A 57,022-nucleotide genomic window follows, 5' to 3' on the forward strand; every position below is an offset into this window, starting at 1 on the left:
TCCAGATCCAGCACATGCCAGTCACCCGGCCGATTCCCCGCCATGCCGCAACCCCCGTCACGCCCGCCTCAACAACACCCGTACACACAAGCGAAGTTACTGGAGACGCCGCGGGGTGAGAAAGGGAAGCGGTCGCGGGAAGGCGCCTCGGACGGCTCTCCGCCCCCTGGGATACCACCCCGGGACGCCGTCGCGAGAAGTCGCCGTGGGAGGTCGCCCGGGGCGTCGCCGTCCGAGGTCGCCGGGGCGTCGCCGTGGGAGGTCCCGGCGCCAAGCCGCCGTCCGTTCAGTGCTCCGCGAATTACTGCTCCGCGAAGCGGAACGTGGAGGTGACGGCGTCGAAGACGTCGAAGAAGGAATCGGCCAGATCGAGGACCTGGCTGCTGCCGGCCACCAGGGCGACCTTGCCCTCCTGGCCGGGCACCGGGATGAACGTCTGCATGAGCACGGCCCGGATCGTGCGCTGGAGGCTGTCGTCCGGGACGACGATGTCCTCGATGCCGTACGTCCTCGCGGCAGGGCCGACGCCGGGTATCTCGACGGTGGTCACCTTGCGCCAGGCGTCGCCCTCCTTCTTCGCCTCCCGCACGGCGAGTTGTCCCGCGATGGCCTGCGGGTCCGTGGGAAGGGGCTCGCCGGTCCGCGTACGGCCGCCGACGATCGAGACGGTGACCGATCCGGTGATCGGGGTGTCCCCGCCGAACGACTCCGCCATGCAGCCGCAGTACAGGGCACCGGACTTCCAGGCGTCGGCGGCGGCCTTCCGGAGGAAGCCGATGTAGGTGTCGCGATGCCGCGCCAACTCCGGGTGACTCTCGATCCGTTCACTCACCATCCGCCGGATCGAGTCGTCCCGCGACTCCGGCCGCACGTCGAACTCCCACCACGATTCCGGCACCTTGATCCGGAACCCGCCGCGCTCGACGGTGAGGGTTTCGATGTAGCGGTCCATGGCGCCCCCGGGTGCGTCGTTCATCCTCTGCCTGGTGTGCGAACCGGACGTGTGTGTTCGACCTGTTCGGCTCGGATCAGCGTACGAGGTGCGGCGGACGCGGGGACAACACCCCGGAGACGAAGGGCTCCGCCCACGCGACGCACCTCCTGTGAAGGTGTCGAACGCAAACCCTGGGCGAGATGTGGAAGCGGCCCCGTCTCAGCACGGGCCGATGTGTCCCGGAACACCATCCGGCCACCGTAGGAAGCCAATTCACCCCGGAACACCCCGTATGCCCACGCCCACCGTGGGGTTTCCGCCTGGCGAAACCAACAGCCCCATGGATACCGTCATTGCCCTCGACCGACCTCACTCAACCGATGTCCCACGGGGAGTCCCTTGTGAAGCGCCGCTCTTTGCCCGTTGCTACCGCGTTCGCCGTGACAACAGCCTTGCTGTTGACGGCTTGTGGGGGCGGAGACGAGAGCCCGAAGGCGAACGACAAGATCGCCGGAGCGGACCAGGGAAGCACGGGTCCGGCTTCCCCGAGCGCGAGCCCTTCGGACAACGCCGACCGGCCGGACATCACTCTTCCGGGCGATGTGAAGGACGAGTTCGAGGGATGGAAGACAGGGGACGCGACAAAGGACGCTGTCCTGGCGGACGCGGGGCGGGCGCAGACGGCCACCAACTACGCCATCATCAAGGGAAATCCCGACGAACCGGCCCTCGCCTTCTACCGGCAGGGCGACGCCCTCGTCGGCGGCGCCCAATGGGTCAAGACCTTCGTGGACGCCGGAATCACGTACACCGGCACCGTCCGCTACTTCCGTCCCAGTGTGACGCTCTACGGAACGACATCCGCGGGAGTCACGTTCTGCACGGACGAAAGCAAGGCGTTCAACAAGAACGTGAAGACCAAGAAGGTCGACAAAACCCCGGTGACCAAGAACTCGTACGTCTACTACAACACTCACCTGAAGAAGGCCGGCAACGGCGTCTGGCAGACGACGCAGCTCGTCTCCGAGAGGGGCAGCGGCAAGTGCGCGCGCTAAGGTCCAAAGGCCGGGTACTCACCGTCGGCGCCCTTGCGACGACTTGTGTGCTGTTGCCCGGCCAGGCTTTCGCAGATCGCGGCACCGGCAGTTCCGACACCAGCGTCAACACATCCGCAAACCGCTCCGGCCACACGCTGGAGTCGCGGATCACGTACTCCGGCAGCGCCCGCGGAAAGGGTGGCAATTCCTCCGGCAACGTCACGCCCGTGGGGAACTGGACGCCGCCGGCCTGCTGGTACGAGCCCGTCTCGGCCGCCGAGTTCAAGAAGAAGGTCGAAGGCGAATACGACGAAGTCGTCAACGACCCCCAGCAGCCGAACTACGCCAAGTCGGCGACGGGCCAGTTCCGGGACATCTACAAAGACGGCAAGTACAAGGACTACAACCTCGACGAGGCCGGCGAGGGCAACTGGTGGGTATCCGTCCAAAACCCGAACCGTCTGGACGATCCCGCTGCCTTCACCTGCAGTGAGCTGCCGTTCTGGGTCCTGAACGGGGACGTTCCTCCGGTGAAGAACGCCGTGACTCCGGAGGTCCTGGCGGAACTCGCCTACAACAGAATCACGCTCCCCGAAACGAAAGTCACCCTCGCCCCCCGGGACATCACCAAGGTCAACCTGCCCACCTGGGCCTGGCTCGACAAAGCCACCTTCAAGGACGTGTCCGTCACCGCGTCCCTCAACGTCGCCGGCCTCAACATCTCCGCGATCACCACCGCGAAGCCGGTCTCCCTCACCCTGGAACCAGGCACCAGCGACGCCGAGACCTACCCGGCCTCCGGAGAGTGCCGCCTCAACGACGACGACTCGATCGGCGAGCCCTACGCCAAGGGGAAGGCCACCAAGACCCCACCCTGCGGCATCAAATACCTCCGCTCATCCGGCGACGGCACCTACAAACTCCGGTCCACCATCACCTGGGAAGTCAACTGGACCGGCACAGGAGGAGCAGGCGGCAACCTCCCCGACGGCACCTTCGGAACGACCCAGGACATCACGGTGCAGGAAATCCAGTCCGTCAACCATTGACAGCGCTGCCCGGCCTGAGGAACTCCGGCCAGCGACCACTCAGAAAGTCAGTGACCCACATGAGTGATCTCCGCCTCGAAGACACCATTTTCGAGGACCTGAAAAAGACTTTCGCCACGATCAGCGATCGCATGGAGACGACGCGCCGCACCCTCCAAGGGACGGACGCCTCGGCCGTAGGCGAAGGCAAGCTTGTCGAGGACGTACAGGACTTCGCCGACGACTGGGGCTACGGCATCAAGCAGCTCGGCAAGCACACCCACGACGCCGTCAAGATGATCAACAAGATCGGCGACTCCTTCGGCAAACTCGACCTGGATCTCGCCGAGTCGCTCAAGACCTCGAACAAGAAGGGCAAATGAGGTGGCAGGAAAGCGTCCGGCCTTTCCCCACATAGGCTGGGACCCCACGCCGGGAGACGTGGAGGACACCCGAGACCTGGCCAAGAAGCTCGGAGGCCTGGCGACCGAGCTGGGCACCGCGCTCCGTGAGCTGGAACGGATTGAATGCGGTGCGTGGAAGGGCAAGACGGCCCTGGCCTTCACCGAATACATCGGGAACGACGTCACTCCTCTCATCCGCAAGAGTCACGACTCCTTCGACAAGGCGTCGCACGCTCTCCACCGGTGGGCCGGAGAACTCAAGGAGTTCCAGGATGAGGCGGACCGGCTCGAGAAGTCCGCGGGCGAGGTCCTCGAAGCCAGGGAGAAGGCCGACCAGAAGGCCGACGGCAAGGGCAGTGAGGAATTCGGCAAAGCCTCCAGTGCGGTGAACGAGGTCACCAACAAGGTCCATGACCTCGAAGACCGTTACAGAAAGGCCGCCGGACTGATCGGGAAGGATCTCGACAAGGCAGCCGACATCGCGCCGGATGAGCCCGGCTTCTGGGACAAGCTGGGGCACGGCATCGCGGACACCTGGGATGCCACCGGTCAGTGGATCAAGGACCACGCCGATCTGATCGCCTTCATCGGCGACCTGCTGAGCGACCTCACCGCGATTCTGGGCCTGCTCGCGATCATCACCATCCCCTTCGAGCCTCTCGGTGCCATCTTCGGTGCCGCAGCCCTACTCACCAGCGGACTCGCTCTGCTGACGCACTCCATCGCCAAGGCGGCCGGGGCGGACGTCAGCTGGATGGAGCTGGGTACGGATGCGCTCGGTCTCCTTCCCGGCATCGGCCTTTTCAGCAAGGGCGTCAAGGTGGCCACAAAGGCCACAGCCATCGAGCGGGCGGCGATGTTCGGCAAGGGAATGCGAGGCGCCGACCTCGCGGCGGGAACGCGCAACATCCTCGCGACCGGAGATCTCGCGACGAAGGTGGATGGCGGGCTCAGCCTGCTGGGCAAGCGAGTGGTGCTGGGCGGATCGTTCGAGAAGATCGGTCTCATCAGCTCCGAATCCGGAACGATGAACCGTCTCGCGGGACTCGCCGAGGCGGGCTACCACCAGGGGCAGTGGGTCGGAACCAAAGGGCTGAAGCTCATCACTGGTGGCAAGCTCTCGTTGAACCCCGAGCAACCCCTGGGTATCGCCATCGACGCTGCCGGAAAGATCGGACCCAAGGTCACTACCATCACGCAGCACATCGGAGAAGCAATCAATCCCGGCGACCGCTTCCACCAAGCGGCCACCTCACACTGAAGGCGTCAATCGGATGGCTACTTGGCAACCGCTCCCCGGCGAGACCGTCCTGGCACGAAGTCCCGGAAGCTTCGCGACGGGTACTGCCGACGCGGTCGCTGGCATGCGCTGGTTCCGTGACACGGAACGCAGCGACATCCAGGACCAACTGACAGGATGGCCCGAAGGCCCGGTCTTCACCATCCGTTCGAAGTCGGAAAGACGAGTCCGGGCTGCCGGAGCGTTCGGCGTCCGTGCCGCTGCTCTCGCTGTCCTGGGGGCGGTGGAGACCCTGGCAGCCGCCGGGAGCATCGGCAGCAGCCCTCGGGGTACAGGCCGTTCACACGACCACGAGAACGAGGTCGATGACTTCCCCGTCATGTGGGCAGCGTCCGGCACCGTCGCGCGCACGCTCCCGTGGCAGCTCGATCCGGGCCGGTGCCCTGAGCGATACCGCACCCACATCGTCATCACGGACCGGCGGGTACTCGTGCTCGGCTTTCCCGACGACGACACCACCCGAGATGAAGTGCTCTGGCAGGCGGACCGGGCCGGTATCGCGAGTGTCGAACGTCGAACGTTCACCAAGGTGGGCCTGGAGGCAGTGATCACCTTCACGGACCGTTCGTGGTGCAGGCTAGCCCCGCCGAACGCCAGCGACCATTGGGAGGTCGTGCGCCATCTCGCCTACGCCTCGACGGTCGTCACGCCTGAGGAGCTGACTCCGGGCCAGAAGGAGACGGTGGCCGCTTTCACGGCCGAGCACCCGTCCTTCCGCACCGTGGTCACCCGAAGGCCCAGCGGTAACTTCACGATCGAAGTGACATCCGAACCGGATCCCGACCCGCGGGAGGGCAGCGACCCGCAGCTCAGACTCATGGGGCCGGACGGCGAGCACGTGAACTTCGAACCCGGCGATCTCTGAGCGGAACGGCCACATGACCACTCCCACGAACACCGTCCCACCGGCCTCCGCCGACCCGTCAGACATTCCGCCTATATGGTTCACCGTCCCTGACGGCTTCTTCGCTCTTCCGGTGGCCCTCACCCCGGAAGAGCGCGACACCCTCGCCCACTCGTTCGTCCGCGAGCTCTACTCACAGGGCGACGAGTCGTTGTGGACCCCGGCGGCTCCCTACTACGCCGCGATCGCCGAATACATGGCCGACGAAGGCGTTTCGTACGCCGCCACGGGACTCTTCTCCACCGAGGAAGGCGGCGTCGCCCAATGCGCCTTCACCGTGGCCGCCGTGGAGACCGACCAGACGGATCCGGACATCGCCGCTCACGGCACGCTCGCCATTCTCGCCGCGGATCCGCTGAACGACGCCCGCTGGCTGGACCTCCCCTGTGGCCCAGCGGTCTCCTGTGTGACGCTGCGCGAGTTCACACTGCAGCCGGAAGTCACAGCGACGGGAGAGGAGACCAAACTCCTCACCGGCCAAATCCAGGTCCATGTTCCTTTCACCACAGGTCCGTACACGGCGATCTTCACGCTTTACACCGCTTCAACCGAGTACTGGGCCGAGTTCTGTGACCTGCTGATAGCAGTTTTGCGCACGGTGTCCTTCATCGACCCCGCTGAAGACACCGGCGCCGCCGCCGACTCTCCCTGAGGGACGAAGTTCCGACAGCGCCGCGTCGCACGGACCCGGGGGTGACGGGGCGCCCTGCACCCCGTCACCCCCGGTGCGGTCCGCCAGGTCCGGCTGTCAGCCCTTGACACCCTTGGCCAGCTGATCATCCAGATCCTCATAGGCCTTCGCCGCGTCCTCAAGGAACTTGGCCATTCCCTTGAGGCCCTCAAGGGTTTCCTTCATGCCCTTGGTGAACTCCTTGAAGGAGTCGTCGAAGGCCTGGGAACCCTTGGACGTCGTGTAGCCGTCGGCCACGAGGCCGTCGATGTAGCTGTCGAGGCCGTGGAGCTTGTCCTCCATCTTCTCCTTCTCGTGGCCAAGTCGCTTGGCAGCGCCCCGCATCTTCTCGTAAGTGATGTCCGCGTCTTTGCCGCCGGCCATGTGGCGTCCTCCATGCTTCAACTCGCCGCAGGGCCAACCCCCGTGGCTCCTGATGCGGATGGTGCGATCGTCCGCGTCGAGCAAGCAGCTTACTTACGGCGCTTGCAGGCGCACACCCCGGTTGTGTCACGAGCGCGCACCAAGGGCCTTTCCCGGCCCGGGCCTTCGTTGTTCCCTCACACGGGCCGTTGCCTGCGGGAAGCGGTGAGCGGATAGGGTCGGAAGCACTGTGGCCCGCGTTCCGGAAGCGGCCCTCGGTGTCTGGGGGAGGACGAGCGTGCGGCTGACTCTGACCGTCGTCGACCCGCTCGGCGGCGCCACCGCCGATGTGGTTCTCGACGCGGATCCCGAGTCCTCGGTGGGGGACATCGCCAAAGAGCTCGCGGAGCACGTCGGTTACGGGGGCGGCGCGCAGATCATCCCCATCGGCCATCACCAGGGGGCCGCGGGCGGCGGTGCGCCGGTCGCGTACGTGGACGGCCATCCCGTCGACCCCACCGCGACCATCGCCACCTCGCCGCTGCGCGAGGGCGCCGTCGTGAGTCTGCACGACCCGGCCGGCTGCCTGCCCGGCGAGCCGGCCGGACTGGTCGAACTGCGGGTGGCGGGCGGCCCGTCGGCGGGTGCCGTGCACAGGCTCGGGATCGGCCGGTACGACATCGGCGCCGGACCGGCCTCGTACATCCGGATCGACGATCCCGAACTTCCGCAAAGAGCACTGACGTTGTCAGTCGCAACGGACGGAACGTGCGGCGTCACCGTGCACGGGGAGAAGAAGGGCGTCACCCTCGACGGCGAACCCGTCGAGGAACGCGAGGGCGACGGCTGGCCCCTCGGCGGCCAGGTAGCGATCGGCAACACCCTTCTCCAGCTCGACCGTTACACCCCGCCCGACGCCGCTCTGAAGTGGTCGGACGACGGCGCCGGCCTCGACTACAACCGGCCCCCTCGACTGCATCCGCCCGAGCGCGAGACGAAGTTCCGGCTGCCCAGCCCCGTACGGGACTACGAGGCCCGGCCGCTGCCCTGGCTGATGGCGCTGACGCCGCTGGTCAGCGCCATCGTCATGGTGCTGGTCTTCGGGCGCTGGTACTACATGATCATGGCTCTGCTGAGCCCGCTCATCATGCTCGGCAACTACTTCATGGACAAGAAGCAGGGCCGCAAGTCCCACGCCAAGCAGGTCAAGGAGTACAACGAGCACAAGGCGCGGATCGAGAAGGACGCCCAGGAGGCACTGCTCGCCGAACGCCTCGACCGGCGCCGGGCGATCCCCGATCCGGCGACCGTGCTGTCACTGGGCACCGGACCCCGCACCCGGCTGTGGGAGCGGCGCCGCACCGACGCCGACCATCTGCTGCTGCGCGTCGGCACCGGACAACTCCCGTCCGAGGTCGTGCTCGACGATCCCGAGCAGGACGACCACAAGCGCCAGGTCACCTGGACCATCGAGGACGCGCCGGTCTCCCTCCCGCTCGCCGAGCGCGGTGTCGTCGGCATCGCCGGGCCCGGCGACTCGGCGCAGGCACTGGGCCGTTGGGCCGTCGCGCAGACCGCGGTGCTGCACAGCCCGCTGGACGTCCAGTTCTACGTCCTGACGGAGAGCAGCGGCCAGGAGAGCTGGGACTGGGTGCGCTGGCTCCCGCACAGCCGGCCCGCCGGCGCCCAGGACGCCAACGTGCTCATCGGCACGGACGCCGAGACGGTCGGCGCCCGCATCGGCGAGCTGACCCAGCTCCTCGACGCCCGTCAGAAGGCCGCCAGGCAGAACGGCAACAAGGCCTCGTTCAGCGATCCCGACATCGTCGTCGTCTGGGACGGCTCCCGGCGGCTGCGGTCCATGCCGGGTGTGGTGCGGCTGTTGCGCGAGGGCCCCGCCATGTCCATGTACGCGATCTGTCTGGACGCCGAGGAGCGGTTCCTGCCCGGCGAGTGCCAGGCCATCGTCATCGCGGAGCCGAAGCCCGAGGAACACCCGGACGCGCAGACGCCCGCCAGGACCGCGCCGACCGCCCCCGGCGGCTTCCCCTCCTTCCACGCGTGGCACGCCACCGAGACCGACGACTCCGCCACCGGCACGTCCAAGGCGCTCGAACTGCGGCTGCGGGTGCAGCAGACGGGCGTCGCCCGCGTACGGGACGTACGGCCCGACTTCGTGTCGGCGGCCTGGAGTTCCCGGCTCGCGCGCGCCCTGTCCGCGCTGCGCGACATCAGCGGCGAGACCGAGGACTCCGCCCTGCCCGGCGCAAGCCGGCTGCTCGACGTACTGGGACTGGAACCACCGACCGGGGACGCGATCAGCGCGCGCTGGCGGATGGGCGGGCAGTCGACGACGGCGGTCATCGGTGAGTCGTACGACGGCCCGTTCGGCATCGACATGCGGCGCGACGGCCCGCACGGTCTGATCGCCGGTACGACGGGCTCCGGAAAGTCCGAGCTGCTCCAGACGATCGTGGCGTCGCTGGCCGTGGCCAACACCCCCGAGAACATGACCTTCGTCCTCGTCGACTACAAGGGCGGCTCGGCGTTCAAGGACTGCGTCCAACTCCCGCACACCGTCGGCATGGTGACCGACCTCGACGCCCATCTCGTCGAGCGTGCGCTGGAATCGCTCGGCGCCGAGCTCAAGCGGCGCGAGCACATCCTGGCCGACGCCGACGCCAAGGACATCGAGGACTACCAGGACCTCGTACGCCGTGATCCCTCGCACCCGTCCGTGCCCCGACTCCTCATCGTCATCGACGAGTTCGCCTCCATGGTGCGCGACCTGCCCGACTTCGTGACGGGTCTGGTCAACATCGCCCAGCGAGGCCGTTCGCTCGGCATCCATCTTCTGCTGGCCACCCAGCGGCCGAGCGGTGTCGTTTCGCCCGAGATCCGGGCCAACACCAACCTCCGCATAGCGCTGCGCGTCACCGACGGCGGCGAGTCGAGCGACGTCATCGACTCCCCCGAGGCCGGGCACATCTCCAAGAACACACCGGGCCGCGCGTACGTCCGTCTCGGGCACGCCTCGCTCGTACCGTTCCAGTCGGGACGCGTCGGTGGCCGCCGGCCCGGTGCCGCCGACCCGGCGGCGCTCGCACCCTGGGCGGGCCCCCTCGGCTGGTCGGACCTCGGGCGGGCCACGCTGGTCAAGCCGAAGGCCGAACAGCGCGAGGAGGAGGAGATCACCGACCTCAAGGTGCTGGTCGACGCCGTGCGCGAGGCCAACCGGGCCCTCGGTATCCCACCCCAGCACAGCCCCTGGCTGCCCGCCCTCGCCGAGACGCTGCTGCTCGACGAGATCACCGCGCCCGCGTTCCGGGGCGGTCCCGGCAAGCTGCCGCCCGCCCCGTACGGCGTCGAGGACCTGCCCGCCGACCAGGCCCGCCGGCCCGTCGTGGTGGACTTCGCCTCCTTCGGGCATCTGCTCATCGGCGGCGCCCCCCGCAGCGGACGATCGCAGATCCTGCGCACGATCGCGGGCTCGCTGGCCCGCACCCACTCGGCGGCCGACGTCCATCTGTACGGCATCGACTGCGGCAACGGCGCGCTCAACGCGCTGGCCCGGCTGCCGCACTGCGGCGCCGTCGTCGGCCGCAACCAGACCGAGCGCGTGGTCCGCCTCATCGCCCGCCTGAAGGGTGAACTGACCCGCAGACAGGACCTGTTGGCGGACAAGGGCTTCGCGGACATCGGCGAGCAGCGGGCCGCGTCGGGGGCGGAGGAACGGCTCCCGCACATCGTGGTGCTGCTCGACCGGTGGGAGGGCTGGCTGCCGACGCTCGGCGAGTACGACCACGGCGACCTGACCGACCAGCTCACCGCCATGATGCGGGAGGGCGCGAGCGTCGGACTGCACCTGGTGATGACGGGCGACCGCCAGATCCTCTCCACCCGGATCGGCTCGCTCACCGAGGACAAGTACGCCCTGCGGCTCGCCGACCGCTCCGACTTCTCACTGATCGGCGTCAACGCGCGCAAGATCCCCGAGGAGATCCCGCCCGGCCGCGGTTACCGCAACGAGCACGGCACCGAGACCCAGTTCGCCCTGCTCACGGAGGACTCCACCGGTCAGGGCCAGGCCGCGGCGCTGACCGCGATCGGCGAGGCCGCCGCGGTACGGGACGCCGAACTGCCGCGCGCCCGGCGCCCGTTCCGGGTCGACGTGCTGCCCACCCGGATCGGCTTCGCCGACGCCTGGGAGATGCGCGACCCGGAGGCCTCCCGCTCCCGGCTGTGGAGCCTGGTGGGCATCGGCGGCGACGACGTCAGGGGCTTCGGCCCGGACCTCTCCCGGGGCGTGCCGACGTTCGTCGTCGCGGGCCCCGCCAAGTCCGGCCGCAGTACGACGCTGATGAACATGGCCCGGTCGTATCTGGCCCAGGGCGTACGGCTGGTCGTCGCGGCGCCCCGCCCGTCACCGTTGCGCGAACTGGGCGGCCAGGAAGGCGTGTTGAAGGTCTTCGACGAGGACGACATCGAGGGCGACGACCTGCGCGAGGCCATCGACTCGGCGACACCCGAGGAGCCGATCGTGGTGCTGGTCGACGACGGCGAGGTCCTGGAGGACTGCGACGCCGAGACGGTCTTCAAGCGGATCGTGCAGCGCGGCGGCGAACGCGGCCTCGGCCTGGTCATCGCCGGCGACGAGGAGGACGTGTGCAGCGGGTTCTCCGGCTGGCAGGTCGAGATGAAGAAGGGCCGCCGCGGCATCCTGCTGTCTCCGCAGGACTCCTCCGCGGGTGAGCTGATCGGCATTCGCACGAACCGCAGCATGGTCGGCGGTCCCGTCGCCCCCGGCAAGGGCCTGCTGCACCTGGGCGACGGGGAGCCGCTGACGGTGACGACACCGATGTAGGCCGTCGGCCCGTGCGGGCAGGGCGGCGGGAGCCAGAGAGAGGGATCCGGTGGGCGGGTCGGCGAGACCGAAGCGGCGGAGGGCCACGAAGGGCGCGCTGGGCCATGAGCATGTACGGCGGCGGCCGTCCACGGGGCAGCAGGCACGCGAGAAGACGTCCTGGAAGAACGTGGGCGGGGGCTGTCTGATCCTGCTGGCGGCCCTGGCGGCGAGCGCCGCGTTCGGGATGACCGCGGAGGCCTGGGGGCAGGAGCTCTGGGGCCGTGCCGCTCCCGCCTCGCCCGGCGGCGGGTACGGCTTCGCGGCCGCGGTCGGAGCCGTGCTGCCGTTCGGGCTCGCCGCCCTGATCGCGCCGCTTTCACGGATGAAGTGGAAGGAGAGGCCGCTCCGTTCGCTCGGCTGGGCGGCCGCCTCCCTGCCCGGTCTCGCCGCCTGCTGCTTCTGCGCGCTGGTGGTGTTCACGACCTCGCGCCCGAAGTACCACCGCGACTGGAACCCCGGCTGCTACAGCCGGGGCAACCCCTGCTGGGTGCACGTCGAGTACCCCTGGGTCTGGGCTCTCGGCCTGCTCTCGACGGTGCTCGCCACCGCCGTGCTGTTCACCGTGCTCTTCAGGATCGACAAGGCCCGCCGGAGCGCGGCGGCCGCCTGAACCGGGAGGTCCGGCCGCCGTCCGGTCACCCCACCTTGGTCATCCTGGCCACCGGGTCCCCCGCCTCGGCGTTGTCCGTCTCGTACGTGAGGTCGCTGCCGACGGGCGTCAGCCGGACCTCGTGGCGGCCCGTCGTGCAGACGTCCCGGTTGGACTCCGAGGCCACGCTCGTGGCGACGAGCAGCTTCTTCGTGACCTTCTTGAGGACGAGGACGTCGTCGCAGATGCCGCCGATCTGGTCGGTCTGCCGGAACGTGCCCAACTCCTGTCCCACGGACGCCTGATGGACGGTGACACGGAAGGTCCCCATGGGGAGGGTGCCGCTGAGGCCGAGACCGGGGCCCTCCCAGGTGCCGAGGTAGGAAGCCGGGATCGCGGACAGCTCGCCGCCCTGATCGGACCCGCTCCTCGTCGGGGCCGGTTCCGGGGCGCTCGCCGTGGAACCCGGCCGCGTGGCGCTCACCGACGGATCGGAGCCGGTGGCGCTCCGGCTCGCCGACGGGCGCCCGCCCGCCACGTTCCCCCCGTCGTCGGCGCCGCCGCCCGGCAGCAGGTCGAAGAGGAACGCGGATCCCACGGTCACCGCCGCCAGCGCTCCCACGACGGCGAGTGCGACCGTGCAGCTCATCCTGCGGCCCTGTCCCCCGGCCCCCGGCGCGGAGGTGGCCGCCACACTGACCGAGAGCTTGCCGGGCCGGTCGGCCGGGCGCGGGTCCGCCGTCCCTTCACGGTGTACGGCGTCCTGGGGCCCGGCGGTCCTGGCGTCGCCCTGCCGCGGCACGTAGGGAGGCATCGCGGGCGGCGGCCCGAAGCCCGGCGGAGGGGGCCCGAAGCCCCCGCCACCGGACGGCGCGTCGCCGAGCCCGGCACCCGTCCCAGACCCCGCACCCGTCCCCGTCCCTGTCGCCCGGCCCGCCTCGACCGACGGACTGCTGAAGCCCAGGAGCCCGGAGGGCGTGGCCTGCGCGGCCCCCGTCGCCTCCAGGTTCAGCAGTTGTACGGCACTTCGGCTCACCCGCTCGACCAGGGCGCCCGGCAGCCAGCCCGCCGACACCAGCCGGGCGGCGCCCTGCGGTGCGAGCCGGACGGCGACCTCGCCCGGAGTGGGCCGCGCCGCGGGCTCCTTGGCCAGGCAGGCCGCCACCAGTTCGCGCAACTCGCCTTCGAGGGAGTCGAGTCGCGGCTCCTCGTGCACCACTTTGTAGAGGAGGGAGGCGGAGGAGTCGCCGGGGAAGGGAGGCTCGCCGGTGGCGGCGTACGCGAGGACCGCGCCGAGCGAGAAGACGTCCGCGGCTCCCGTGACGCCCTTGCCGAGGATCTGCTCGGGGGACATGTAGCCGGGTGAGCCGACCGAGACCCCCGTCGAGGTGAGGGAGGCGGTGCCGTCCGTGGCCCGGGCGATGCCGAAGTCGATGAGGAGCGGACCGTCGAGGGTGAGCAGCACGTTGGAGGGCTTGACGTCACGGTGGACGAGGCCCAGCGCGTGGACCGCGGTGAGCGCCTCGGCCAGACCGGCGCCGAGCACGCGCGCGGAGTGGACCGGGAGCGCCCCGCCGTCGGCGATCGCCTGCGTCAGGGAGGGGCCGGCCGCGTAGCCGGTGGCGACCCAGGGGACCGGGGCCTCCGGGTCCGCGTCCAGGACCGGCGCCGTCCACGCGCCGCCCACCCGCCGCGCCGCCTCGACCTCGCGGCGGAAGCGGGCGCGGAACTCCTCGTCGAGCGCGAAGTGCGGATGCACGATCTTGACCGCGACCGTACGTCCGCCCGCGCTGCGTCCCAGATACACGCGCCCCATGCCGCCGGACCCCAGCCGGCCGAGCAGCCGGTAGGGCCCCACGACCGTGGGTTCGTCGGCTCCGAGCGGCTGCATGGCACTCACGGTTCCCCCTCCCCCGTACACACTGCCCAGCAGCGTAGTGCCGTGCGCGCCCCCTGCCCCGAAACTACCGGGACCGGGGCCGGCGTCTCATGGCTGAAGGAGCCGTACGTTCACGTCCGCCGGGAACCCGGTGGTCGAGCCGACCCGGCGCGCGAACTCCCGTACGGCCTCGAGCTGCGGGCCGCCGAAGCGGAAGTCGAGCGTCGTGAAGTACTGCTCCAGGACGGACTCGTCGAACTCCTCCCACCGGGCCGCCTGCTCGGCGACCTTGGAGACCTCGTCGAGGGAGAGGTCCCGGGAGGAGAGGAAGGCCTGGTGCACCTTGCGGGTGACGAGCGGCTCGCGCTCCAGGTAGTCGCGCCGGGCCGCCCACACGGCGAAGACGAACGGCAGGCCCGTCCACTCCTTCCACAGCGCGCCGAGGTCGTGCACCTGGAGCCCGTACTTCGGTCCGTCCAGCAGGTTGGCGCGCAGCGCCGCGTCGCCGATGAGGACGGCGGCGTCGGCCTCCTGCATCATCAGGCTCAGATCGGGCGGGCACGTGTAGTACGAGGGCCGCACCCCGACCTTCTCGGCCAGCAGGAGCTGGGCGAGCCGCACGGAGGTGCGCGAGGTCGAGCCGAGGGCGACGCGGGCGCCGTCCAGTTGGTCGAGGGGGACCTGGGAGACGATCACGCAGGACATCACGGGTCCGTCGCAGCCGACGGCGATGTCCGGAAAGGCGACGAGGTCGTCGGCGTGCTTGAGGAACTCGACGAGCGTGATGGGCCCGATGTCGAGGTCCCCCCGCACGAGCTTCTCGCTGAGCTTCTCGGGGGTGTCCTTGGTGAGCTCGAAGTCGAGGAGCGTGCCCGTTCTCGCGAGCCCCCAGTACAGGGGCAGGCAGTTCAGGAACTGGATGTGGCCGACGCGCGGCCGGGTGCGAGAATTGTCCACATCGCGAGGCTAGACCCCATCCGCCGACGGGCGGGCTCCAGGGTCGGCGTGTGCGGGTGGAAACCCTCCCGACGCCCCATGTCAACCGTTGTGACACCCCGGAGTCAACGCACGTCAGACCCCTGACACCCGTGCGAAGCACCCGTCTGGATGACGTGATCTTCGCCTCTATTGCTTTCGGCTGCCTGCGTGCTAGGCTCGCCGCAAGTTGCAGTTTGGTTTCCCTTGCAGTACAGAGCCTGCGGAGCATGTGACCGCGGGCTCTCGTCGTTTTCAGACGTATGCAGTTGTTTACACAATCGCAGGTTCTGGAGCAGGGCAACCCTTTGGGCCCAAGGAGGGCTTATGGCTACCGGAACCGTGAAGTGGTTCAACGCCGAAAAGGGCTTTGGTTTCATTGCCCAGGAAGGCGGCGGCCCGGACGTCTTCGTCCACTACTCCGCGATCAACGCGAACGGTTTCCGTTCGCTCGAAGAGAACCAGTCGGTTTCCTTCGACGTCACGCAGGGTCCGAAGGGCCCGCAGGCGGAGAACGTCACTCCGCTCTAAGCCTGCGGCTCCATGAGCCCAAAGCTTTGATCCGGAACGGATAGCAGTACCCAAGGAGCCCTGCACCAGCCGGTAGCGGGGCTCCTGCCTTTTCGCCGTCACGCGGGGGCTACGTCGCGTACAGGGCCTCTATCTCCCTGCCGAAGTCCTTCTCGATCGCCGCGCGCCGCAGCTTCATGGACGGGGTGAGGTGGCCGGCCGCCTCGGTGAAGTCGACGGGCAGGACGCTGAAGCGGCGGATGGACTCGGGGCGCGAGACGTGCCGGTTGGCCTCGTTCACGGCACGCTGCAGGATGGCCAGCAACTCCGGATCGTCCATGACGAGTTCGGGCGGAACCGGGTGCTTGCCGTTCATCCGGCGCCAGTGGGCGACGCCCTCGGGGTCGAGGGTGATGAGGGCGGAGACGAAGGGGCGGCGGTCCCCGAGGACCATGCACTGGGCGATCAGCGGATGGGAGCGGAGAAAGTCCTGGAGGGGCGCCGGGGCGACGTTCTTGCCGCCCGCGGTGATCAGGATCTCCTTCTTGCGGCCGGTGATGGAGAGATAGCCGCCGTCGTCCAGTTCTCCGATGTCACCGGTGGCGAACCAGCCGTCCGGGGCGGCGTCGACGACACCGCCCGCGTGCGGGTCCCAGTAGCCGCGGAAGACCTGCGCGCCGCACAGCAGCACCTCCCCGTCGGCGGCGATCCGCACCCGGGTGCCCGGCAGGGGCCGGCCCACCGTGCCGAGGCGCGGTTTCTGCGGGGGCGTGACCGTCGCGGCGGCCGTGGTCTCCGTGAGTCCGTACCCCTCGAAGATCTCGATGCCGGCTCCCGCGTAGAAGGCGGCGAGCCGGCGGCCGAGCGGGGACCCGCCGCAGATGGCGTGCCGGACCCGGCCGCCGAGGGCGTTGCGGATACGGCGGTAGACCAGGGGGTCGTAGAGGGCGCGGGCGGCACGGAGGGACCGGCTCGGGCCGGGACCTGTGCCGTGCTGCCGGGCCTCGACGGCCTCGCCGTACTTCTGGGCGATCCGGGCCGCCCGGTCGAAGGACGAGCCGCGGCCCATCCGTTCGGCGGTGGCGCGGCCGGTGTTGAAGACCTTCTCCAGGACGTACGGGATGGCGAGCAGGAAGGTCGGCTTGAACGAGGCCAGGTCCGCGAGGAGTTCCTCGGTCTGGAGGCTGGGCGCGTGACCGAGTTTCACCCGCGCGCGCAGACAGGCCACGGCCACCATGCGGCCGAAGACGTGCGAGAGGGGAAGGAAGAGGAGGGTGGAGGCGGGGTCCTGGGAGCGGGCCTTGAAGATCGGGTAGAGCAGTTCGACGGCGTTGTCGACCTCGGCGAAGAAGTTGCCGTGGGTGAGGGCGCAGCCCTTGGGGCGGCCGGTGGTGCCCGAGGTGTAGATCAGGGTGGCGAGGGTGTCCGGGCCCAGCACCCCACGCCGTACGGTCACTTCCTGGTCCGGGACGTCGCGGCCGAGCTCCGCGAGACGCTCCACGTGGCCCTTCTCGAAGACCCACATGTGCCGCAGATCGGGGATGTGCGGGAGCTCGGGGCCGAGCGCGGCGGCCTGCGCCACGGACTCCACGGCGAGCGCGACGGCACCCGAGTCCTGGAGGATCCAGCGGGTCTGGAAGACCGAGGAGGTCGGGTAGACCGGCACGGTGACCAGGCCGGCGGCCCAGGCGGCGAAGTCGAGGAGGGTCCATTCGTACGTCGTCCGGGCCATGATCGCGATCCGGTCGCCCGGCACCAGCCCCTCCGCGATCAGCCCCTTGGCCACCGCGAGGACCTCGTCCGCGAACTCGGCGGCGCTCACGTCCCGCCAGCCCTCGCCGTCCGGGGTCTTCCGGCTGAGGACGGGGTCCAGCGGGGCGGCGGCCGCGTTGTCGAACGGGATGTCCGCGAGGGAGCCGTGCGTCACCTGGCCCACGATCGGCGGCATCGCGACCTCGCGCACGACACCGTCCAGCCGCTTGATCTCGGGCTCCGGCAGAGGAGGGGCGGAGTCGGACGAGTAGGGGCTGGACACGGGGCGGCTCCTTGTCGGCCGGGGGGCCGGGGCGGGTGCAAGGCGTGTTCGGGCTCGGCGGAGCGCGCGGCGGCGCGAAATCTCATACGGCCCTGGGGAGTGGGGGGTTCAGGGGTCGGGGCAACCCGGTGAGACGGGGATCCTACGGCGCCGAAGTGTGGGCTTTGTGACGCATTGCCACAGGTGGAGTGCGGGTTACCCGGGGTAGCTGTGCCCTTTGCCGAGCCATGACTCCCGGCGCCGACAGCCCTGGTGAACCCGGGGCCAGGACACCCCGCACCGGCACCCCGAAGGCCTCCAACCCCACCCCCGGACAGCCGACCCCCTGAGAGATCGCCGCATCCCATCTCGACCCCCGCCCTCCTTCTGACGTAGCCTTACCCCCGGTAACTTACTCCAGAGTCACCTCCTGCCCGCCCGGAAGCCGGACCATGCCGCCGCCGCGCGGAACCGCACCGCCCGCTCGCGGAACCCCGCAGCACCCCACCCGCTCGCCGAACCCCGCACCACCCCACCGTCACCGAACCCCGCGCCGCACCGCCCGCCGAGAGCCGCACCTTCCCCGTCCGCCTGGAGACTCCGATGCGCACTCAGCCGCCCGTCCGCCCCGAGCCGCGGACGCACAGCCTCGACGCCGCCCCCGCGCTCGTCCCGCTGCTGGCCCGCGGCGCCCTGCTCTCCCCCTTCAAGCGGCCCCGCCCGGACGCCCCCGTCCCCGCCACCCGGCTCGTCCTCTCCGGTGCGCGGATCGACCTCGCCCATCTCGCCGCGTACGAGCGGGTGTGCGGGTTCCCGACCGGCGCCGACGCCCTGCCGGTCACGTATCCGCACGTGCTCGCCTTCCCGCTGGCGATGCGGGTCATGGCGGGGCGCGCGTTCCCGCTTCCGCTGCTCGGGCTGGTGCACACCTCGATCGGGATCACCCGGCACCGGGAGTGCCCGGCGAACGCGGAGTACGAACTCGCGGTGCTGGTGGAGAAGCTGGCGCCGCACCGGCGGGGCACGGAGGCGACCGTGCTGACCGAGGCACGGGTCCACGGCACGCTCGTATGGGAGTCGCGGAGCACCTACCTGGCCCGGCACAGCCCACGGAACCCGCCCAAGGCTCCCGCCCGGTCCCACGACCAGCCCCTGAACCCGGACCTGGACCACGACCACGGCCGGAACCCGGACCCGGCGCACCGCCAGGCCTCCGACGCCCGGCGGGGCTCCGGGACGCTGCCCGCCCTCGCCGAGTGGCGGCTCGGTCCGGACGTCGGGCGTCGCTACGGTGCCGTCTCCGGGGACCGCAACCCCATCCATCTGCACCCCCTCACCGCCCGCCTCTTCGGCTTCCCGCGTGCCATCGCGCACGGCATGTGGACGGTCGCCCGCTGCCTCGCCGAGTACGGCCCGGGACAAGCGGTCGACGTGCGGGCCGAGTTCAGGGCGCCGGTACCGCTGCCCGGGGTGGTGACGTACGCCGCGCGGGGGCCGGAGTTCGAGCTCCGCTCGGGCGGACGGGTCCATCTGACCGGCGCCGTACGCCCGACGCGGCCGCGAGACGCGTGAACTTCGGGCGAACAGTGCGTGGCGAAAGCCCCCGTCGAACCTTCCCTCCTTCGTCAACTCGCAGGTGAGAACGTTGCGTTGAGGAAGCTCTCACAGTGCACACCCAGTGCGCCAAGGTGGCTTCAAGCAGCCCCTCATCCCACGCTCAGACACCGTTCCTAGCCTCGGTCCACCCCCGGCCGCCGCCAGGAAAGGCACCGAAGCATGCCCCCCAGACGAATCGCCGTCATCGCCGACTCCGACACCCGTTGGAAGTGGGGAGCGTCCGTCGCCCGGCAGATCGCTCCCGACCACGCACTCGACGCGCTCTTCCTGCGCACCCGGGCCACGCCGACGGAGCGCCAACTGGCGGAGATCGGCATCGTGCCGGACACCCGGCGCGACGTCACGGTGGCGGAGCTGGTCGACGACGGGGAACTCGCCGCCGCCGACGTGCTCGTCCTGGCCACCGCGGGAGGCACCACGCTCGCGCTCACCCACGGCCTGGGCATCGCGTGGGAGGGCAGGGAACGGCGGCCGGTCACCGTCACGGGATACGTCGGGGTCGTGTACGAGAAGATGGTCGACGGGCTGATGACCCGGGCCGGCACCGACCTCGTCCTCGCCAACAGCGCCTACGACGCGGACCGTTTCCGCGAAGCGTTCGCGAGCGTCGGCGTCGACCCCGGCTCGGTGGTGGAGTGCGCCCTGCCCTTCCTCGGCGGGGAGCCGTACGCGCCGTCCGCGGAGCGGCCCTTCACGCTCACCTTCGCCGTCCAGCCGTCGGTGCCCAAGGGCCGGGTGTCCCGGCTCGAACTGCTGGAGCGGGCGGCGGCCCACGCGCGACGGCACCCCGACCGGCTGGTGCTGATGAAACTGCGCAGCCTCCCCGGCGAGCACACCACACACGTCGAGGCCGACCCGTACCAGCTCCTCATCGAGAGGATGACCGAGCCGGCCCCGGACAACCTGCGTCTCGTCTACGGCAACATGGGCGAAGTCCTGGACCGCACCGACCTGTTGGTGACGGTCAGCTCGACGGCCGCCCTCGAGTCGATGCACCGCGGCATCCCGACCGCGATCCTCACCGACTTCGGGGTCCGCGAGGCGCACGGCAACCACTACTTCGTGCACTCGGGCTGCCTCGCCTCCTGGGACGACCTGGACGCCGGCGCGACACCGCGCGTCGACCCGGCCTGGGCGGCACGGCAGGGCGTCGGCAAGAGCGATCCGTACGCCGCCGCCCGCGCCCGGGTCGCCGCGCTCGGGGCGGCGGGCCGGCTGCCGGCACTGCGGCCGTACTACTCACCGCAGCGGGCGGGGGCGTATCTCGCCGGCATCCTGGAGCGCAACGGCCTCGACGAGAAGGGCCGGCCGCTGCCGCTCACGGCCGGCGCGAGCGGCGGAGGCCCGGTGCGCACGGTGATCCGCCGGGCCGCGCGCAGCGGCGCCAAGTCCCTCTACCGGGTGGGCCGTGAGCGGGTGGCCCCCGCGCTGCGCCGGTGGGGCCAGGCCTGACCCCGCCCGGAACGGCCCGCCCCCGCCCGGCACGTACGGGCCCCGCGGGCCGGAGGTGTCAGATCTCCGCGCCGGCCTGGGAGGGGATCGCCGGGGCCGGCGGGGACCAGGGGCGGCCCTGCATGAGCGTGCCGAGTCCCGTCCAGGCGAAGTTCATCAGGGTGGCGGCGGCCTGCCGGGCCGAGACGCCGGGGGTGGCGTTGGCCCACGCGGCCATCGACTCGGCGGCCCCGACCAGCGCCTCCGCGAGCCCGGCGACCTCCCGCGCGGGCAGCGACGGGTCGCGGTGCGCCTCGCGCGCGGCGACGACGATCAACTGCGTGACGAAGCGGACCAGTTCCTCGCGCATCGCGAAGACCTCGGCGGCGAAGGGCTCGCCGTGCGTGCGGGCCTGGAGGTGCAGGACCGCCCAGCCGTCCGGGTTCTCGGCGGTGTGCGTGAAGAACGCCCGCAGCCCTTCCCAGAGTTGACGGTCCGCGGGCAGTTCGGGGCGGACTCCGGCGCGGACCGCGTCGGTGAGCGCCTTGGCCTCACGCCGGATGCACGCGGTGAACAGGTCTTCCTTCGAGTTCAGGTACAGGTACACCAACGGCTTGGACACGCCGGCCAGTTCGGCGATCTCGTCCATCGACGCGGCCCGGTAACCGCGCTGCCCGAAGGTCCGTACGGCCGCGTCCAGCATCTGCTGTTCGCGTACCGCGCGGGGCATCCGCTTGTTCTTCACAGCACCCATGCGCCAAGCCTACGAGGGCGCGCGGCGCGACCGGGCGCGCGGCGGTGTCAGGAGGCCTGGTGCGGGGTGCCCTGGGCGCTCTCGTCCAGGAGGGCGTCCTCCTGGTTGCGGTTGCGCTCCAGGTTGGCCTTGGCGCGGTCGACACGGGCGACGACCTGGGCCGAGGCGCGGTCGCGCGCGCCGCGCAGGACGACGAAGCTGATCGGCGCGGAGATCACCAGGGCCAGCAGGACGACCCACATGTAGTTGGAGTCGCCGAGTCCGCGGGGGGCGACGCCCGAGTAGACGAGGCCCCAGACGACCACGAGGCAGCCCACGAAGATCCCAAGGCGCATCAGTGTGTAGCGGAGCATCTCAATCCACTCTTCCGTTCCGAACGGTCCCAAAGAACTCCGTCCAGTGAAGCACGCCCGGACAGCGATCTTGCAGCGGGTCCTCAGCCGCGGACGGCGAGGGGCAGCAGCATCGTGATGTCGTCCCGGTCGTCGCCGGGCGCGACCCGGATCGCGCCGGGCACCCGCCCGACCTCCTTGTAGCCGCAGGAGGTGTAGAAACGCTCCAGGCCCTCGCCGCCCCGGCAGGTCAGGCGTATCGCGTCGACGCCGTCGAGACGGCCCGCGGCCTCCTCGGCGGCGGCGAGCAGGTCCCGGCCGTACCCCTTGCCCTGGTGCCGCGGGTGCACCATCACGGTGTACAGCCAGACCCAGTGCCGCATCAGCCGGTGGGTGTTGTGCGTGAGGAAGGCGGTCGCGGCGACGCCGCCCTCCTCGTCCCGGCCGACCAGCAGCCGGGTGCGGCCCTCCGCCATGGCGACGAAGTGCTTCACGAGTTCGGGGCGCACGTCGCCGGCGGCGACCGGCGGCACGAAGCCGACGGAGCCGCCCGCGTTCGAGACGTCCACCCACAGGGCGACGACACCGTCCCTGAGCTCAGGGGTGACCGCCGGCTCCAGTTCGAAGACCAGCGCCACGTCAGACCCGCATGGCCTGCGGCGTCTCGCGGCGTGCCGCGTCCGGTCCGTCGTACTCGCGGATGATCTCGTAGCGCGTGTTGCGCTCCACCGGACGGAAGCCCGCGTCCCGGATGAGGTCCAGCAGGTCCTCGCGGGTCAGCTTGTTCGGCGTGCCGTAGTTGTCCGCGTCGTGCGTGATCTTGTACTCGACGACCGAGCCGTCCATGTCGTCGGCGCCGTGCTGGAGCGCGAGCTGGGCGGTCTGGACGCCGTGCATGACCCAGAAGACCTTGACGTGCGGGACGTTGTCGAAGAGCAGCCGGGAGACCGCGAAGGTCTTCAGCGCCTCGGCGCCGGTCGCCATCTGGGTGCGCGCCTGGAGCCGGTTGCGGACCTTGCCGTCCTTCATGTCCACGAAGTCGTGCTGGTAGCGCAGCGGGATGAAGACCTGGAAGCCGCCGGTCTCGTCCTGGAGCTCACGCAGCCGCAGCACGTGGTCGACCCGGTGCCGGGGCTCCTCGATGTGCCCGTACAGCATCGTGCACGGGGTCTTGAGACCCTTCTCGTGCGCGAGGCGGTGGATGCGCGACCAGTCCTCCCAGTGGGTGCGGTGGTCGACGATGTGCTGCCGGACCTCCCAGTCGAAGATCTCCGCGCCGCCGCCGGTCAGCGACTCCAGACCGGCCTCGATCAGCTCGTCGAGGATCTCCGAGGCGGACAGCCCCGAGATGGTCTCGAAGTGGTGGATCTCCGTCGCGGTGAACGCCTTCAGCGAGACGTTCGGCAGGGCCTTCTTCAGCTCGCTGAGGGAGCGCGGGTAGTAGCGCCAGGGCAGGCTGGGGTGCAGGCCGTTGACGATGTGCAGCTCGGTGAGGTTCTCGCCCTCCATCGCCGTGGCGAGGCGGACGGCCTCCTCGATGCGCATCGTGTACGCGTCCTTCTCGCCCGGCTTGCGCTGGAACGAGCAGTACGCGCAGGACGCGGTGCACACGTTCGTCATGTTGAGGTGACGGTTCACGTTGAAGTGGACGACGTCGCCGTTCTTCCGCGTGCGCACCTCGTGCGCGAGCCCGCCGAGCCAGGCGAGGTCGTCCGACTCGTACAGCGCGATGCCGTCCTCGCGGCTGAGCCGCTCACCGGCCCGGACCTTGTCCTCCAGCTCGCGCTTGAGCCCGACATCCATGCGATTACCTCTCCCTGTGACGAAACGCTGCCAACCGTACTCCCCCGGCTTTCCGGCAGAGGGCCCCCACCAGGGCCTTCCGCCGCGGGCGCCGCTACTCCTCCTCGGGCAGCTCGCCGACCCTGTTCTCCCACTTCGTGGAGAGCACGATCGTCGTACGGGTCCGGGAGACGCCCTTGGTCCCGGACAGCCGCCGGATGGTCTTCTCCAGTCCGTCGACGTCGCTGGAGCGCACCTTGAGCATGAACGAGTCGTCGCCCGCGATGAACCAGCAGTCCTCGATCTCGCTGAGGTCGCGCAGCCGCCGGGCCACGTCCTCGTGGTCGGCCGCGTCGGAAAGCGAGATGCCGATCAGGGCGGTGACGCCGAGACCGAGCGAGGCCGAGTCGACCGTCGCGCGGTACCCGGTGATGACGCCGGCCGCCTCCAGCCGGTTGATGCGGTCGGTGACACTGGGTCCCGACAGTCCGACGAGGCGCCCCAGCTCCGCGTAGGAGGCCCGGCCGTTCTCCCTCAGGGCCTGGATGAGCTGCCTGTCCACCGCGTCCATGCGATCGAGCCTTCCGCTGAAAAGGTCTGAGAAGTCGTGAGAGGTCGAGAGGTCGTGCGAGGTCAGGTGGTGGCGTCCCGGGAGCCGCTCCCGAGTTCGCCCTTCCACCGGCGGTACAGGCCGTGCTCGACGCCCGCCGCGTCGAGGGCCCGTCCGGCGACGAAGTCCACCAGGTCCTGGATGTGCGTGGCCCCCGCGTAGAACGCCGGCGAGGCGGGCAGCACGACGGCTCCCGCGTCGTCCAGGGAGACCAGGTGACGCAGCGTCTGCCCGTTCAGCGGGGTCTCCCGCACGGCGACGACCAGCTTGCGCCCCTCCTTGAGGGTGACGCTCGCGGCCCGCTGGAGCAGATCCTTGGAGAGGCCGAGGGCGACTCCGGCCACACAGGCGGTGGACGCGGGCACGATCAGCATGCCCTTGGCCGGATACGAGCCCGACGAGGGGCCCGCCGCCAGGTCGCCCGCGCTCCAGTGCCGTACGCCGTCGAGATGTTCCCCGGGGACGTCGAAGGTGCCGGGCTTGCCGTCGGCGCCCCGCTCCAGCCAGGCGCGCAGGTCGTCCCGCCAGTGGGCGTCGCGGAACGGGAGGCCGGTCTCGTCGAGCAGCGTGAGCCGTGAGGCCCTGCTGACGACCAGGTCGACGCTCTCCCCCGCATCCAGCAGCGAACGCAGCACCGCGGCCGCGTACGGCGTACCGGACGCGCCGGAGACCCCCACGATCCAAGGCCGGCGCTGCGTCTGTCCTGGCTTCATGATGTCGAGCCTATCCGGCCACCGGCCATGGTCAGACCGTCAGCCCGCGCACCAGCAGGTCGAGCAGGGCGCACACGAACAGGGCGATCCCGATGAAGCCGTTGACCTGGAAGAACGCCCGGTTCAGCCGGCTCAGGTCGTGCGGCTTCACGATGGAGTGCTCGTAGAGGAACGCGCCCGCGACGATCACGAGGCCCAGCCAGAAGAAGGCACCGGCGCCGGTGGTGACGCCGTACCAGACGAAGAGCGCCGTCGTCACGGCGTGACAGACCCGCGCGCCCCGGATCGCGGCCGGGATGCCGAACCGGGCCGGCACGGACATCACACCGATCTCGCGGTCGGTCTCGACGTCCTGGCAGGCGTAGATCAGGTCGAAGCCGCCGATCCAGACACCGACCGCGAGGCCGAGGACGACCGCGTCCCAGGACCAGGTGCCGGTGACGGCGATCCAGGCGCCGACCGGGCCCATCGCCTGGGCGAGACCGAGGATGGCCTGCGGGAAGTTCGTGAACCGCTTGCCGTACGGGTAGACGACCATCGGGATGACCGCGATGGGCGCCAGCGCCAGGCACAGCGGGTTGAGCAGGGCGGCGGCGCCGAGGAACACGACCAGGGCGACCAGCGCCCCCGTCCAGGCGTGCTTCACGGTCATCGCGCCGGTGACCAGTTCACGATGGGCCGTACGGGGATTACGGGCGTCGATCTCGCGGTCGATGATCCGGTTCGCTGCCATGGCGAAGGTGCGCAGGCCCACCATCGCGACGGTGACCAGGAGCAGTTTGGCCCAGTGGATGTTCTTGTCGACCTCGAACATCGCGGTGAGCGCCGCGATGTACGCGAACGGCAGCGCGAACACCGAGTGCTCGATCATGACGAGGCGCAGGAACGCCTTGGTGCGGCCCGGCTGCGGAAGCGCCGCGGAAGCTGAACTCACAGCCCGTACTCCTTCCAACGGCGGTCGACCTTCGCCGCCGTCTGCGGGTCGGACAGCACCATCTCGGGCCAGCCGCCGTCCCGGGTGTAGCCCTCCTCGGGCCACTTCTTCGTCGCGTCGATGCCCGCCTTGCCGCCCCAGAACTGCTGGTAGGAGGCGTGGTCGAGGTGATCGACCGGGCCTTCGACGACGGTGAGGTCACGTCCGTAGTCCGTGTTGCCGAGCGCGCGCCAGGCCACCTCGTGCAGATCGTGGACGTCGCAGTCCGCGTCGACGACCACGATGAGCTTCGTCAGGGACATCATGTGTGCCCCCCAGACCGCGTGCATCACCTTCTGGGCGTGCTTCGGGTACTTCTTGTCGATCGAGACGATCGCGCAGTTGTGGAAACCACCCGCCTCCGGCAGGTGGTAGTCCACGATGTCCGGGACGATGATCTTCAGCAGCGGGAGGAAGAACCGCTCCGTCGCCCGGCCGAGGGGACCGTCCTCCGTGGGGGGCCGGCCCACCACGATGGACTGGAGCAGCGGCCGCTTGCGCATCGTGACGCAGTCGATGGTCAGGGCCGGGAACGGCTCCTGCGGGGTGTAGAACCCGGTGTGGTCGCCGAACGGCCCCTCGGGCAGCATCTCGCCCGGCTCCAGCCAGCCCTCCAGGACGACCTCGGCGTTCGCGGGCACCTGGAGGGGAACGGTCTTGCAGTCCACCATCTCGATCCGCTTGCCCTGGAGGAACCCGGCGAAGAGGTACTCGTCGATGTCACCCGGCAGCGGGGCGGTGGAGGCGTACGTGACGGCGGGCGGGCAGCCGAAGGCGATCGCCACGGGCAGCCGCTCGCCCCTGCGGGCCGCGACCTGGTAGTGGTTCCGGCTGTCCTTGTGGATCTGCCAGTGCATGCCGATGGTGCGCTTGTCGTGCCGCTGGAGCCGGTAGAGACCGAGGTTGCGGATGCCGGACTCGGGGTCCTTGGTGTGGGTGAGCCCGAGGTTGAAGAAGGAGCCGCCGTCGTCGGGCCAGGTGAACAGCGCGGGCAGCGCGTCGAGATCGACGTCCTCGCCCCGCAGCACCACTTCCTGCACCGGCGCGTCCTTGACCTTCTTCGGCGGTACGTGCGCCATCGCGCCGAGCTTCCCGAAGGCCTCCCGCACGCCCATGAAGCCCTGCGGCAGCTCAGGCTTGAGCAGTCCGCCGATCTTCTCGGAGATCTCGCCGTACGACTTCAGCCCGAGGGCCTTCAGCAGGCGGCGGTCGGTGCCGAACACGTTCATCGCGAGCGGCATCGCCGACCCGCGCACGTTCTCGAAGAGGAGCGCGGGGCCGCCGGACTTCTGTACCCGGTCGACGATCTCCCCGACCTCCAGGTACGGATCCACCTCGGCCTTGATGCGCTTGAGGTCTCCCTCGCGCTCCAGCGCCCTGAGCAGGGAGCGAAGATCGTCGTAAGCCATGTGTCCAAGTATCGGCCACCCGCTAATCTGTGCCCGTCACCGGGGGGCCCGTGCCGCCCCGCCGTCGCTCACTGGGGGATCGTTCGGCCATGCTCAGGTATCTGCCCTTCCTGCTGGTCCTGGCGCTGTGGATCTACGCCTTCATCGACTGCCTGAACACGCCGGAGGAGGAGGTCAAGGGCCTGCCCAAGGTGATCTGGGTGATCATCATCCTGCTCTTCGGCGAGGTGCTGGTCGGTCCGGTCGCCTGGCTGGTCGCGGGCCGCAACCGCCGGGGTCCCGCGGGCGGCTCCACGCCCTCCGAGTGGCACCGCAACCACCGGACGGCGTTCGTCGCACCCGACGACAACCCCGAGTTCCTGAAGTCCCTCAAGGCCGAGAACCGCAAGGACGAGTCCCTGCTCAAGGACTGGGAGGCCGACCTGCGCCGCCGCGAGGAGGAACTGAAGCGCCGCGAGGAGCAGAGCAGGTCCGACGAGGAGTCCTGACGCGGAGCCCGGACTCGACGACGAGGACGCCGAGGATCCCGGAGAGCATCATGGCGGCGGCGAGCCGGGCTTCGCCCTTGTTCTCGACCGCGGTGGTGGAGGTAGTGCCCCGAAGGCCGTAGCGGCTCCCGCTGCCGGGCCACGGTGCGCCGGGGCGTCCCTCCGACACCCCCGTCGGCACCGCCGACGGTCGCTGACGGACGGCGTCAGGCCCCGGCCTGGAGGCGGAGGCCCGCCAGGGTCAGGTCCAGCGCGGCGAGGAACTGCTCCTTGTCGTCGTGCCCGTCGAACTCCTCGACGATCTCGTGCACGAACGGGAACTCCTTCGAGTCGAGCGCACGCCAGGTCTCGGTGTAGCGGCCGAGGAACTCGTCGCGGTCCATGACGCCGTCGAGCACCTCCGGGGGCGGCTCCTGCCCCATCTCGGCGGCGTTGCCGACGACGACGCCCACGATCGCCGACACGGCGTGGAACCGCTGGAGCGGCGTGAGGTCGAGCCGCAGGGTCTGCTGCCCCAGCTTCTCGTAGAGCCGCAACGAATTGCCCTGGACGTCGGTGCGGCGCATGAAGTGCGCGCCCAGCCACGGCCGGTCCACGATCGCGTCGAACAGCGTCACGGCCATCACGCGCACGTCGTCGATCGGGTCGTCGCCGGCGGTCTGTCCTTCGATCGCGGTCAGCACCCCGCCGAGCACGTGGTCGATGGCGCGGTCGAGCAGGTCGTCCTTGCCCGAGACGTACCAGTAGATGCTGCCGACGCCCGTGCCGAGCCGGGTCGCGAGGGCACGAAGGGTCAACGCCTGCTCGCCCGCCTCGTCGAGGAGGGCCACCGCCGCGCCGAGAACGGCCTCGATGGAGTGCGAGGCCCGCCGGCGCCCTCGGGAAGGGCGATCGGCGGGTCGTGTTCGCGGGCCTGTCATGACATCCATCCAATCACAGCTTGCGTATCTATCGAACTGCGTTCTATCGTGGAACACCGTTCCATAGTCGAACGCCGTTCCATAGTCGACGGCGTCCCGAGAGGAGGCCCGCCATGACCACGACCGCCCCAGCGCCCGCCGCATCGCGCACCTATCCGTCCCTGCGCGCGGCATGGATACCCCTGGCCGCGCTCTGCCTGGCCTTCTTCGTCGAGATGGTCGACAACACCCTGCTCTCGATCGCGCTGCCCACGATCGGCCGGGATCTCGACAGCAGCACGACCGCGCTGCAGTGGGTCACCGGCGGCTACTCGCTGACGTTCGGCGGCCTGCTGCTGACGGCGGGATCGATGGCCGACCGGCTCGGGCGCCGACGTGTGCTGCTCGTCGGCCTGGCGGTGTTCGGCCTGCTGAGCCTGGCCGTCGTCGCGGTCACCACCGCGGGGCAGCTCATCACCCTGCGGGCCGGCCTCGGCATCGCCGCGGCGGCGATGGCCCCCATCACCAACTCGCTGGTCTTCCGGCTGTTCGACGACAAGGCGCTGCGCATGCGCGCGATGACCTTGATGATCGTCGTCGGCATGTCCGGCTTCGTCCTCGGCCCACTGCTGGGCGGCACCGCCCTGGCCCACTTCCAGTGGCAGTGGCTCCTGGTCGTCAACGCCCCGATCGCGCTGATCGCGGCCATCGGCGTCCGCCTCGGCGTCCCGGCCGACCGACCGCAGGACCTGACCCACGACAAGCTCGACCTTCCCGGCGCCGGCTTGAGCGTCACCACGATCGGCCTCGCCTGCTACTCGCTGACCAGCGGCGTCGAGCACGGATGGCTCTCCACGAGCACACTCGCCTCGGTCCTCGGTGCCGTCATCGCGGGGATCGCGTTCGTGTGGCACGAGCGCCGCAGCGCGTCGCCGATGCTGGACCTCCGCCTCTTCTCCGACGGCACCGTCCGCGGCGCCGCCATCGCGCAGATCGGCACGGCCATCGCCATGGCCGCCGTGATGTTCGGGCTGATCCTCCACTTCCAGTACGCCTACGGGTGGAGCCCCGTACGGGCCGGCCTGGCGAACCTGCCGATCATCGTGACCATGATCGTCGCGACTCCCCTGTCCGAGTGGCTCGCGGGAAGGTTCGGCCACCGCATCGCCTGCCTGGTCGGCGCGGCCTGCCTGGCCGTCTCACTGGCCGGCCTGTCCTGGGGCGTCGACCACGGCTACGGCGCGATCGCGGTCTGCATGGTCGTGATGACCGTCGGACTGCGCACCGTCATGACGATCTGCGCCATCGCGCTCGTCGACGCGATGCCGGGCAACCGCACGTCGATCGGCACGGCGCTCAACGACACCGCCCAGGAGGTCGGCACCAGCATCGGCACCGCCGTGGTCGGCACCCTCATCGCCGCGCTGGTCACCACCCAACTGCCCGCGGGCACCTGGGGCGACTCCCTGGTGGCGTCGTTCTTCCACGCCGAGCGGATCACCTACGCCGTGCTGGCGGTGGTCGTCGGCCTGATCGCGGCCGGCGGAGCACTCACCCTCACCGACTCCCACGCCACCGAAGAGCCGGCCTGAGACGGCCGAGCCCCTGAGATGTCCGAGTCGGGGTCGCCGGGTGCCACCACGGCACCGCCGGGGCCCCGGCGAGACCGCTCAGCGGTCCGGCTCCTCGCGCAGGACGAGGGCGAGGAGGCCCGGGAAGCGGGCGTCGAACTCCGCCCGGCGCAGCCGGTTGACCCGCCTGGAGCCCTCGTCGCGCTGCTCGACGAGACCGGCGCCGCGCAACACGGCGAAGTGATGACTGAGGGCCGCTTTGCCGACGGGCACGTCGAAGCCGCCGCAACCGCGGCTCCACTCCGCGGAGCCCGCCAGCTCCCTGACGAGCTGGATGCGCACGGGATCGGCGAGGGCGGCGAGGGCGGCCGGCACGGGGACCTCGTCGGGGTGGGTGTGCTCGGGCGCCGCCCGATGACTGCCGCGTTCCGCCACGCCGGCCTCCCCGTCCATTCCCTGATCCGCTTGCCGAGTGTTCGATGAAAACCATACACTCCAGAGTGTTCGCTTTTCATTGAACAGTTGAGCGTCAACCAGGGGTGTGCCATGCGTGCGGTCGAATTCCAGGAGTACGGCGGTCCCGAGGTCCTGCGGGTCACCGAGGCGAAGGTCCCCGATCCGGGCCCGGGGCAGGTGAGCATCGACGTGGTCTACGCGGGCGTGAACTTCGCCGACCTCAAGGCGAGGTCGGAGGGCTACCGTGTCCCCGGCCTCCCCTTCGTGCCCGGACTCGAGGTCTCGGGCCGCGTCCGGGCACTCGGCCCGGACGTCACGGGACTGCGGGTGGGCCAGGAGGTCGCGGCGCTGACGGAGGGCGGGGCGTACGCGGAGGTGACCGTGGCCGACGCCGTGACGGTCTTCCCGCTTCCCGACGGCGTCGACCTGCGCACCGGCGCCACGCTCCCCACCGTCCTGCCCACCGCGTACGCGCTGCTGCACACGGTGGGCCGGCTCCAGCCCGGCGAGACCGTCCTCGCGCAGGGCGCGGCGGGCGGGGTGGGCACGGTGCTCGGCCAGCTCGCGAAGGCGGCCGGGGCCGGCGCGGTGTACGGCGTGGTGTCCAGCGCGCCGAAGGCCGCGTACGCCCTCGGCAACGGCTACGACGAGGTGTTCGTGGGGTCCTTCCGGGACGAGGTGCGCGCGGCGACCGCCGGCCGCGGGGTGGACCTGGCCCTGGACCCGGTGGGCGGCGAGACCCTCCGCGGCGGCCTCGCCTCCCTCGCCCCCTTCGGCCGGCTGGTCTCCTTCGGCAACGCGAGCTCGGCGGAACCCTGGACGGTGGGCCAGCCGGAGCTCTATCCGACCGGCCTGTCGGTCTCCGGATTCTCGATCCTCGGCCTGGCCGCGACGGCCCCGGCCACCCTCCGCGCCATCGCCTCCCGCGCGTTCGCGACGGTGGCCGACGGCACGGTGACCCTGCCGGTGACGGCGGAATTCCCCCTGGAGTCGGCCGCGGAGGCCCACACCCTGATGGGTTCCCGAACGAGCACGGGAAAGCTGCTCCTACGCGTGGCGGCTTCCGGGCTGTAGGGCCCCGTCTGTCAGATCCCTGCCCTACCCTGCACCGCCATGACGACTCGCCTCAACGCCACCCGCGCCTCCTACGACACCGTGGCCGCCGACTACGCGGACCTGCTCAGGGACGAACTGGACCGGAAACCGCTGGACATGGCGATGCTGGCGGCGTTCGCCGAGCGGGTGCAGGCCGGCGGGGGCGGGGCCGTGGCGGATCTCGGCTGCGGGCCAGGCCGGGTGACCGTCCATCTGGAGCGGCTCGGGCTCGACGCGTTCGGGATCGACCTGTCGCCGGGGATGGTGGATGTGGCGCGCCGGACGTATCCCCGGCTGCGGTTCGAGGTGGGCACGATGACGGCCCTGGACCTCCCCGACGCCGGTCTCGCCGGAGCACTCGCCTGGTACTCCACCGTGCACACGCCGATCGACGAACTGCCCGTGCTGTTCGCCGAGTTCCACCGGGTCCTCGCCCCCGACGGCCATCTGCTCATCGCCTTCAAGGCAGGCGACGAGCAGGTCCGTCTGGAGCACGCGTACGGCCACGACGTGGACCTCGACGTCCACCGCTTCCCGCCCGAGCGCGTCGCCGGGCTCCTGCGGGCGGCCGGCCTGACCGAGGTCGCCCGTCTCGTCCGCGAGGCCGACCCCCACGAGGCCACCCCGCAGGCCTTCGTCCTGGCCCGCAGGCCTTCGTCCTGGCCCGCAGGACCGGAGATCCCCTCACCTCCGTGACCGCCCGGTGAGCACCCCCCGGATCACCCTCGTGTTCCGGCGACGGGAGAGGGGGGCCCGGGGGACAGTGGAGTCATGGAGCGCATCGATCAGGCACAGGCCCGCGCGTGGCTCGCGACGGCTCTGGAGGAGGCGCGGGCCGGGCTCGCGCAGGGCGGTATCCCCATCGGGGCCGCGCTGTACGGCGCGGACGGCACCCTGCTCGGCCGCGGGCACAACCGCCGCGTCCAGGACGGCGACCCCTCGGCGCACGGCGAGACGGCCGCCTTCCGCGACGCGGGACGGCAGCGGACGTACCGCGGTACGACCATGGTGACCACGCTGTCCCCGTGCTGGTACTGCAGCGGGCTCGTCCGGCAGTTCGGGATCTCCCGGGTGGTCGTCGGCGAGGCGGCCACCTTCCACGGGGGCCACGAGTGGCTCGCCGAGCACGGCGTGCAGATCGTGCTGCTCGACGATCCCGAGTGCACCGCGCTGATGCGCGACTTCATCGAGAAGAACCCGGCCCTGTGGAACGAGGACATCGGTGAATGACGCGGCGAACACCCCAGGGACGGCGACCGGCACCGCCCGACCCGCGCCCCCGAAGACGTCCGGCTCCCCCGACACCACCGCCGGCTCCCCGCGTCCGGCATGCTCCGGCGTCCCCACCGTCGACCTGGGGCCCTGGCTCTCCGGGGACCGTGACGCCCGTGCCGCGCTCGCCCGCACCGTCGACGACGCCCTGCGCACGGCCGGCTTCCTGCTCGTCACCGGGCACGGCGTGGATCCGGAGCTGCGCCGCCGCCTGCGGGAGTCGGCCCGTGCCTTCTTCCTGCTGCCCGCCGCGGTCAAGCAGCCGTACGCGGCCCGGGTCGGCGGGCGCGGCTGGCTCGGGCCCGGTGCCGAGGCCAACGGCTACGCGGAGGGCACCGAGACCCCGCCGGACCTCAAGGAGTCGCTGACGTTCGCGACGCACGAGCCGTTCGAGGACCCGGAGACCAACGCGCGGTGGTACGCGCCGAACGTCTGGCCCGCCGAGGCCCCGGAGCTGCGGGCGCTCTGCGAGGAGTACCTGGCGGAGATGGCCAGGCTGGAGAACCTGCTCCTCGAACTGCTCGGCCGGGCGCTCGGCCTCGAACCTGACTTCTTCACCCGCCACATGGACCATCCGACGTACGGCTTCAACATCAACTGGTATCCGGGCACGGAGGTCGTCGGCGAGGCGCGCCCCGGCCAGTTCCGCATCGGCCCGCACACCGACTTCGGCACCGTCACCATCCTCGACCGGCAGGCGGGCAAGGGCGGGCTCCAGGTGTTCACGGACACGGACGGCTGGCGGGACGCGCCGTTCGACCCGGCGGCGTTGACGATCAACATCGGTGACCTCATGGCCCGTTGGACCGGCGACCGATGGCGTTCGGGACGGCACCGCGTGCTGCCGCCACCGGCCGACGCACCCGCCGAGGAGCTGATCTCGCTCGTGTACTTCGGCGAGTGCACACCCGGAACGCTGGTCGAGTCGGTGCCCGCCCCCGCCGGCCGCGTCGTGTACGCACCGGTGGACTCCCACACCTATCTGCGCGAGAAGCTCGATTCGATCACTGTCGGTTGAACGGCCGAACGTTTTCGTAATTGAACAGACATCGGGCGCCCTATCCCGAACCAACTCCCCCTTCTTAAACTGTTGTTGATACACCTCACAGCAGCACAAACGGAATGGACCGGACCGCGGACCAGGGGGAGATGCGGTGCACACAGGGCTGCACGGCCGGGGGGCGCTCTTCGACACCGATCCGCCCGGACTCGCATCACGACTGGTCGGCCTGCGTCCGTACCAGCTCCGCGCCACACCGTACGAACACCCCGGGGAACCGCCCTTCGTGGTCTTCGCGGGCGGCCGCGGACTGGGCAAGACCGCCGTCCTCCTCGCCCTGCGCGAGGCCTACCGCGGACACACGCCCGTCGCCCTGATCGACGGCGAGGAACGGCAGTTCGGCGCGCCGCCCCCGGACCGCCCGGCCGAGTCCTGGTCCCCGGTGGGGCAGGCGCTCACCACGGCCGCCGAACAGCTCGCCGAACCGGTCAAGGGCGCCGGACGGATCGGCTTCCCCCGGCTGTCGTCCGGGCTGCTGGCCGTGGCGGCGGGCGGCTGGAGCGACCGCGACGTGCCCCGCATCCGGCAGGAGGCGGAGCGCATCCTGCTGCTGAGCGAGACCGAGTCCTGGCTGTCGGGATTCGCGGGGCGCTGGGTGAGCAAGGTGATCTCCAAGCTCGTCGCGTCGATGAGCGGCACCGGGCCGGTGGTGGAACCCATCATCGAGGCCACCCTGGAGGCCTTCGCGGAAGGCGTCTCCCCGGCCCACCGCCGGCTGCGCAGAGCCGCGACCTGGTACCGCGACTACCCGAACGCGGGCGGCAGCCCCAAGCTCGCGCTGATCCTGCTCTCCCGCCACTTCCGGGCGGGCGGCGACTCCCGCCGACATGCCGAACGCCATCTCGTACGGGCCCTGCTGGCCGACCTCGACGACGCCTACTCGGGCGTCGTCCAGCGCTCCCACCGGCGGGGACGCCCGGTCCTGCTCATCGACAACGTCCAGGAGCCCGCGGGCCTCGGACTCCTGGAGCCGGTGCTGCGCGACCGCGCCGACGGCATCAAGGACCAGGCCGTGTTCTTCGCCGCGCTACGGGGCTACGCGCATCCGGCACTGCGCAACGCGGGCCGCCTCGCGCTGCCCGAGACGGCCCGCGGCACCGACTGGCGGCCCGGCGCCTCCCCGTCCTCGCGGGCCCTGCTCGTCCCGCTGCCGCCACTGACCCCCGACGACACCCTGCACATCATGGACACCGCGCCGGGCGGCCCCGGCGCCGGTCCCGCCGCCCCGGCCGTCGTGCCGGCCCAACTCCCGCACGCCACGCACAGGCTGACCGGAGGCAGCCCGCTCGGCATCACCCTGCTGGCCACCTCGGTCCGGCAGAACCTGCCCGAAGGGGCCGACTCGCTCGGCACGTTGCTCACCGCCGACATCGCCCCGCACGAGGACCAGGCGGGCCGCCCCGCCTATCAGGAACTCCTCGGCCGGCTCGTCCCCGGCGGCCGGCTCGACGAGCTGACCGTGCTGGCCGCGGCCCACGACCGCGACTCGGCGTGCTCGCTCGCCCAGTCGCGGCTGCCGGAGGACTTCGGCGCGTCCGGCGTCCTGGACCTGGAGGAACGGCTCGCGTCGGAGGGCTGGACGACGGCGGCCGGACAGTTCGTCGGCGATCCCTTCCTGCGCGCCCTCCTCCTGCTCAGGCTGCACCACGACGACACCGGCCACGAACGGTGGCGGGCGGTGCACCGCGCCCTCGTCGACCACTACCAGGACCTGGCCGAGACCTCCCCGGCCGACAGCGACCGCTACCGGCTGCACCACGAACTCGCCCTGGGGAAGGCCGACTTCGCGGTCGCGCACCTGCGCGACAGCTTCCGCGGCTCCGACACCCGAGACTGGCTGTCCGCGCTGCTGTTCATCGCCTCCGCGCCCTACTTCCACGCCCACGATCCGGACGGCCGCGACTTCGAGGGCCCCGACCACCGCGCCTCCGTCGCCCTCGGCCGCACGGACGCCACGCACCGGCCGCCGGACGGCGTGGACGCCGTACTGCACCTGCGCGTACGGCGGTTGCTGCACGCGGTGTGGCAGCTCACCGACCCCCTGGTGCTGCCGGACCCGCGGGTGGCCGAGCGGCTGCGCTTCGAACTGGAACAGCTCTCGAACCTGCGGCCCGCGGGAAACGCCCTGCTGTGGCGGGCCTCGCGGGAGTGGCCCCCGGACGCCCTGGCGGGCCGGCCGCTGCGCGTCCCGGACGACGAGGACGGAGGACGATGATGGCGCGCTTATGGGTCTGGCTGCGCGAGGACGTCTGGGAGATTCGTTTCCGCAGGTATGTCGCGCTGACGCTCGCCGCCGCCCTCGTGGGCCTCGGCGCATGGGGCGGCATGACGGCGGCCAGGGTGGACCGCTCGTGCGCGCCGGGAGTCGTCCAGCCGAAGGACGCCGACGAATGCGTGGGCGTCTCCTCGACGGCGTACGCCTTCGGGCGGGCGCGCTTCGCCGAGACCGTACGGGCCATCAACCGCGAGAACCACCGCCTGAAGCCCGGCAGTTACGTCACCGTCGCCCTGCTCGAACCCTTCACCGCGACCGACGCCGACAACCTCGCCGACGTCCTTCACGAGCTCCAGGGCGCCTACCTGGCGCAGTACCAGGCCAACCACGACACGACCGGACTGAAGCCGAAGATCCGCCTCGTGCTCGCCAACCCCGGTGCCACCGGGGCCTCCTGGCGTCACACCGTCGACCAGCTCGACCGGATGACCAGGGCCCCCGACCGGCTGCGCGCGGTGACCGGAGTCGGGGTGAGCACCGACAACAACAAGAAGGCGGTCGCCGCGCTCACCGGGCGGGGCATCCCGGTGATAGGGAGTTCGATCACCGCCGACAGCCTCGCCAACGGACAGGACGGCAAGGACCCCTTCCCGGGGCTCGCCCGCGTCTCCCCCACCAACACCGACGAGGCGCGCGCACTCGCCTCCTTCGCCAAGGTGTCGGCGGCCAACGCCTTCCTCGTCTACGACCGGACCGGCGACCCGTACACGCGCACGCTCCAGGCGTCGTTCGAGAAGATGCTGAAGGGCGCGCGCTACGAGGCCCAGCCGTTCACGCCGCCCGCCGACCGCAGCAAGGAGGGAAGCACCGCCAACGTCTTCGCGCAGATCGCCACCATCCTGTGCAACACGCCGAAGACCACGAACACCGTCCTGTTCGCCGGCCGGCACACCCAGTTGCGGCAGTTCATCAACGCGCTGGGCACCCGGGGCTGCTCCGACCGCCGCTTCACCGTGCTCACCGGCGACGAGGGCTCGTACCTCGCGGGCGACGAGGACCTCGACCCGGCCGCCCTGAAGGACCCGCTGCTGACCGTGCGCTACACGGCCCTCGCCCATCCCGACGCCTGGATGGAGGACGGCGCGCGGACCGGTGGCAGCGCGGCCGACGCGAAGGTGCTCCGGCGGCTGCTGGCCGACGCCGCGCGCGAACCGGTCGGGCCCATCGGCCGGGTGTCCCTCGACGACGGGCAGTTGATCATCGCGTACGACGCCATGCGGCTCGCCGTGCGTGGTATCCGCGGGGCCTCGCCGACCGGGCGGATCCCCGCGCTCGCGGACGTCGGCCTCCAGTGGCCCCAGGTGAAGGGCGCGCAGCTCCGGGTGAACGGGGCGAGCGGGTGGATCTGTCTGGACGCCCACGGGAACCCGTACGACAAGGCCGTGCCGATCGTGGAACTGACCCACGACAGCCGGGCCCGCTTCGTGCGGATCGCCTGGCCGGACGGCAGACCACCGGCGGCCCAGTGCCTGCCGCCGTCCTGAGGCGTTCGTGTGCGGGCGGGTCAGACGCCCGCGTAGGAGTGCTTGCCGCCGACGAAGATGTTGACGCCGTAGTAGTTGAACAGCCAGCAGCCGAAGGCGATCAGGGCGATGTAGGCGGCCTTGCGGCCCTTCCAGCCGGCCGTGGCGCGCGCGTGCAGGTGGCAGGCGTAGGCGACCCAGGTGATGAACGCCCAGGTCTCCTTCGGGTCCCAGCCCCAGTAGCGGCCCCAGGCGTCGCCCGCCCAGATCGCGCCCGCGATGATCGTGAAGGTCCACAGCGGGAAGACGGCCGCGTTGACGCGGTAGGAGAACTTGTCGAGCGAGGCCGCGGAGGGCAGCCGCTCCATGACGGAGGTGGCGAAGCTGCCGGGCTGCCCGCCGTTCACGAGCTTGTTCTCGTACGAGTCCTTGAAGAGGTACAGGATCGTGCCGACGGCGCCCACGTAGAAGACGGCGCCGCACAGGATCGCGGTCGAGACGTGGATGTACAGCCAGTACGAGTGCAGCGCGGGGACGAGCTGGTCGCTCGCGGTGTACAGGACGGTGACCGCGAGACCGAGGTCGAGCAGGACCGTGGTGATCAGCGGGAGGCCGAGCCAGCGGACGTTCTTCTTCAGCGCGAGCAGGACGAGGAAGACCCCGACGGCGACGGTGGAGAAGGTGATGTTGAACTCGTACATGTTGCCCCAGGGGGCCCGCCGCACCGACAGGGCGCGGGCGAGCACACCCGCCGCCTCGACACCCCACGCCAGGACGCTGAGGGACACGGCGATCCGGCCGTAGAGGTCGCCCTGTTCGTCCCCACCGTGCGCGCCGGGCCCGTCGGGCACGTCCCGCGCGCCGGCCGCGGACCGGGTGACGACCTTCGGTCGCTCCAGCACGGTGGTGCCGCCGGCCTTCCGCACGGTGACCCCGGGGGCCGCCGCGGCCGCCTGCGCGCCGTTCGCGGTGAGCGCGCTGGCGGTGCGGGCGACCTTGCTGCGGCTGCCGAAGAGCCATTCGGCGATGAAGGCGAAGAAGGCCAGGGTGTAGACGGCCATCGCGGAGTAGATCAGCGTGTTGCTGATGTTGGCGAGGTGTTCGTTGGTCGCGGTGGCCAGTTCGGTCACGGCGCCCAGGTCGTGTGCGGTGGCGAGCGTCACTGCTTCTCGGCCCCTTCAGCGGCGGGTACGGGGGGTTCGGCGTCGGCGTCGGTGGGTGCCGCGTCTTCGTCGGACTTGGTGGGTGCCTGTTCGTGCACGAGCGCGGCCAGGTCGCCGAGCTCCTCGGGCAGTTTCGCGGACTCGCTGCGGCCGAGCCCGGCCATCTCGACGACGGTGACACCGTCGTCGCCGGTGGTCGCCCGCACCCAGACACGGCGGCGCTGGATGAACAGCGATCCGGCGAGTCCGAGGATCGCGGTGAACGCCCCGGCCAGCGCCCAGTCACTGCCGGGCTGCTGGGTGACCTGGAAGTTCGCCCACTCCTTGATGTCCTTGTCGAAGGTGATCGAACCGGCGCCGTCCGGCAGCGTCATCGTCTCGCCGGGCCGCAGCCGCGCCTTGACGATCTCGCCCTTGGCGTCCTTGAACTGCTTCATGTGGGCCGGGTCGAGCTGGTAAACGTTCTGCGGGAGACCCGCGTCGACCCCGAGGCTGCCGTGGAAGCCGCTCAGCGCGAGCACGGGATAGTCCAGCGCGGGGAACTGGGAGAACATGTCGCCCTTGCCCGCCCCGGCGAAGGTCGGCACGAAGAACGCGGAGAAGCCGAGCTGTTCGCTCTTGCCCTGCGCGTTCTTGTAGCCGTCCATGACCTTGACGGCGCCCTGCGAGGTGACGTTGGAGTCCAGCGGCAGCAGCGGCACGGCGTTGTGGAAGACGACGTTGCCCTTGCCGTCGCGGACGGTCACGGTGGGCGCATAGCCGTGGGCGGTCAGATAGACCTTCGTGTCGCCGATCACGAGCGGTTCGTTGACCTTGACGATCGTCTTGCGCTCCTTGCCGTAGGCACCCTCGCTGTAGGTGAGGGCCGCCTGGTACGTGCGGGGCGTGCCCTTGTTGGGGCCGGTCCGCTCGTAGGTGCCGGTGAAGTTCTTCAGGTCGAAGCTGAACGGTGTCAGGTCGTCGGTGCTGAAGAGGTTGCCGGACTTGAAGTCGTCGTAGGACAGCAGCGTGTTGGAGAAGCCGTCGCCCTCGACGATCAGCTTGTCGCCCTCGGACTTGAAGAGCTGGCCCCAGGCGAAGGCGACGAGCATCACGATCAGCGCGATGTGGAAGAGCAGGTTGCCGGTCTCGCGGAGGTAGCCCTTCTCGGCGGCGACGGCGTCCTTGTCGACGTGCGCCCGGAACCGCTTGCGCTTGAGCACCTCGAGCGCGATCTCGCGGACCTGCTCGGGGTCCGCGGCGGTGCGCCAGGTCGTGTACGCGGGCAGCCGGGTCAGCCGCCGGGGGGCGCCCGGCGGACGGCCGCGGAGCTGTCCGACGAACTGCCAGGTGCGGGGCACGATGCAGCCGATGAGCGAGACGAACAGCAGGATGTAGATCGAGGAGAACCACACCGAGCCGTAGACGTGGAACAGCCCGAGCTGGTCGTAGAGCGGACCGAGCACACTGTGCGCGTCCTTGAACGCCTGTACCTTCGCGGCGTCGGTGCCGGACTGCGGGATCAGCGATCCGGGGATGGCGCCGAGCGACAGCAGGAAGAGCAGGATCAGCGCGACCCGCATCGACGTGAGCTGGCGCCAGATCCAGCGGACCCAGCCGGTGGTCTCACGGCCGGTCCAGGCGATCCATCCCCGGGCGCCGGGAGTGCGCGCGCCGCCGAAGGATCCGGGCATCGCCGTCTCGACGGGCGCGGTGGAGAGCTGGGATCCCGCCGCGCCGAGCTCGCCGTCGGCGGCCACGCCGACGTGCCGTTTCGCGCTCACCGGATCGGGAGTGCCGTCGTCCTCCGGGGTCGCGGCGGACTCGGGCGTCTTGCCGGTGTCAGTGCTGCTCATGGGTCAGATCCCTACCGTGAAGCCGTCGGACCAGCTCTGCATCTGCTGCACGATGCCGTCCCAGGCACCGGTGAGCAGGAGAAGGCCGGTCACGATCATCATTCCGCCGCCGATCCGCATCACCCACGCGTAGTGACGCTTCACCCAGCCGAACGCGCCGAGCGCCTTGCGGAAGGCGACCGCCGTGAGGACGAAGGGCAGTCCGAGGCCGAGGCAGTAGGCGACGGTCAGTATGGCCCCGCGTCCGGCGCTCGCCTGCTGCATGGAGAGCGTGTTGACGGCGGTGAGCGTCGGGCCCAGGCACGGCGTCCAGCCGATGCCGAAGAGCGCGCCCAGTATCGGCGCCCCCGCGAGCCCGGTCACCGGGCGCCGGTGGAAGCGGAACTCGCGCTGGGTCAGCCAGGGCATCAGCCCCATGAAGAAGACACCCATCGCGATCATCAGCGCGCCGAGGACCTTGCTGAGGGTGTCGTTGTACGCGTGCAGCGTCGAGCCGAAGAATCCGAACAGCGCTCCGCCGGAGACGAACACGGCGGTGAACCCGAGCACGAACAGACTGGCCCCGGCCACCATCCGTCCCCGTCGGGCCTCCGCCAGATCCGTGCCGCTGACCCCGGTGACGTAGGACAGGTAGCCGGGTACGAGCGGCAGGACGCACGGCGAGAAGAAGGAGACGAGCCCGCCGAGCACGGCGATGGGCAGCGCGAGCAGCAGGGCGCCGCTGTAGACCGTGGTGTTCATGCCGCTGACGGCGGCGAGGTTCGTGGTCGTCTGGAGCAGGGACACGTCGGTCACTTCTCCGCGAGAACGGGGTCGAGCATCTCGTGGAGGTTGTCCTCGCTGAGCGCCTGGAGCGTGCGGGCCGCGATCTTCCCGTTCCGGTCGATGATGATCGTGGAGGGGATCGTCTGCGGGTTGAGCGTGCCCTTCTTGAAACGGAGCATCAGCTTGCCCGTCGGGTCGTACAGGCTGGGGTACGGGACGCCCTGCTGCTCCTCGAAGGCCTTGGCCAGGGAGGTGCTGGGGTCACGGGTGTTGATGCCGACGAACTGTACGCCCTGCGCGGCGGTCTCCTTCGCGACCTTGACGAGGTTCGGGGTCTCGGCGCGGCACGGGGGGCACCAGGAGCCCCACACGTTGAGGACGATGACCTTGCCCTTGTAGTCGGCGACATCGAGCTGCTTGCCGTCGACGGTCTTGCCGGAGAGGTCAGGGGCGGTGTCCCTGGACCCCTCGGCGACGGTGGAGATGCCGTCCTTGCCCAAGACGTAGTTGCTGTTGCCCGCGCCGCCGGAGGTGCCGCCGGATCCGCACGCGGACAGCACGAGCGCGGCGACGGCGGCCCCCGCGGCGTACAGGGCGGCGCGGGGGCGGTTCGGGCGCTGGTCTGCGCGGCAGGCGGCACTCATGTGAAAAGTTTCGCATGCCCGTTTCGGGGATCTTCCGCACCCCCCTTGCGGGCGGAAACCCGCATTTCAGGCGGCCTGTCCCCGGAGGTAGCGGTGCCAGCCTCCGGAGGGCTCCTCGGCCACGTCCATCGCCTGGAGTTTCGCCAGCACCTCGGGCCGCTGGACGTCGAGCCAGTCCACGAACTGCCGGAAGGAGACCATGCGCACGTCACCGCCCTTCTGCTTCTGCTGGGCGATGTGCGTGAAGACGTGTTCGACGGCGTCCATGTAGATGCCGCCGTTCCACTCCTCGAAGTGGTTGCCGATGAAGAAGGGCGCGCGGTTCGTCTCGTACGCCCGCTTGAACCCCGCCACATAGGACGCGGACGCCTGGGTGCGCCAGCCCGGGTAGTTGTACGAGGGCGCCCGGGTGGTGGCGACCGACTGGTTGGCGAGGATGTTGTAGTCCATCGAGAGGACCTCGAAGCGGTGCCCGGGGAAGGGCATCGCCTGGAGGGGCAGGTCCCACAAGCCTTCCTTCTTCTGCGGCCAGCGCTGGACGCCGCCGGGCGAGGAGGCGTCGTAGCGCCAGCCGAGCTCCTTGACGGCGGGGAGCAGGTTGTTCTGGCCGAGCAGGCACGGGGTGCGGGCGCCGATGAGCTCCTTCTCGTAGTCGAAGGGCAGCGGGGGCAGGTCGGTCCAGCCCGTGTTGGTGCGCCACTCGGTGACGAAGGACTTGGCCTGCTCGATCTCGCTGGTCCACTGCCGGGGCGTCCAGTTGCCGACCGAGCCGGAGCCGCCGCAGAAGTGGCCGTTGAAGTGGGTGCCGATCTCGTGGCCGTCGAGCCAGGCCTGACGGACCAGCTTGAGGGTGGAGCGGACGTGTTCGTCGCTCAGGTAGCCGATGTCCGAGGCGCCGCGGGGGTTGTTCGGTGGGTCGTAGAGGCGCTTCTTCGACTCGGGCAGCAGATACAGGCCGGAGAGGAAGAACGTCATGTGCGCCTCGTTCTCCCGGGCGAGCTGGAGGAAGCGGTCGAAGAGGCCGGTGCCGACCTCTCCGGCCCCGTCCCAGGAGAAGACCACGAACTGCGGCGGGGTCTCGCCGGGCTCCAGCGGCACGGGGGCCTGGGGCTGGCGCGGCTGCTTGCCGGTGTAGGCGGTGGAGCCGTCACCGATGAGGCGCGCGGCCGGCTTCTTCGGGGCGCCGGGCCGGCCGGTGCCCGCCGTGGCGGAGGCGTCGGGATGCCTCGTGGCGTCCTTGCCCGAGGTGGTGCCGCACGCGGCGAGTCCGAGCGCGGTCGCCGCACCCGCACCGAGGCCGATCATTCCCCTTCGGCTGACGTCCCGCATACGGACCTCTTTTCATCGCACCCTCTCAGCTGGCTCTCAGCTGGCATCCCATGAGAGGGCACGATGAAGTCCGAGGTTCCGATAAACGCGCGGTGATTTATATGATTTTACGAAGATGCGCCCATTCGGCCCGGGTTTCGGCGGGGCCCGTCGGCCCGAACACCGGCCCCGGGCATCCGGCATGAGGCATCAGGAATCCGACATCAGGCCCCGAACGCCTTGCTCTTGCCCGGCACCGGCTTGGCGCCCGCCAGGAGGTGAGCCGGAACCAGATCGCGCGCGGGCTCGGTGTAGCCCACGGACACGATCTTGTCGCCGCGGTAGGTGAACGTCGTCAGCGAGGCCAGGGTGCACTGCCGCTTGCGCGGGTCGTGCCACAGCCGCCGCTTCTCCGCGTAGCTGCGGACGATCCAGATCGGCAGCTGATGACTCACCAGCACCGCCTCGTGGCCGCGCGCGGCGTCCTTGGCGGCGTCCAGCGCACCCATCATGCGGACGACCTGGTCCACGTACGGCTCGCCCCACGACGGCTTGAAGGGGTTGACGAGATGCTTCCAGTTCTCCGGCCGCCGCAGCGCGCCGTCCCCGACACCGAAGGTCTTGCCCTGGAAGACGTTGTCGGCCTCGATGAGCCGCCCGTCCGACGCCAGGTCGAGCCCGTGGGCCTTCGCGATCGGAGTCGCCGTCTCCTGCGCCCGCTCCAGCGGCGAGGCCACGACATGCGTGACATCGCGCGTGCTGAGGTGCTCGGCCACCCGGTCGGCCATCTGCCGGCCCAGCTCGGACAGGTGGTACCCGGGCAGCCGCCCGTAGAGCACCCCCTCCGGGTTGGCGACCTCGCCGTGCCGCATCAGATGGACGACGGTGATGTCGTCCGCACCGTTCTTGCCGGTGGTCTCGCTCATGCCGTGGCCTCCGCCGCTGCCCGTGCCGCCGCCGGAAGGGCGTCGGCGATCCTCTGAACCGCCCGGTCGTCATGGGCCGTCGACACGAACCACGACTCGAAGGAGGACGGCGGCAGGTAGACGCCCTGCGCCAGCATCGAGTGGAAGAACGCGGTGTAGCGGAAGGACTCCTGCGCCTTCGCGTCCTCGTAGTCGCGCACCTCGCGTCCCGTGAAGAAGACGGAGAACATGTTGGAGGCGCTCTGCAGACGGTGGGTCACACCCTCCTTGGTGAGCGCCTCGGTCACCAGCGTCCGGATCCGCTCCGACACCGCGTCGATCGTGTCGTACGCGGCCTGGTCGAGCAGGCGGAGCTGCGCGAGGCCTGCGGCGGTGGCGACGGGATTGCCCGAGAGCGTGCCCGCCTGGTACACCGGCCCGGCCGGCGCGAGGTGCGCCATCACGTCCGCGCGGCCACCGAACGCGGCGGCCGGGAAGCCACCGCCCATCACCTTGCCGAAGGTCATCAGGTCGGGACGCACGCCGTCGATCCCGTACCAGCCGGCCCGGCTCGTGCGGAAGCCGGTCATGACCTCGTCGGAGATGAACAGGGCGCCGTTCTTCGCGCAGGCGTCCTTGAGGCCCTGGTTGAAGCCGCGCGCGGGCGGCACCACACCCATGTTGCCGGGCGAGGCCTCGGTGATCACACAGGCGATCTCGCCGGGGTGCGCGTGGAACGCGGCCTGCACGGCTTCGAGATCGTTGTAGGGCAGGACGATGGTGTCGGCGGCCTGGGCGCCGGTCACGCCGGGTGTGTCGGGCAGCGCGAAGGTCGCGACCCCGCTGCCCGCCGCGGCCAGCAGCGAGTCGACATGGCCGTGGTAGCAGCCGGCGAACTTGATCACCTTCGTGCGCCGGGTGAACCCGCGGGCGAGCCGGATGGCCGACATGGTCGCCTCGGTGCCGCTGGAGACGAGCCGGACCTGCTCGACGGGCTCGACACGGGCGACGATCTCCTCGGCGAGGACCACCTCTCCCTCACCGGGCGTGCCGAAGGAGGTACCGCGCGCGACGGCCTCCTGAGCGGCGGCGACGACCTCGGGACGGGAGTGCCCGAGGATCATCGGACCCCAGGAACAGACGAGGTCGACGTACTCACGGCCGTCGGCGTCGGTCAGATAGGGACCGGTACCGGACACCATGAACCGGGGCGTACCGCCCACGGCACGGAAGGCGCGCACCGGAGAATTCACGCCACCTGGTGTGACGGCCGCCGCGCGGTCGAACAGCGACTGCGAGGCTGGGGCTTCGTAGGGATAAGGCAGTTCGGTCATGACCTGCGACGTCTCCGACTCCGGGGGGCTAGTGACCTCCTCAGGGTAGGCCAGGGGGCCCGGTGGGCCGCGAGGGGAAGAGCGGGGCGCCGTGAACGGACGGCCCCGGCCCGACGTACGGCTCCACAGAGGAAAGATCCCGGCCATCGCCGGGCCGGTGTGACGGAGCCCGGGACGACAACCGGGTCCCTTCCCCCGGCCATCTGCGAAACTGGGAGCACGAACGGACAGCTCACATGAACCATGGTGTTCAGGGGCCGCGAAGATCCCGCGGACAGGTGTTTCGGCGTACGTTTCGCCGTGCGACCGTGGGGGAGGTCACTGTCACGATGATCGGGTTGCGTGGCGGGGGTCGCGCGACTTAGAAAAGCAGTCGGGTGGAGATATGCATCGCGGTGGCGGACTGGGCGAGGGGACCGATGACCTCAACCCTCGGCGTGCCCGGCGGGGGAAACACCGACGTGAGGCGGAAGAAGCGGCGGCCGGCAGAGCCGGCCAGATACAGGGCTCGCAGGGTGAGCCCGACGAGCGGATCGATCGCGCGGTCGAACGACTGCGGGCGGAGAGCGGGAATGGTGGCCGAGTGGGGGTGACGTACAAATATTTCGGCGCGCCGGACGGCGCCACGGCCGCCAGGGTCCCGATCTCGATGCGCCCCGAGGAACTCGGCGGCGACGAACTCGGCATGAACGGCATGTTCACCAAGATCAAGCCGGAGACGATGGCCGCGATGGTCCTCACCGGCATAGAAGGCGTCCCCCTGAACAAGGTGCCGCCGCTGGAGCTCGTCGTCCTGCACCCCGACTACGCCGTCGTCAAACTCCCGATGACCGTCGTCGACCCGCTGCGCGGCATAGGCGAGGAGGCCGTGGGCGCGGCCGCCTTCATCTGGTCCACCGTCCCGGACCGCGGCGGCCCGCGCGACGCGTTCAACGTCTACCAGCTCCTGCACGAGTGGCAGGACTTCTCCCACCGCCTGCACGAGGCGGGGCATCAGCCGTACTGCCTGGTGTGGCCCTGATCCCGGGGTCCTGAGGCAGCGGGCGGGGTTCCCGGACCCCGCCTTTCTCATGCCCGGGGACGGTCGCCTCTCCCGACCGGGGACGGTCGCCTCTCCCGACCGGGTACGACCGACCCTCCCGCCCGAGGACGACCGACCCTCCTGGCCGGGGCGGTCGCCGACGATCACCGGTCCGAGGCGCGGACCACCGGAGACCGCCGGCTACAGCCCTCCCGCGACCCGCAGGACCGCCCCCGTCGTGTACGAGGCGTCGTCCGACAGGAGCCAGGCCACCGCGCCGGAGATCTCCTCCGGCCTGCCTGCCCGGCCCATGGGGATGACGGCCGCCACCCGGGCCGGACGCTGCGGGTCCTCGTGGAAGTCGGTCCAGACCGTCCCCGGGGCGACACCGTTCACCCGGATGCCGTCGGCCGCCACCTCCTTGGACAGGCCCACGGTCAGGGCGTCGACGGCCGCCTTCGCCGCCGCGTAGTGGACGTACTGCCCCGGACTTCCGAGGGTGGCCGCGGCCGACGAGATGTTGACGATCGCACCCCCGCCGGACGCGGTCATCTCCCGTACGGCACGGCGCGCGCAGAGCAGATAGCCGAGGACGTTGACCGCGAGGGCGTCCCGCATGCCGTCGGGGTCGGCGTCGGCCAGCGGTCCGTTGGGCCCGCTGACGCCCGCGTTGTTCACCAGCCCGGTGACCGGACCGAGTTCGGCGATCACCGCGTCGAAGAGCCCGTCGACCGCCACGGGGTCGGAGGTGTCGACGGCCACCGCGAGACAGCGCCGGCCCGCGTCCGTGACGGCCTCCGCCACCTTCCGCGCGGCCGCGCGGTCGGACCGGTAGCCGATGACGACGTCATGGCCCTCCAGGGCCAGCCGCCGGCAGACCGCGGCGCCGATCCCGCGGCTGCCGCCGGTCACCACCGTGATTCTCGGCCCCTCGCGCATGATCACCCCTCCTCACGACTTGAACCATCAGTGTGACGGCAGAGGCTGCCGCTCCCGCTTCTCCCGCGCCCTCCTCGGAGCGGCGCCCGGACATGACTCACCCAGGGATCTCCCACGGCCGCGCCGGAACAAGAGCCGTCAGGACAAAGGGATCTGACGGTGAGGGCCCCGCACGGCCCATCCGGGCGCAGCAGACGTGTCGCCGCCGATCGGGTCATATGAGAAGTGCCGCTCAGGGCGGCGCCACCCCGGGCGGGCACGATGAATCAGCAGGTCAGAAAGGGTGGACCGCCGTCGGCTCCACGTCGGGGCGACCGCCGGACGGGGGTCTCCGCCATGGGCCGGGCGAGCTCCCCGGGTGGTGCGCCGCCCACTTCGGATTGACGGTGGATCACGTCGCACCGGGTTTTCGCCTGCTGACAAGAGGTCAGCTACCTGGTTCTGACGGAAGGACTCCGACAAATGCGATCTGCCCGCATGCTCCTGGCCGCCGCGACGGCCACCGCCGCCCTCGCGATCGGCGCCCCCGGCGCGTACGCCGCCGCGACCGGCGACTGGGACCACAGCGACTCCTCTTCCTCCTCCTCTTCCTCTTCCTCTTCCTCCAGCAAGGAGGACTCCGGTTCTTCTTCCAGCAAGGAGGACTCCGGCTACGGCAAGGAGCACGAAGACTCCGGCTACGGCGCCGAGCACGGCAAGGACAGCGAAAGCGAGCACAGCAAGCCGACCTGGCACCACGAGAAGCCGGAAGGCGGCGTGCACACCGGCGGCGGTGCGCTGACGTCCGTCCCGACGGACGACTCCTGGAAGGGTGACAAGAAGTACGACCCGGAGACCTACAAGGACAAGGACTCGTCGAGCTCCGACAGCAGCGCTTCCTCGGACTCCGGGAGCAGCAAGGGCTCGTGGGACTCGAGCAGCAAGGGTTCGTGGGACTCGGGCAGCAAGGAGTCCGAGGACAGGCCGCACGGCGGCATCCACACCGGTGGCGGCGGTCTCGCCACGTCGTCCGGTGTCACGGCCGGCGGACTGGGCGTCCTGGGCCTCGCGGCCGTGGGCGTGTACATGGTGCGCCGTAGGAACGCCCAGGGTGGTGTGGCCTGACCATGCCTGACGACATAGCGGTCCGGGCCGCCACCCCTCACCCGTGGCGGCCCGGCCGGTCCCTCCGCCGGCTTGCGCGGCTCCTGCCCCTCCTGCCGCGCTTCCCGTGTTTTGCCTCTGCTGCCGGCCAGGCCGGTCTTGCGTGCGTTGCCAGTCCAGCCGATCCAGATTCCGTTGCCGTTCCGACCGGTCTCGCTCCCCGTTCCGGTCCGACCGGTCTCGCTCCCCGTTCCGGTCCTACCAGTCCTGCTTCCGTGGCCGGTCCGACCGGTCCTGCTTCCCGTTCCGTTCCTACCAGTCCTGCTTCCGTGGCCGGTCCGACCGGTCCTGTTTCCGTTGCCGGTGGTGCCGGTCATGTTCCGGTGACTGCCTGAACGGTCTTGCTGATCTTGCTTCCGTTGCCCGTCCCGCTGTCCCCGGCACTTCCGCCCAGTCCGCTTCGCTGCCCCGACCCGATGAGGTGGTACCCGATGGCAGCCCGGTTGTCCTCTCCCGCCGAGACCCCGCAGCTTTCACCCCGGCGCACCTTCCGGCGTCGTGCGACGTGGGTCGTGTGGTGCGCCGGCGTCGCGGTCCTGCTGACCACGAACGTGCTCCACCGCCAGGACGAATCGTCCGGCCCCTCCCCCACCACCCCCGCCGCGGCGGCCCCCGCGCACTCGCACGCGCCCGTGTCCTCAGCCTCTCCCTCGAACGACCGCCCGGCCGCGAAGCATCTCCCGCGGGCCGAGCCGATCCGGCTGCACATCCCGAAGATCGCGGTGGACGCGCCCTTCACCGAACTCGCCCTCGACGACTCGGGCAAGCTCCAGCCGCCGCCCCCGAACGACACGAACATGGTGGGCTGGTACGCCAAGGGCGCCTCCCCCGGTGAGACGGGGACGGCGATCATCGCCGGGCACGTCGACACGAAGACCTCCGCCGCCGTGTTCGCCGGTCTCGGAGACCTGAAGAAGGGCGACAGGTTCAGCGTCGAGCGGTCCGACGGACGGACGGCGTCCTTCGTGGTCGACGGCGCGGAGACCTACGCGAAGGACGCCTTCCCCGACGACAAGGTGTACGCCGACACCCCCGACGCCGAGGTCCGTCTCATCACCTGCGCCGGCACCTACGACCGCGCCGTCAAGGACTACACCGACAACCTGGTGGTCTTCGCCCATCTCGTCTGACCGGGCGAGCGGTGCGGCCGACGGCGGCACGACGGATGATCACGCTCCCCTCCCTGCCGGGGGGGGAGCGACGGCGGGGGCCCGGTCGGGGCCTCCGCCGTCCGTCGGAAGTGGGCCCTCAGGTCAGGTCGACGGCCCGGCGCGGCCGCGTTCGGTCTTAACGCAAGCTTGACGCCTGGGGCCCCCGGAGGCTCGGGCCCTGGGATCACTCTCTGCATACGCTGATGGGCGCCGTCTCCTCGATGGCCGGAACCGTTCGACGAGACGTACGTACAGGAGAGTCATCGATGGCCAGCACCGAGCCCGCCCCGCCGAGCCGCTTGCGGGCGTGGATGCTGGAAGGCCTGTCCGACATGGGCAAGAGCAAGGGCCGCGGGCTCCCGACCCAGGCCGCCGAGCCCGCACCCGTGCACAAGGGCCAGCGCTGGTGGCGCGTCATGTGCCTGACCGGCGTCGACTATTTCTCCACCCTCGGCTACCAGCCCGGCATCGCCGCCCTCGCGGCCGGACTGCTGTCCCCCGTGGCGACCATCGTGCTCGTCATCGTCACCCTGGCGGGCGCCCTGCCCGTCTACCGCCGGGTCGCGGAGGAGAGCCCGCACGGCGAAGGCTCCATCGCGATGCTGGAACGCCTGCTCTCCTTCTGGAAGGGCAAGCTGTTCGTCCTCACCCTGCTCGGCTTCGCCGCCACCGACTTCCTCATCACCATCACGCTCTCGGCGGCCGACGCCTCCACCCACCTGGTGGAGAACCCTCACCTGAACAGCGCCCTGCACGACAAGCAGATGGTGATCACCCTGTTCCTGGTGGCCCTGCTGGGCGCGGTCTTCCTCAAGGGCTTCCTGGAGGCGATCGGCGTCGCCGTCGTCCTGGTGGGCATCTACCTCGGACTCAACGTCGTGGTCGCCGTGGCCGGTGTCTGGGAGGTCATCACCCACGAGCACCTCGTCACCGACTGGACCACCGCACTGACCGCCGAGCACGGCAACGTCTTCGCCATGATCGGCGTGTCCCTGCTGGTCTTCCCGAAACTCGCGCTCGGCCTGTCCGGCTTCGAGACCGGTGTCGCGGTCATGCCCCACGTCGAGGGCGACCCGTCCGACACCGAGGAGAAGCCCTCCGGACGGATCCGCGGCGCCAAGAAGCTCCTGACCACCGCCGCCGTGATCATGAGCGTCTTCCTGATCGTCACCAGCTTCATCACCACCGTGCTGATCCCGGAGAAGGAGTTCGAGCCGGGCGGCCAGGCCAACGGCCGTGCCCTCGCCTACCTGGCCCACGAGTACCTCGGCAACGCCTTCGGCACCGTCTACGACGTCTCCACGATCTGCATCCTGTGGTTCGCCGGCGCCTCCGCCATGGCCGGGCTCCTCAACCTCATGCCGCGCTATCTCCCGCGCTACGGCATGGCCCCGCACTGGGCCCGCGCCGTCCGCCCCATGGTGATCGTCTTCACCCTGGTCGCGTTCCTGGTCACCTGGATCTTCGACGCCGACGTCGACGCCCAGGGCGGCGCGTACGCGACCGGTGTCCTCGTCCTGATCAGCTCCGCGGCCATCGCCGTCACCATCGCGGCCCGCAAGGCACGCCAGAAACACTGGACCATCGCGTTCGCGGTCATCTCGGTCGTCTTCCTCTACACGACCGTCGTCAACATCATCGAGCGCCCCGACGGTGTGAAGATCGGCGCCTGCTTCATCGCCGGCATCATGCTCGTCTCCTTCCTCTCCCGGCTCGCCCGCGCCTTCGAGCTGCGGGTGACCAGCATGACCCTGGACGACATGGCCGAACGGTTCGTACGGGACATCGCGAGCCGGCGCATCCGGTTCATCGCCAACGAGCCCGACAAGCGCGACATCACCGAGTACCGCGAGAAGATCGAGCAGATCCGCGCCGACCACGACCTCCCGCCCCAGGAGGACTTCGTCTTCCTGGAGGTCACCGTGGGCGACCCCTCGGAGTTCGAGTCCGTCATGAACGTACGCGGCGAAGTCCTGCACGGCCGCTACCGCGTCCTCACCCTGGAATCCGCCTCCATCCCCAACGCCCTCGCCGCCCTGCTCCTCTACGTGCGCGACTCCACCGGCGGCATCCCGCACATCTACTTCGAGTGGACCGAGGGCAGCCCCTTCGCCAACTTCCTGCGCTTCTTCCTCTTCGGCCAGGGCGAGGTCGCCCCCGTCACCAGGGAAGTCCTGCGCGAGGCCGAACCCGACCGCGCACGCCGGCCACGGGTGCACGTCGGCTGACACCCCGGCGGGCGCCCCGGGACCCAGGGCCTTTCCGGACACGTCCGACACACCGGAAAGGAGTGAGAGGCCGGTAAGAAGGTCCGTCGCGGAGCCGCTCACCAGGTCGCACGCCGCCGACGGCTTGGCAGACTGGTCGAGTGCCCCAGAACGTACTGCTCGCCGAGGACGACCGCGCCATCCGCCACGCCCTGGAAAGGGCGCTGACACTGGAGGGCTACACGGTGACGGCCGTGGCCGACGGCGTGGAAGCGCTGGCCCAGGCCCACCGCACCCCGCCGGACGTCCTCGTCCTCGACGTCATGATGCCCGGCATCGACGGCCTCCAGGTGTGCCGCGTGCTGCGCGCCGAGGGCGACCGCACCCCGATCCTGATGCTCACCGCGCTCGTCGAGACCGCCGACCGCATCGCCGGCCTCGACGCCGGCGCCGACGACTACGTCGTGAAGCCGTTCGACGTCGAGGAGGTCTTCGCCCGGCTCCGCGCGCTCCTGCGCCGCACCGGGAACGGCTCCTTCGACGAGGACGCCCCGGCGCCCCCGCCCCGGGAACCCCGGACGTCCGGAGCGCAGATCTCCGCGGCCGGGCTGCGGATGGACATCCAGGCCCGCCGGGCCTGGCGCGGCCGGCGCGAGCTGGAACTGACCCGCACCGAGTTCGAGCTCCTCGAACTGCTCGTCCGCAACGCGGGCATCGTCCTCGACCACTCCACCATCTACGACCGGATCTGGGGCTACGACTTCGGCCCCGGCTCCAAGAACCTCGCCGTGTACGTGGGCTACCTGCGGCGCAAGCTCGACGAGCCGGGCGCTCCGGCGCTGATCCACACCGTGCGGGGCGTGGGGTACGTCCTGAGGGAGGACTGAGTGCGACGACGGCTGCGGCAGGTGTCCTCACTGCGGGCCACCTTCACCGTGTCCTTCGCGGCCGTCGCCGCCGCCGTCACGGTCCTCGTCGGGTTCCTGAGCTACGACGCCGCCGCGCGGCTGGTGCGGGTCGACCAGCAGACCGTCTTCGCCGAAGTGGTGCAGGACCTGCGCGACCAGGTCCGTGAACACCCGCTGCACACCGGCGACTTCGCCTCCTCGGACCCGGACCACGACGGGCCCCTCGACGACATCATCCGGCCCAGCCGCACCGACGTCCAGGTGCTCGGGCCGGACGGCGTGATCGCCGACCACGGTGTTCCGCCGCTGCCCGTGGACGGCCGCGACCGGGTGGTCGCCGACGACGCCACGGCGGGCGTGGTCGTGGAGCACAAGGACGTCTACGTCGCCGGCGACCGCTACCGCATCGCGACCGTCTCGCTCGGCGGTGGTCGCGGTGCCGTGCAGGTCGCCCAGCAGTTCAGCGACACCGAGGATCTGCTCCGGGAGCTCCAGCAGCGGACCGTACTGCTCGTCGGGGCCGTCGTGATCGCGGCGGGGCTGTTCGGCTGGTGGCTGGCCCGGCGCATCACCCGGCGCCTGGTGCGGCTGGCGGGGGCCGCCGAGGACGTGGCGCGCACCGGTCGTCTCGGCATCCAGGTGCCGATCACCGGATACGACGAGGTGGCCCGGCTCGGGCGGTCCTTCGACCGGATGCTCGGCCGCCTCGCCCAGTCCGAGGAGGACCAGCGGCGTCTGGTGCAGGACGCGGGGCACGAACTGCGTACGCCGCTGACCTCCCTGCGTACGAACATCTCGATGCTCCGCCGGATCGACGAACTGCCGCCCGACGCCCGTGAGGAACTCGTCGCCGATCTGGCGCTGGAGTCCCGGGAGCTGACCGACCTGGTCAACGAGCTGGTCGCCCTCGCGGCCGGCCAGTCGGACACGGAGCCGGTGCGGCGGCTCGACCTCGCCGAACTCGCCGAGGACGTCGCGGTCGTCGCGCGCCGCCGCACCGGGCGGGACATCACCGTGCGGGTCACCGGCGACACGACGGTCGACGGCCGCCCGAGCGCCCTGCAGCGGGCCGTCTCCAACCTGGTGGAGAACGCGACCAAGTTCGACCGGGCCGGAACGGCACCGATCGAGGTCGAGGTGACGGGACCGCCCCCCGCAGGGCCTGCGAGCCCGGCCGGCTCCGCGGTCGCCCCGGCCTCGGCGGGTTCCGGAGGCCGTCACCGACCGGTGCGCGTCGAGGTGCTCGACCGGGGACCCGGCATCGGCGACGACGACCTCGTGCGGGTCTTCGACCGCTTCTACCGAACCGCCGACGCCCGCAGCCTGCCCGGCTCGGGCCTCGGCCTGTCGATCGTCCGCGAGGTCTCCACGGCCCACGGAGGCGTCCCGTTCGCCCACCCCCGAAGGGGCGGCGGCACGGTGATCGGCTTCACGGTGGAAGGCGCACCGGCACTCGACTGACACGCGCGGTCCGGTGGGTGGGTGGGTCGGGGCCGTGCCGGTGCATCAGCCCGTCGCCGTCGGACGGAGACGTGACCGTCGGTGGCGACGGGCATCGATGTACCGCCACGTCCCCTCACGCCGGATCCCGCCTGCGGGCGGTTCGCACTTCAGCCCCGGCCCGCGAAGGGTTCAGTCCCTCCGGTCCCCCTGCCCACCTCTTCAGGTGCGCGGCCAGTTTCAGCCCCTCCGGCGCTTGAGGAGCGGGGTCCGGGGCGGAGCCCCAGGGGCCGCCTCGCTCCGGGCGCCATTTCGGGTCCCGGGCACCATCCAGCCCCTCCGGCGCTTGAGGAGCGGGGTCTGGGGCGGAGCCCCAGGGTGGGACGGGTAGGGGCGGCGGGGGCGAAGGAAACCCGCTACGACCGAAGCGCCGCGAGCTGTTCCGCGAACGGGACCACGTGGAACCCGTCCTCCCGACCGGACGAAGGCGGCGCGGGGACAGTGCCCGACCCGGGCGAAGGCTGAGCGGGGACAGCAGCGGCCCCGGGCGAAGGCTGGGCAGGGACGGCGGCCGCCCCGGACGCGGCCTGAGCCGAGAGCGAGGGACCCGTCGGGCCGGGCACCGAGGAGCCGGCCAGGGCCGACATCAGACCGGCCAGCTCACCCCCGGCCCTCTCGACCCGCTCGGCCAACCCCTCCACCCCCCCCAGTCCTCCGAAGCCGCGTACACCCCGGTCGGCACGACCACAGCCCGCAGATAGGCGAACAACGGCCGCAGAGCGTGCTCGAGAACGAGCGAGTGCCGCCCGGTCCCCCCGGTCGCCCCGATCAACACGGGCTTGCCCGCCAACGCATCCTTGTCGAGCACGTCGAAGAACGACTTGAACAGCCCGCTGTAGGACGCGGAGAAGACCGGTGTGACGACGATCAGACCGTCCGCCGAGGTCACGTCGTCGATCGCGGCGGACAGGGCACGGCCGGGGAAGCCGTTGGTGAAGTTGTGCGCGATCTCGACCGCGAGGTCCCGCAGTTCGACGACCCGCAGATCCACCGCGCCGGGGACCCGGCCGGCGGTCACGGCCGCCAGCCGGTCGGCCAGCAGCCGTGTGGACGACGGAACGCTCAGCCCCGCCGAGACGACGACGAGCTTCATACGCGGCTCACCTCTTCCTTGGCCGCGGCCACCCGGGCCGCGTGGGTCGGCGCCTCCGGCACGTCGGCCGGACGGTTCTTGGCGAACTCCTCGCGCAGCACCGGCACGACCTGTTCGCCGAGAAGGTCGAGCTGCTCCAGGACGGTCTTGAGCGGCAGCCCGGCGTGGTCCATCAGGAAGAGCTGGCGCTGGTAGTCACCGGCGTAGTCGCGGAAGGCCAGCGTCTTCTCGATGACCTGCTGCGGCGAGCCGACGGTCAGCGGCGTCTGCTCGGTGAAGTCCTCCAGGGAGGGCCCGTGCCCGTAGACCGGCGCGTTGTCGAAGTACGGACGGAACTCCCGTACGGCGTCCTGCGAGTTGGCCCGCATGAACACCTGGCCGCCGAGGCCGACGATCGCCTGCTCGGCCGTGCCGTGCCCGTAGTGCGCGTACCGCTCGCGGTAGAGATCGATCATCTGCTTGGTGTGGTCGGCGGGCCAGAAGATGTTGTTGTGGAAGAAGCCGTCGCCGTAGTAGGCGGCCTGTTCGGCGATCTCGGGCGAGCGGATGGAGCCGTGCCACACGAACGGCGGGACGTCGTCCAGCGGACGCGGGGTCGACGTGAACGACTGGAGCGGCGTACGGAACTTGCCCTCCCACGTCACCACGTCCTCGCGCCACAGCCGGCGCAGCAGCGCGTAGTTCTCGACGGCGAGGTTGAGGCCCTGCCGGATGTCCTGCCCGAACCAGGGGTAGACCGGCCCGGTGTTGCCGCGGCCCATCATCAGGTCGACCCGACCGTCCGCGAGGTGCTGGAGCATCGCGTAGTCCTCGGCGATCTTCACCGGGTCGTTGGTGGTGATGAGGGTGGTGGAGGTGGACAGCACCAGCTTCTCGGTCTTCGCCGCGATGTAGCCGAGCATCGTCGTCGGTGACGACGGCACGAACGGCGGGTTGTGGTGCTCGCCGGTGGCGAAGACGTCGAGGCCGACCTCCTCGGCCTTCAGCGCGATGGCGACCATGGCCTTGATCCGCTCGCGCTCGCTCGGCTCCCTGCCCGTGGTGGGGTCCGGTGTCACATCACCGACGCTGAAGATCCCGAACTGCATGGTCGCTCACCCTCCAAGTTGTTGACGTTTCAACTATACCCTCGAACCACCACCCCGCCCCGGTTATTCCACCGCCACCGACAGCCCTTATCCCACTTGACCGCACCACACCCCATGCCTCACATTTATCTGCGTGACACAGATACTGCATGACGCAAACGAAAAGCCTCCGGGACACCCTCCCTCCCGTATCCGCTGGGCGATCCTCGGCGTCGTCCTCGCCGCCGACGTCCTCGACCTCCTCGACGGCACCATCACCAACATCGCCGCCCCGACCATCGCCCACGACCTCGGCGGCGGCACCG

At 70.5% G+C, this 57,022-nt stretch carries 50 protein-coding genes and 1 pseudogene (1 of these 51 cut by a window edge); 26 read left to right on the top strand and 25 right to left on the bottom strand.

Going from position 1 to position 57,022, the window contains the following annotated elements; all coding sequences use genetic code 11:
* Positions 1-301: 301 nt before the first annotated feature.
* Positions 302-952, bottom strand: coding sequence for a hypothetical protein (locus tag ACIQ7M_RS38085; RefSeq protein WP_403653160.1), 651 nt, complete (start codon positions 950-952; stop codon positions 302-304).
* A gap of 422 nt (positions 953-1,374) precedes the next feature.
* Here ACIQ7M_RS38085 and ACIQ7M_RS38090 point away from each other — a divergent pair, with 422 nt between their 5' ends.
* The 6 genes from ACIQ7M_RS38090 (at position 1,375) to ACIQ7M_RS38115 (ending at position 6,259) form a co-directional block, all read left to right on the top strand.
* Positions 1,375-1,989, top strand: coding sequence for a hypothetical protein (locus tag ACIQ7M_RS38090; RefSeq protein ID WP_403652993.1), 615 nt, complete (start codon positions 1,375-1,377; stop codon positions 1,987-1,989).
* Between the two features lie 209 nt (positions 1,990-2,198).
* Positions 2,199-3,020 carry a hypothetical protein gene (locus ACIQ7M_RS38095; RefSeq protein WP_403652996.1) on the top strand — a complete coding sequence of 274 codons (822 nt, stop codon included), beginning with the start codon at positions 2,199-2,201 and terminating at the stop codon, positions 3,018-3,020.
* Positions 3,021-3,079: 59 nt separating this feature from the next.
* Positions 3,080-3,382 carry a hypothetical protein gene (locus ACIQ7M_RS38100; RefSeq protein WP_403652998.1) on the top strand — a complete coding sequence of 101 codons (303 nt, stop codon included), beginning with the start codon at positions 3,080-3,082 and terminating at the stop codon, positions 3,380-3,382.
* 58 nt (positions 3,383-3,440) lie between these two features.
* Complete coding sequence (locus tag ACIQ7M_RS38105) at positions 3,441-4,664, top strand: enoyl-CoA hydratase/isomerase family protein (protein ID WP_403653001.1); 1,224 nt, start codon at positions 3,441-3,443, stop codon at positions 4,662-4,664.
* 358 nt (positions 4,665-5,022) lie between these two features.
* Positions 5,023-5,568 (top strand): hypothetical protein, encoded by a 546-nt coding sequence (locus ACIQ7M_RS38110; RefSeq protein ID WP_403653004.1) that lies wholly within the window; start codon positions 5,023-5,025, stop codon positions 5,566-5,568.
* A gap of 112 nt (positions 5,569-5,680) precedes the next feature.
* Positions 5,681-6,259, top strand: coding sequence for a hypothetical protein (locus ACIQ7M_RS38115; protein WP_403653007.1), 579 nt, complete (start codon positions 5,681-5,683; stop codon positions 6,257-6,259).
* Positions 6,260-6,355: 96 nt separating this feature from the next.
* Here the strand turns inward: ACIQ7M_RS38115 and ACIQ7M_RS38120 are convergent, their stop codons facing one another.
* Positions 6,356-6,661 carry a WXG100 family type VII secretion target gene (locus tag ACIQ7M_RS38120; RefSeq protein WP_164369568.1) on the bottom strand — a complete coding sequence of 102 codons (306 nt, stop codon included), beginning with the start codon at positions 6,659-6,661 and terminating at the stop codon, positions 6,356-6,358.
* A gap of 277 nt (positions 6,662-6,938) precedes the next feature.
* Here ACIQ7M_RS38120 and ACIQ7M_RS38125 point away from each other — a divergent pair, with 277 nt between their 5' ends.
* Positions 6,939-11,504: an FtsK/SpoIIIE domain-containing protein gene (locus tag ACIQ7M_RS38125; protein WP_403653010.1), complete on the top strand. Its 4,566-nt coding sequence runs from the start codon at positions 6,939-6,941 to the stop codon at positions 11,502-11,504.
* A gap of 49 nt (positions 11,505-11,553) precedes the next feature.
* Complete coding sequence (locus ACIQ7M_RS38130) at positions 11,554-12,156, top strand: hypothetical protein (protein WP_403653013.1); 603 nt, start codon at positions 11,554-11,556, stop codon at positions 12,154-12,156.
* Positions 12,157-12,181: 25 nt separating this feature from the next.
* On the opposite strand, the gene ACIQ7M_RS38135 is transcribed toward ACIQ7M_RS38130, so the two are convergent.
* Together ACIQ7M_RS38135 and ACIQ7M_RS38140 are read right to left on the bottom strand one after the other, a co-directional pair.
* A complete protein-coding gene (locus ACIQ7M_RS38135) occupies positions 12,182-14,026 on the bottom strand; it encodes a serine/threonine-protein kinase (RefSeq protein ID WP_403653163.1) in 1,845 nt (614 codons plus the stop codon).
* A 96-nt stretch (positions 14,027-14,122) separates the two neighbouring features.
* Positions 14,123-14,971, bottom strand: coding sequence for a menaquinone biosynthesis protein (locus tag ACIQ7M_RS38140; RefSeq protein WP_355762557.1), 849 nt, complete (start codon positions 14,969-14,971; stop codon positions 14,123-14,125).
* Positions 14,972-15,316: 345 nt separating this feature from the next.
* On the opposite strand from ACIQ7M_RS38140, the gene ACIQ7M_RS38145 reads away from it, so the two are divergent.
* Positions 15,317-15,520 carry a cold-shock protein gene (locus ACIQ7M_RS38145; RefSeq protein ID WP_037627265.1) on the top strand — a complete coding sequence of 68 codons (204 nt, stop codon included), beginning with the start codon at positions 15,317-15,319 and terminating at the stop codon, positions 15,518-15,520.
* A 109-nt stretch (positions 15,521-15,629) separates the two neighbouring features.
* On the opposite strand, the gene ACIQ7M_RS38150 is transcribed toward ACIQ7M_RS38145, so the two are convergent.
* On the bottom strand, positions 15,630-17,534 hold the full coding sequence (locus ACIQ7M_RS38150; RefSeq protein WP_355762554.1) for an AMP-dependent synthetase/ligase: 1,905 nt from the start codon (positions 17,532-17,534) through the stop codon (positions 15,630-15,632).
* 582 nt (positions 17,535-18,116) lie between these two features.
* Between ACIQ7M_RS38150 and ACIQ7M_RS38155 the strand changes: the two genes are divergently transcribed.
* Both ACIQ7M_RS38155 and ACIQ7M_RS38160 read left to right on the top strand, forming a co-directional pair.
* The gene (locus ACIQ7M_RS38155) at positions 18,117-19,085 is read left to right on the top strand and encodes a MaoC/PaaZ C-terminal domain-containing protein (RefSeq protein WP_403653017.1); all 969 of its coding nucleotides are present in this window, start codon (positions 18,117-18,119) and stop codon (positions 19,083-19,085) included.
* Positions 19,086-19,289: 204 nt separating this feature from the next.
* Positions 19,290-20,582, top strand: a complete 1,293-nt coding sequence (locus tag ACIQ7M_RS38160; protein WP_403653020.1) for a DUF6716 putative glycosyltransferase — start codon at positions 19,290-19,292, stop codon at positions 20,580-20,582.
* Between the two features lie 58 nt (positions 20,583-20,640).
* On the opposite strand, the gene ACIQ7M_RS38165 is transcribed toward ACIQ7M_RS38160, so the two are convergent.
* The 8 genes from ACIQ7M_RS38165 to ACIQ7M_RS38200 form a co-directional block, all read right to left on the bottom strand.
* The gene (locus tag ACIQ7M_RS38165) at positions 20,641-21,315 is read right to left on the bottom strand and encodes a TetR/AcrR family transcriptional regulator (RefSeq protein WP_355762545.1); all 675 of its coding nucleotides are present in this window, start codon (positions 21,313-21,315) and stop codon (positions 20,641-20,643) included.
* A 47-nt stretch (positions 21,316-21,362) separates the two neighbouring features.
* A complete protein-coding gene (locus ACIQ7M_RS38170; protein ID WP_355762543.1) occupies positions 21,363-21,668 on the bottom strand; it encodes a DUF4229 domain-containing protein in 306 nt (101 codons plus the stop codon).
* Positions 21,669-21,751: 83 nt separating this feature from the next.
* Positions 21,752-22,285, bottom strand: coding sequence for a GNAT family N-acetyltransferase (locus ACIQ7M_RS38175; RefSeq protein ID WP_403653024.1), 534 nt, complete (start codon positions 22,283-22,285; stop codon positions 21,752-21,754).
* 1 nt (position 22,286) lies between these two features.
* Positions 22,287-23,450 carry an aminofutalosine synthase MqnE gene (mqnE, locus tag ACIQ7M_RS38180; RefSeq protein WP_339130803.1) on the bottom strand — a complete coding sequence of 388 codons (1,164 nt, stop codon included), beginning with the start codon at positions 23,448-23,450 and terminating at the stop codon, positions 22,287-22,289.
* A 94-nt stretch (positions 23,451-23,544) separates the two neighbouring features.
* The gene (locus tag ACIQ7M_RS38185) at positions 23,545-24,000 is read right to left on the bottom strand and encodes an Lrp/AsnC family transcriptional regulator (RefSeq protein WP_266761447.1); all 456 of its coding nucleotides are present in this window, start codon (positions 23,998-24,000) and stop codon (positions 23,545-23,547) included.
* Between the two features lie 62 nt (positions 24,001-24,062).
* Complete coding sequence (locus ACIQ7M_RS38190; RefSeq protein WP_355762534.1) at positions 24,063-24,752, bottom strand: UbiX family flavin prenyltransferase; 690 nt, start codon at positions 24,750-24,752, stop codon at positions 24,063-24,065.
* Between the two features lie 31 nt (positions 24,753-24,783).
* On the bottom strand, positions 24,784-25,686 hold the full coding sequence (gene mqnP, locus ACIQ7M_RS38195) for a menaquinone biosynthesis prenyltransferase MqnP (RefSeq protein ID WP_355762531.1): 903 nt from the start codon (positions 25,684-25,686) through the stop codon (positions 24,784-24,786).
* Positions 25,683-27,134 carry a menaquinone biosynthesis decarboxylase gene (locus ACIQ7M_RS38200; RefSeq protein WP_355762529.1) on the bottom strand — a complete coding sequence of 484 codons (1,452 nt, stop codon included), beginning with the start codon at positions 27,132-27,134 and terminating at the stop codon, positions 25,683-25,685. Before ACIQ7M_RS38200 ends, mqnP begins: the two co-directional genes overlap by 4 nt.
* Before the next feature lie 89 nt (positions 27,135-27,223).
* Between ACIQ7M_RS38200 and ACIQ7M_RS38205 the strand changes: the two genes are divergently transcribed.
* Positions 27,224-27,622, top strand: a complete 399-nt coding sequence (locus ACIQ7M_RS38205) for a PLD nuclease N-terminal domain-containing protein (protein ID WP_355762526.1) — start codon at positions 27,224-27,226, stop codon at positions 27,620-27,622.
* A gap of 206 nt (positions 27,623-27,828) precedes the next feature.
* On the opposite strand, the gene ACIQ7M_RS38210 is transcribed toward ACIQ7M_RS38205, so the two are convergent.
* Complete coding sequence (locus ACIQ7M_RS38210) at positions 27,829-28,476, bottom strand: helix-turn-helix domain-containing protein (RefSeq protein WP_355762585.1); 648 nt, start codon at positions 28,474-28,476, stop codon at positions 27,829-27,831.
* 179 nt (positions 28,477-28,655) lie between these two features.
* On the opposite strand from ACIQ7M_RS38210, the gene ACIQ7M_RS38215 reads away from it, so the two are divergent.
* Positions 28,656-30,113 carry an MFS transporter gene (locus tag ACIQ7M_RS38215; protein ID WP_403653030.1) on the top strand — a complete coding sequence of 486 codons (1,458 nt, stop codon included), beginning with the start codon at positions 28,656-28,658 and terminating at the stop codon, positions 30,111-30,113.
* Between the two features lie 78 nt (positions 30,114-30,191).
* On the opposite strand, the gene ACIQ7M_RS38220 is transcribed toward ACIQ7M_RS38215, so the two are convergent.
* A complete protein-coding gene (locus tag ACIQ7M_RS38220) occupies positions 30,192-30,545 on the bottom strand; it encodes an ArsR/SmtB family transcription factor (protein WP_403653033.1) in 354 nt (117 codons plus the stop codon).
* Between the two features lie 93 nt (positions 30,546-30,638).
* On the opposite strand from ACIQ7M_RS38220, the gene ACIQ7M_RS38225 reads away from it, so the two are divergent.
* The 6 genes from ACIQ7M_RS38225 to ACIQ7M_RS38250 all read left to right on the top strand — a co-directional run bounded on the left by ACIQ7M_RS38225 (position 30,639) and on the right by ACIQ7M_RS38250 (position 37,734).
* On the top strand, positions 30,639-31,622 hold the full coding sequence (locus tag ACIQ7M_RS38225) for a zinc-binding alcohol dehydrogenase family protein (RefSeq protein WP_403653036.1): 984 nt from the start codon (positions 30,639-30,641) through the stop codon (positions 31,620-31,622).
* A gap of 39 nt (positions 31,623-31,661) precedes the next feature.
* Positions 31,662-32,339, top strand: a complete 678-nt coding sequence (locus ACIQ7M_RS38230; RefSeq protein WP_403653039.1) for a class I SAM-dependent DNA methyltransferase — start codon at positions 31,662-31,664, stop codon at positions 32,337-32,339.
* Positions 32,340-32,414: 75 nt separating this feature from the next.
* Positions 32,415-32,873, top strand: coding sequence for a nucleoside deaminase (locus ACIQ7M_RS38235; RefSeq protein ID WP_403653042.1), 459 nt, complete (start codon positions 32,415-32,417; stop codon positions 32,871-32,873).
* A complete protein-coding gene (locus ACIQ7M_RS38240; RefSeq protein WP_403653044.1) occupies positions 32,866-33,933 on the top strand; it encodes an isopenicillin N synthase family dioxygenase in 1,068 nt (355 codons plus the stop codon). The genes ACIQ7M_RS38235 and ACIQ7M_RS38240 overlap by 8 nt, the downstream gene beginning before the upstream one ends.
* Before the next feature lie 136 nt (positions 33,934-34,069).
* A complete protein-coding gene (locus tag ACIQ7M_RS38245) occupies positions 34,070-36,190 on the top strand; it encodes a hypothetical protein (protein ID WP_403653046.1) in 2,121 nt (706 codons plus the stop codon).
* Positions 36,190-37,734 carry an ABC transporter substrate-binding protein gene (locus ACIQ7M_RS38250; RefSeq protein WP_403653049.1) on the top strand — a complete coding sequence of 515 codons (1,545 nt, stop codon included), beginning with the start codon at positions 36,190-36,192 and terminating at the stop codon, positions 37,732-37,734. Before ACIQ7M_RS38245 ends, ACIQ7M_RS38250 begins: the two co-directional genes overlap by 1 nt.
* A 20-nt stretch (positions 37,735-37,754) precedes the next feature.
* On the opposite strand, the gene ccsB is transcribed toward ACIQ7M_RS38250, so the two are convergent.
* The 7 genes from ccsB to hemL form a co-directional block, all read right to left on the bottom strand.
* On the bottom strand, positions 37,755-38,876 hold the full coding sequence (gene ccsB / locus ACIQ7M_RS38255) for a c-type cytochrome biogenesis protein CcsB (protein ID WP_403653052.1): 1,122 nt from the start codon (positions 38,874-38,876) through the stop codon (positions 37,755-37,757).
* The gene (locus ACIQ7M_RS38260) at positions 38,873-40,711 is read right to left on the bottom strand and encodes a cytochrome c biogenesis protein ResB (RefSeq protein ID WP_403653055.1); all 1,839 of its coding nucleotides are present in this window, start codon (positions 40,709-40,711) and stop codon (positions 38,873-38,875) included. The genes ccsB and ACIQ7M_RS38260 overlap by 4 nt, the downstream gene beginning before the upstream one ends.
* Before the next feature lie 3 nt (positions 40,712-40,714).
* Positions 40,715-41,452, bottom strand: a complete 738-nt coding sequence (locus tag ACIQ7M_RS38265; protein ID WP_403653167.1) for a cytochrome c biogenesis CcdA family protein — start codon at positions 41,450-41,452, stop codon at positions 40,715-40,717.
* A gap of 50 nt (positions 41,453-41,502) precedes the next feature.
* The gene (locus ACIQ7M_RS38270) at positions 41,503-42,120 is read right to left on the bottom strand and encodes a TlpA family protein disulfide reductase (protein WP_403653058.1); all 618 of its coding nucleotides are present in this window, start codon (positions 42,118-42,120) and stop codon (positions 41,503-41,505) included.
* A gap of 66 nt (positions 42,121-42,186) precedes the next feature.
* Positions 42,187-43,449 carry a hypothetical protein gene (locus tag ACIQ7M_RS38275; protein ID WP_386978805.1) on the bottom strand — a complete coding sequence of 421 codons (1,263 nt, stop codon included), beginning with the start codon at positions 43,447-43,449 and terminating at the stop codon, positions 42,187-42,189.
* Between the two features lie 203 nt (positions 43,450-43,652).
* Positions 43,653-44,354 carry a histidine phosphatase family protein gene (locus tag ACIQ7M_RS38280; protein WP_403653061.1) on the bottom strand — a complete coding sequence of 234 codons (702 nt, stop codon included), beginning with the start codon at positions 44,352-44,354 and terminating at the stop codon, positions 43,653-43,655.
* Complete coding sequence (hemL, locus tag ACIQ7M_RS38285) at positions 44,351-45,667, bottom strand: glutamate-1-semialdehyde 2,1-aminomutase (protein WP_355762483.1); 1,317 nt, start codon at positions 45,665-45,667, stop codon at positions 44,351-44,353. The genes ACIQ7M_RS38280 and hemL overlap by 4 nt, the downstream gene beginning before the upstream one ends.
* Before the next feature lie 583 nt (positions 45,668-46,250).
* Here hemL and ACIQ7M_RS38290 point away from each other — a divergent pair.
* On the top strand, positions 46,251-46,688 hold the full coding sequence (locus ACIQ7M_RS38290; RefSeq protein WP_019061278.1) for a hypothetical protein: 438 nt from the start codon (positions 46,251-46,253) through the stop codon (positions 46,686-46,688).
* 201 nt (positions 46,689-46,889) lie between these two features.
* Here ACIQ7M_RS38290 and ACIQ7M_RS38295 read toward each other — a convergent pair whose 3' ends face one another.
* A complete protein-coding gene (locus tag ACIQ7M_RS38295; RefSeq protein WP_403653066.1) occupies positions 46,890-47,627 on the bottom strand; it encodes an SDR family NAD(P)-dependent oxidoreductase in 738 nt (245 codons plus the stop codon).
* Positions 47,628-48,089: 462 nt separating this feature from the next.
* On the opposite strand from ACIQ7M_RS38295, the gene ACIQ7M_RS38300 reads away from it, so the two are divergent.
* The 5 genes from ACIQ7M_RS38300 (at position 48,090) to ACIQ7M_RS38320 (ending at position 54,497) form a co-directional block, all read left to right on the top strand.
* A complete protein-coding gene (locus ACIQ7M_RS38300; RefSeq protein ID WP_403653069.1) occupies positions 48,090-48,731 on the top strand; it encodes a hypothetical protein in 642 nt (213 codons plus the stop codon).
* Between the two features lie 470 nt (positions 48,732-49,201).
* Positions 49,202-49,900 carry a class F sortase gene (locus ACIQ7M_RS38305; RefSeq protein WP_403653072.1) on the top strand — a complete coding sequence of 233 codons (699 nt, stop codon included), beginning with the start codon at positions 49,202-49,204 and terminating at the stop codon, positions 49,898-49,900.
* A gap of 287 nt (positions 49,901-50,187) precedes the next feature.
* Entirely contained in the window at positions 50,188-52,149 is a 1,962-nt protein-coding gene (locus ACIQ7M_RS38310; RefSeq protein WP_403653074.1) for an amino acid transporter, read from the top strand.
* 140 nt (positions 52,150-52,289) lie between these two features.
* Positions 52,290-53,015 (top strand): response regulator transcription factor, encoded by a 726-nt coding sequence (locus tag ACIQ7M_RS38315; RefSeq protein WP_355762467.1) that lies wholly within the window; start codon positions 52,290-52,292, stop codon positions 53,013-53,015.
* The gene (locus ACIQ7M_RS38320) at positions 53,016-54,497 is read left to right on the top strand and encodes an ATP-binding protein (protein ID WP_403653078.1); all 1,482 of its coding nucleotides are present in this window, start codon (positions 53,016-53,018) and stop codon (positions 54,495-54,497) included. It begins immediately after the preceding gene.
* Positions 54,498-54,892: 395 nt separating this feature from the next.
* On the opposite strand, the pseudogene ACIQ7M_RS38325 reads toward ACIQ7M_RS38320, so the two are convergent.
* Positions 54,893-55,629, bottom strand: a pseudogene (locus tag ACIQ7M_RS38325) (FMN reductase).
* Positions 55,626-56,717 carry an LLM class flavin-dependent oxidoreductase gene (locus tag ACIQ7M_RS38330; RefSeq protein ID WP_355767252.1) on the bottom strand — a complete coding sequence of 364 codons (1,092 nt, stop codon included), beginning with the start codon at positions 56,715-56,717 and terminating at the stop codon, positions 55,626-55,628. The pseudogene ACIQ7M_RS38325 and the gene ACIQ7M_RS38330 overlap by 4 nt, the downstream one beginning before the upstream one ends.
* Before the next feature lie 133 nt (positions 56,718-56,850).
* On the opposite strand from ACIQ7M_RS38330, the gene ACIQ7M_RS38335 reads away from it, so the two are divergent.
* Positions 56,851-57,022, top strand: partial view of an MFS transporter gene (locus ACIQ7M_RS38335; RefSeq protein WP_403653082.1) — the beginning only. 1,253 nt of this gene lie beyond the right edge of the window; 172 of the gene's 1,425 nt are visible here — the first part of the coding sequence; its start codon is at positions 56,851-56,853; its stop codon lies beyond the right edge, outside the window.

This window comes from Streptomyces sp. NPDC096324 (assembly GCF_044763015.1).
In the GTDB taxonomy this organism is placed as follows: domain Bacteria; phylum Actinomycetota; class Actinomycetes; order Streptomycetales; family Streptomycetaceae; genus Streptomyces.

What these genes read in the sequence shown, in the direction of transcription:
- ACIQ7M_RS38085 (WP_403653160.1), bottom strand. Translation starts at nt 952, where the DNA reads ATGGACCGCTACATCGAAACCCTCACCGTCGAGCGCGGCGGGTTCCGG.
- mqnE (WP_339130803.1), bottom strand. Translation starts at nt 23,450, where the DNA reads ATGGATGTCGGGCTCAAGCGCGAGCTGGAGGACAAGGTCCGGGCCGGT.
- ACIQ7M_RS38145 (WP_037627265.1), top strand. Translation starts at nt 15,317, where the DNA reads ATGGCTACCGGAACCGTGAAGTGGTTCAACGCCGAAAAGGGCTTTGGT.
- hemL (WP_355762483.1), bottom strand. Translation starts at nt 45,667, where the DNA reads ATGACCGAACTGCCTTATCCCTACGAAGCCCCAGCCTCGCAGTCGCTG.
- ACIQ7M_RS38170 (WP_355762543.1), bottom strand. Translation starts at nt 21,668, where the DNA reads ATGCTCCGCTACACACTGATGCGCCTTGGGATCTTCGTGGGCTGCCTC.
- ACIQ7M_RS38225 (WP_403653036.1), top strand. Translation starts at nt 30,639, where the DNA reads ATGCGTGCGGTCGAATTCCAGGAGTACGGCGGTCCCGAGGTCCTGCGG.
- ACIQ7M_RS38120 (WP_164369568.1), bottom strand. Translation starts at nt 6,661, where the DNA reads ATGGCCGGCGGCAAAGACGCGGACATCACTTACGAGAAGATGCGGGGC.
- ACIQ7M_RS38250 (WP_403653049.1), top strand. Translation starts at nt 36,190, where the DNA reads ATGGCGCGCTTATGGGTCTGGCTGCGCGAGGACGTCTGGGAGATTCGT.
- ACIQ7M_RS38270 (WP_403653058.1), bottom strand. Translation starts at nt 42,120, where the DNA reads ATGAGTGCCGCCTGCCGCGCAGACCAGCGCCCGAACCGCCCCCGCGCC.
- ACIQ7M_RS38185 (WP_266761447.1), bottom strand. Translation starts at nt 24,000, where the DNA reads ATGGACGCGGTGGACAGGCAGCTCATCCAGGCCCTGAGGGAGAACGGC.
- ACIQ7M_RS38310 (WP_403653074.1), top strand. Translation starts at nt 50,188, where the DNA reads ATGGCCAGCACCGAGCCCGCCCCGCCGAGCCGCTTGCGGGCGTGGATG.
- ACIQ7M_RS38205 (WP_355762526.1), top strand. Translation starts at nt 27,224, where the DNA reads ATGCTCAGGTATCTGCCCTTCCTGCTGGTCCTGGCGCTGTGGATCTAC.
- ACIQ7M_RS38215 (WP_403653030.1), top strand. Translation starts at nt 28,656, where the DNA reads ATGACCACGACCGCCCCAGCGCCCGCCGCATCGCGCACCTATCCGTCC.
- ACIQ7M_RS38300 (WP_403653069.1), top strand. Translation starts at nt 48,090, where the DNA reads ATGCGATCTGCCCGCATGCTCCTGGCCGCCGCGACGGCCACCGCCGCC.
- ACIQ7M_RS38100 (WP_403652998.1), top strand. Translation starts at nt 3,080, where the DNA reads ATGAGTGATCTCCGCCTCGAAGACACCATTTTCGAGGACCTGAAAAAG.
- ACIQ7M_RS38135 (WP_403653163.1), bottom strand. Translation starts at nt 14,026, where the DNA reads ATGCAGCCGCTCGGAGCCGACGAACCCACGGTCGTGGGGCCCTACCGG.
- ACIQ7M_RS38160 (WP_403653020.1), top strand. Translation starts at nt 19,290, where the DNA reads ATGCCCCCCAGACGAATCGCCGTCATCGCCGACTCCGACACCCGTTGG.
- ACIQ7M_RS38260 (WP_403653055.1), bottom strand. Translation starts at nt 40,711, where the DNA reads ATGAGCAGCACTGACACCGGCAAGACGCCCGAGTCCGCCGCGACCCCG.
- ACIQ7M_RS38200 (WP_355762529.1), bottom strand. Translation starts at nt 27,134, where the DNA reads ATGGCTTACGACGATCTTCGCTCCCTGCTCAGGGCGCTGGAGCGCGAG.
- ACIQ7M_RS38190 (WP_355762534.1), bottom strand. Translation starts at nt 24,752, where the DNA reads ATGAAGCCAGGACAGACGCAGCGCCGGCCTTGGATCGTGGGGGTCTCC.
- ACIQ7M_RS38110 (WP_403653004.1), top strand. Translation starts at nt 5,023, where the DNA reads ATGTGGGCAGCGTCCGGCACCGTCGCGCGCACGCTCCCGTGGCAGCTC.
- ACIQ7M_RS38265 (WP_403653167.1), bottom strand. Translation starts at nt 41,452, where the DNA reads ATGAACACCACGGTCTACAGCGGCGCCCTGCTGCTCGCGCTGCCCATC.
- ACIQ7M_RS38295 (WP_403653066.1), bottom strand. Translation starts at nt 47,627, where the DNA reads ATGCGCGAGGGGCCGAGAATCACGGTGGTGACCGGCGGCAGCCGCGGG.
- ACIQ7M_RS38305 (WP_403653072.1), top strand. Translation starts at nt 49,202, where the DNA reads ATGGCAGCCCGGTTGTCCTCTCCCGCCGAGACCCCGCAGCTTTCACCC.
- ACIQ7M_RS38230 (WP_403653039.1), top strand. Translation starts at nt 31,662, where the DNA reads ATGACGACTCGCCTCAACGCCACCCGCGCCTCCTACGACACCGTGGCC.
- ACIQ7M_RS38280 (WP_403653061.1), bottom strand. Translation starts at nt 44,354, where the DNA reads ATGAGCGAGACCACCGGCAAGAACGGTGCGGACGACATCACCGTCGTC.
- ACIQ7M_RS38165 (WP_355762545.1), bottom strand. Translation starts at nt 21,315, where the DNA reads ATGGGTGCTGTGAAGAACAAGCGGATGCCCCGCGCGGTACGCGAACAG.
- ACIQ7M_RS38155 (WP_403653017.1), top strand. Translation starts at nt 18,117, where the DNA reads ATGCGCACTCAGCCGCCCGTCCGCCCCGAGCCGCGGACGCACAGCCTC.
- ACIQ7M_RS38275 (WP_386978805.1), bottom strand. Translation starts at nt 43,449, where the DNA reads ATGCGGGACGTCAGCCGAAGGGGAATGATCGGCCTCGGTGCGGGTGCG.
- ACIQ7M_RS38330 (WP_355767252.1), bottom strand. Translation starts at nt 56,717, where the DNA reads ATGCAGTTCGGGATCTTCAGCGTCGGTGATGTGACACCGGACCCCACC.
- ACIQ7M_RS38220 (WP_403653033.1), bottom strand. Translation starts at nt 30,545, where the DNA reads ATGGACGGGGAGGCCGGCGTGGCGGAACGCGGCAGTCATCGGGCGGCG.
- ACIQ7M_RS38235 (WP_403653042.1), top strand. Translation starts at nt 32,415, where the DNA reads ATGGAGCGCATCGATCAGGCACAGGCCCGCGCGTGGCTCGCGACGGCT.